The sequence below is a fragment of the Flavobacterium sp. C3NV genome, from assembly GCF_046825355.2.
Taxonomy (GTDB): domain Bacteria; phylum Bacteroidota; class Bacteroidia; order Flavobacteriales; family Flavobacteriaceae; genus Flavobacterium.
On sequence record NZ_JBKQBJ020000014.1, the window covers coordinates 57,672 to 115,342 of the forward strand.

The window sequence follows — 57,671 nt, forward strand, 5'->3', positions numbered from 1 at the left end:
AACATTTCCTGAAACGACTCTGGATACGGATGTTGTTTTATTAGGATTCTTTGCGAGAACAAACTTAAATTTCAGAGATAAATATTTATTAACGCTTTCTTACAGACGAGATGGTTCTTCAAGATTTGAAGAAGCAAACCGTTGGGGGAATTTCCCTTCTGTAGCTTTTGCATGGAAAATTAAAGAAGATTTCTTTAAAGAAAGTACCGTATTATCTGATTTAAAATTAAGATTAAGTTACGGTATTACAGGGCAACAGGATATTCCTGAGCCAAACGGATACTTGCAGAAATACCAGGTGGGTAGCGGAAACTCTGAGTACTATTTTGGTACAAGTCCGGTTCCGGTTGCACTTCCTTCAAAAAGAACAAACAACCTGAAATGGGAAGAAACTACTTCGTACAACGCAGGTCTTGATTTTGGATTTTTAGACAATCGTTTATCTGCCGGACTTGATGTGTATTACAAAGAATCGAAAGATTTATTGGTAAATGCAGCAATCTCTGATGGTAGTAATTTCTCTAACCGTGTGTATCAAAACGTAGGAAGCTTTACCACAAAAGGGGTCGAGTTTACGCTTAACGCGAATGCTATTAAAACAGAGAATTTCAATTGGAATATGAATTTTAATATTGCCAAATTCGAAAGAAGAATCAAAAATCTGGTAAACGGAAGCGATATCTTTTTAGGAGACAATATTGCAGGAACGGGAACTCCGGGACAAATTTTCAGAGAAGGTTACACACCTTATTCTTTCTATGTTTATAAACAATTATACAATAATGAAGGAAAACCAATCGAAGGTGCTTTTGCAGATTTAAATGGAGATAATATTAGAAATGATTCAGATAAATACATTTATAATAATCCTGATCCAGATTTTACTTTAGGATTTGCATCTAATATGAATTATAAAAAATTCGATTTTTCATTCAATTTAAGAGCCAGTATTGGTAACCGAATTTATAATGCCGTAGATGCCAGCAGAGCACAATATGATGCTATGGAAAACGGAGGGGTTTTAAGTAATGTTCCGTCTCAGATACTAGATACTAATTTTCAGACTACTTCAAGTGTAGTATTATCAGATCTTTATATCGAGAATGCTTCTTTCTTAAAAATGGACAACATTACATTAGGTTATACTTTAAACAACTGGTTAAACAGTAAAGCATCGTTAAGATTGTCGACTGGAGTTCAGAACGTTTTTGTTATTACAAAATACAGCGGTTTAGATCCTGAAATTACCAATAACGGTGTAGACAAAACAATTTATCCTAGACAACGATCTGTTTTATTTGGTCTTAATCTTAAATTTTAATAAAAGATGAAAAAATATATTTTAATAACAATTTTAGCATTGACTACCGTTTTTCATTCTTGTACAGATGACTTAAACGTAGTCTCTGAAGATGATGATGTTCTTTCTTCTGATGTTTTATTTTCGACTCCGGACGGATACAAAAAAGCTTTCGCAGGAGTTTACGGAAATTTAACTTTAACGGGAGTTTTGGGTCCTGATAATTCTTCGCTTGAAGGTGTAGATGCAGGAACAAGCCAGTTTACAAGATGTTTGTTGTACATGCAGGAATTAACGACAGACGAACTGGTTTGGAGTTATGAAAATGACGGAGGAACAGCAGAATTACAACGTAATATCTGGACACCGGCAAATCCTGTTATTTTAGGAATGTTCAGCAGAACCATGGTTTCTGTTTCGTATGCCAACGAATTTTTACGTCAGAGTACGCCTGAAAAATTAAGTTCAAGAGGTATTACAAATGCTACAACATTAGCAGATATTGCACTTTGGCGTAAAGAAGTTCATGTTTTAAGAGCGTATGCGTATTATAACATGATGGATTTATTTGGAAAAGCACCAATGTATACCGAAAATGATCCTGTAAATTTTGCCGGACCTGAATTTAACAGAAAACAATTATTTGATTTTATCGAAAGTGAATTAAAAGCGGTTTTACCAGATTTAAAAGCAGCCAGAACCAATGAATACGGAAGATTAGACCAATCTATGGCTCGTATGATTTTGGCAAAAATGTATCTGAATGCTCAGGTTTATGTTCAGGCCAATCGTTTTGATGATTGTATTACAATGTGTAACGAAATTATTGCAGGCGGTTATACTTTAAAACCAAAATACCTGGACAATTTTAAAGCAGATAACGAAAACTCAGAAGAAATCATTTTCGGAATCCAGTCGGATGGCGCAGTTTCTCAAAACTGGGGAGCAACTACTGTTTTAACAAACGGACAAATTGGTGCTTGGGAAAACAATGGCGCTGATTTTGGAATTGGCGGCTGGACAGGAGCACTTAGAATCAGAAAAGAATTTGCGCAAAAATTTGATGGTGTAAAATTCAGCCAAGACACAAGAAATACTATAGGGAAAGGTGTTGCGGGTGATCCTGCAAAACAAAGATCTATTGATATTGAAGATATTGGTGTAAAAACTCAAGGTTATATTTTATCTAAATTTTCTAATAAAACTAGCGCAGGAGTAAACGGAATAAGCTCCACTTATGCTGATACTGATTTCCCATTATTCAGGTTAGCCGATGTGTATTTAATGTACGCAGAAGCGACTTTAAGAGGCGGAAACGGGACAACTGGTCAGGCATTAACTTATGTAAATGCTTTAAGACAAAGAGCGAATAGTAATTCGACTATTGGAAATATCACTTTAAGTGAATTAACACTTGATTTTTTAATTGACGAAAGAGCGCGTGAATTACACTGGGAAGCACACCGAAGACAAGATTTAATTCGTTTTGGAAAATATACCGGAGGATCTTACAATTGGGCGTGGAAAGGAAATTCTTCAAAAGGAATCTCGATTCCGGCTTACATGAGCGTTTTCCCTATTCCGGAAGGATCATTGGGCGCCAATAGAAACTTGACTCAAAACACGGGTTACTAAAACTTTTTTTAAAACATAAACGATACGAAAAATGAAACACATATATAAAATTTTTATGGCTATTGCTTTAGTTACAGGACTTTGGTCTTGTGAAAACGAAACCGATTTGATGATCCTTGAGCCTCAGGAAGCTGCTTTCTCTATGATTACACCTGATAATGGTTCTTCGACTGTTTTAAATAAAGAAACACCTAACAATACTGCTTTGACTTTTACCTGGGAAAAAGTGAGTTACGGAACACCTACAATTGTTACTTATACCGTACAGTTTGCAGCCAGTAATACAGAGTTTGCAGCTCCGGTAGATATTACGTCTTCGACTTCTAGTCATGCCAGTATTACAGTAGCCGAGCTTAATGCAAAAGCACTTGAATTGGGTCTTACACCTGACGTTGAAGGAACAATTGATGTTAGAATTAAATCTACTGTTGGAACAACACTTTCAGAGCCAAAACTTTCTACACCGATTACCATTGCATTAACGCCTTACAGAGGTGTATTCCCTAAAATTGATTTGTTTTTAGTAGGGCCTGGTACTGCTGCTGGATGGAGTGTTACGAGCAACAATATGCCAATTTACAGAGATCCAAAAGAAACTGCAAAGTTCTATTATACAGGATTTTTTAATAAAGATGGTTTTAAATTAATTGAACAAATTGGTTTCTGGGCTCCGGCTTACGGAACAAATGGTGCCAAAGTACAATACAGAGCAACAGAAAGCGATACTGATCCGGGAGTTTTCCCTACAGCATCTTCAGGTTATTATAGTTTTGAACTTAATCTTGAAGAACTAACCTATAAAATTGAGCCCTATACAGGACCAATGACAACGTATGCCACAATTACTTTGACAGGATCTGTATTAACAGGCGATGACACCGGATGGAATATGGATGTTCCTTTGGTAAAATCTGATTTTGATGGTCATATCTGGAAAGTTACACAAACTTTAAAAGCCGGAAAAATGAAGTTTAAAGCCAATGGGGAATGGGATGTAAGCTGGGGTGATAATGGCGGAGATATTATTGTTGAGGCTGGAAAATATGAAATCTGGTTCAACGACTTAGATGGTCGTTATACATTCATTGCAACTCCATAAATTGAATTAAAAAATAAGAGAAGCCTCAGCTTATTTTGAGGCTTCTTCTACATTCAAAATTTCAATCATTATAACTCCTATCATGAAAAAATATATAAAAATTCTTGGGTTACTTGCGATCACTGCAATTCAGTTTTCGTGCTCGAGTAATGATTCGGCCGATACAGAAGCGGTGAATCCGCCGGATGCAACGGATACTTTTATCAGAGCATCAGATGTTTCTTTTCTTCCTCAAATGGAATCTTTGGGAACTAAATTTTACAGCAATGGCAAAGCCGAAGGGATGCTGACAACACTAAAAAATGCAGGTTGTAATACCGTCCGAATTCGTTTATGGAAAAATCCTGTAAACGGTCGTTCCGGTTTAAGCGAAGTAAAACAATTGGCACAAAAAGCAAGACAAGCCGGTTTAAGAGTTTGGCTTACCGTTCACTATTCTGATAATTGGGCAGATCCGGGAGAACAAACTGTTCCTGAAGAATGGAAAAATTTATCTTTTGCTGATTTAAAAACAGCCGTTACCAATTATACATCAACTATAATTACAGAAATCAATCCGGATATTATTCAGATTGGGAATGAAATCAATAGCGGATTATTGTGGCCACAAGGAAATCTAATCAATAACGAACAACAATGTATCACTTTATTAACTGCGGCTAGCGCAGCAGTTAGAAGTAAAGCGCCCAACACAAAAATAATGATTCATTATGCAGGTGTAGATGGCGGTGCTACAGATTGGTTTTTTACTAAAATGAAAAGTATCGATTACGATTATATCGGATTATCGTATTATCCGGTTTGGCACGGTAAAGACTTAACAGTGGTAAAAAATACTATTGATGCTTTGGGACAGAAATTTGGTAAAAAAGTCCTGATTGCAGAAACTGCTTATCCTTTTACTTTATTGCACAATGACCAGACGAATAATATTGTAGGCACAAACGATCAGTTGGTAGCGGGATATCCGGCGACTCCGGCAGGACAAAGAACTTTTGTTATGGATATTAAGAACATCGTAAAAACATCCCAATTCGGACAAGGATTTGCGTATTGGGGAGGAGAATGGGTTGCTTTTAAAGGACCACAATCTACAAGCGGATCTACATTCGAAAATCAGGCTTTATACAGTTTTGATAATAATGCCTTATCAGTAATGCAGGCTTTCAGTAAAGAATAAAATATGAAAAAATCACTTAAAATTGGATCTTTTTTAATGCTAATGGTACTTGCATTTACTTCTTGTAAACCAAAAATGATTAGCGAAAAAAACTCCTTTTCAAATGGAGCAGATGTAGGCTGGCTGCCACAAATGGAAGCAACAGGCTATAAATTTTATGATGCAGACGGTTCTCAAAAAGACTGTTTGCAATTATTAAAAGACCGAGGAATAAACACCATTCGTTTACGTGTTTGGGTAAATCCGAATAACGATAAAGCCAGCGGACATTGCAGTCCGGAAGAAACAGTTGTTATGGCGGTTCGTGCGCAAAAAATGGGAATGCGTATCATGATCGATTTTCATTACAGTGATTCATGGGCAGATCCCGGCAAACAAAATAAACCTGCTGCATGGGCAAAACATTCTTTTCCGGAATTGTTAACCGATGTTTATCAGCATACTTATGACGTTTTGAAAATGCTGAAAAAAGCAGGAGTAACTCCGGAATGGGTTCAGGTTGGAAATGAAATCCCAGGCGGTATGCTTTGGCCGGAAGGCAGTACAGACAATTTCAATCAGTTAGCACAATTACTGGATAAAGGATACGAAGCAACAAAAGCCATCGATCCAAAAATAAAAGTAATTGTTCATTTGGATGAAGGAAATAAAAGCGAAAAATTCAGATGGTTTTTTGATAAAGCGACTGAAAATAAGGTAAAATATGATGTAATTGGTTTATCATATTATCCGTATTGGATCAAAACTGATTATCAAAGTACTATATTAGATTTAGAAAATAATCTAAAAGATATGGCAACACGCTACAATAAAGAAGTGATGGTGGTTGAAGTTGGCGGTGATTTCGAACAAGTACAAAACACCAAAGAAATGCTTGAAGCTACTATAAAAGCGGTAAAAAGCGTGCCTGATAATAAAGGATTAGGCGTTATTTATTGGGAACCACAAGGCGAAAAAAGCTGGAGCGGTTATCAATTGAATGCCTGGCTTTCTGACGGGAAACCGTCGCCGGCTTTGGATGCTTTCAAAAATTAAATAAAAAATTAAATTTACTATTAAGAAACTAAGTTAACCAATTGGGTGTAATTATTTTTAACACATAGAAACATAGCATTACTGAACTCAAAAAAAGGCGTTTCACTTGCATTAACACACATAGCTATGTGTGAGAAACAAGTTTCTTTTTGATTTACTTTTTTAAAATCATAAAATCTATGTTTCTATGTGTTTAATTAAATTTTCATACATTTCATTCAACGGATTAAGTGATTTAAGCTAAGTGCTTTTAATATCTTAATGGTGAAAAAATAAAAAATAAAATGAAATTAATTTTTAGATCAATACTGCTCGTATTTCTTCTGGTTTTTTCTTCCGGAAAAATGATGTCACAATCAACTACCGTTGTTTTAAAAGACAACTGGCGTTTTTCTAAAGGAGTAAAAGAAGATGCATCTTCGATAAAATTTAATACTTCGAAATGGGAAAAAGTGAGTGTACCGCATGATTGGGCCATTTACGGACCATTTGATAAAGAATGGGACAAACAAGTTTCGGCAATTGAACAAAACGGAGAAAAAGTGCCTACCGAAAAAACAGGTCGTACAGGTGCGCTTCCGCATATTGGTACAGGCTGGTATCGCAATACATTTTCTATTCCGGAGTTTAAAAAAGGAAAAAAAGCACTTCTTATTTTTGAAGGAGCCATGAGCGAACCTCAGGTTTATTTAAACGGAAAAAAGGTAGGAGAATGGGGTTACGGATACAGCTATTTTTATATTGATATTTCGAAAGATTTAATAGCCGGATCAGAAAATGTTCTGGCAGTGAAATTGACTAATGAACCATTTTCTTCAAGATGGTATCCCGGAGCAGGTTTATACAGAAACGTGAGTATTGTAGTAAAAGAACAGGAAAACTTTGTACAATGGGGAACTTTTATTACCACTCCGGACATCAAAGAAAACAGCGCTGTTGTTGATCTTAAAGCTGAGGTTAATGGCAGTAATTTGTCGATGGTAACGGAAATAAAAGATGCTTCTAATACTATTGTAGCAACGCAAAAAGTTACTGAAATCAAAGACGGAAAATTTCATCAGACTATTGATGTTGCAAAACCTCATTTATGGAGTCCTGAAACGCCTTATTTGTATACAGCGATTACTAAATTATACGCAGCCGACGGAACTTTAAAAGACGAACAAAGTATAAAATTCGGAATTAGATCGATTAAGTACGAAGCCAATAAAGGATTTAGTCTTAACGGAAAAGTAACAAAATTTAAAGGAGTTTGTCTGCATCATGATCTTGGGCCTCTTGGTGCTGCGGTCAATAAAGCGGCGCTTCGAAGACAGCTTATAATTCTAAAAGATATGGGATGTAATGCGATTAGAAGTTCTCATAATATGCCTTCTTTTGAACAGCTTGAATTAGCCGATGAAATGGGATTTATGTTTCTGGCTGAAAGTTTTGATGAATGGGCAAAGCCAAAAGTGAAAAACGGATATCATCGCTTTTTTGAAGAATATGCAGAAAAAGATATTGTAAATTTAGTGAGAGCTACCAGAAATCATCCTTGTATTGTAATGTGGAGTTCAGGAAATGAAGTTCCGGATCAATATGGAGCTGAAGGTTTGACAAGAGCTAAATTTTTACAGGATGTTTTTCATAGAGAAGATCCTACGCGCCCCGTAACGGTAGGAATGGATCAGGTAAAACAAACTATGGAATCTGGTTTTGGGGCTTTATTAGATGTACCGGGACTGAATTATAGAGTGCATCTTTATGAAGAAGCTTACAAATCATTTCCACAAGGATTTATTTTGGGTTCAGAAACTGCTTCGACAGTGAGTTCAAGAGGAATTTATAAATTTCCTGTTGTACAGCAAAAAGAGAAACAATACGATGATCTTCAGTCTTCGTCTTATGATCTTGAAGCTTGCAGTTGGTCGAATGTTCCTGATGAAGATTTTGTGCTTCAGGATGATAAACCATGGGTTATTGGCGAATTTGTCTGGACAGGTTTTGATTATTTAGGAGAACCAACGCCTTATGATGAAAAATGGCCATCAAGAAGTTCTTATTTCGGAATCTCTGATTTGGCAGGACTTCCTAAAGACCGTTTTTATTTGTACAGAAGCAGATGGAATAAAGAGGATAAAACGCTTCATATATTACCACATTGGAACTGGAAAGGAAGAGAAGGAGAAATTACTCCCGTTTTCGTTTACACCAATTATGACAGCGCAGAACTTTTTGTAAACGGAAAAAGTATGGGCGTTCAGAAAAAAAACAATTCAACTCCGCAAAATCGCTATCGCTTGATGTGGAATGATGTGAAATATGAGCCTGGAACGGTAAAAGTGGTGGCATTTGATTCGAATGGAAAAATAGCTGCCGAAAGCGAAGTGAAAACTGCAGGAGATCCGTATAAAATTGTTCTCGAAGCAGATCGAAAAGTGATCAAAGCCGATGGCGAGGATATTTCTTTTGTAACGGTTTCGGTTGTAGATAAAAACGGAATTCCATGTCCTACAGCAGTTGATGAACTAAACTTTAAAGTAACCGGAGCAGCAACGTACAGAGCGGCTTGTAATGGCGATGCTACATCATTAGAAATATTTCATGACAATAAAATGAAGCTTTTCAGCGGTAAATTGGTGGTTTTGGTTAAAGCAATAAAAACTGCAGGCGCAATACAATTAGAAGTAACGGGAAAAGGACTTCAGAAAGGTAAAATCAATTTAAAGTCAGAACTTTAGTAATTATAATAAACCGTTGGGTGTAATACTTTTTAACACATAGTAATATAGTGCAAAAGCGCAATGCCATTAAATTAAGATATTTTAGATTGTGTTCCATCGGAACACCTCGTTGGTAGAAAAAAATGCATCGTGATAAACATCGTCCCATTGGGACGTTTGAGAAATTGTATATGTAATCTGTATTATTATTATTATTATTATTATTATTTATAAAATCAAACATTCCTACGGAACGTGAAAAAACGCCGTATTTATTGGGCTATCAATGAAATGTTCCGATGGAACAAAAACAAAGTGATTAGATATTGTCCTTAACAAATTGTTCCATTTAATTTCCTTGACTTAATGACATTGCTCAACGGGTTTAGAATAGTAATAAAAAAAAAGAAACCAGACATTTTTTGAATGTCTGGTTTGTTTTTTTTATTCTGTTTTTCAGAACTAGTTTGTAACTAATGCATCATTAGCATAAACAATACCTTCGTAGCAAGCATTATAGATGTCTTTTAAATCTTCCAGGTTTGTTACTCTAGGATTAAAACCGGTACATGGATCGATTAACGCATTATTGGCAATGTAATCCAGATTTTTGTCCCAGTCTTCTTTTGAGATTCCAAATTCTTTTAGAGAAGAAATATTGTTGACTCTTTTTCTTAATCCTTCAATAGACTGTGCCAGTTCTTCAGCAGTTTCAAGTCCGATTACTTTTGCCAGTGACGGAAATTTAGTAGTAGCCGAATCATTATATCGAATAACGTTAGGTAAGAAGATCGCATTTGCGCATCCGTGCGGAATACCATAAAAAGCACCAACCTGATGAGATAATGAGTGAACAATACCTAACCAGGCATTATTAAAAGCCAAACCTCCCATAAATGAAGCGTCGTGCATATTTTGACGTGCAGTAATATTTGAAGGGTTTTTTACCGCCTCTTCCAGATTATCAAAAACAATTTGCAATCCGCCTTTTGCTAATACATCAGCAAAATTATCATCAATATTAGAAACATAAGCTTCAACGCAATGTGTTAAAGCATCTAATCCTGTATTTGATGTAACATGAGCCGGCATCGAAGCACAGATTTCTCCATCGATTATGGCAATATCCGGAGTTAATTCATACGAAACAATTGGATATTTTACTCCTTTTTCGCGATCTGTGATTACGGCTAAACCTGTCGTTTCAGTTCCTGTTCCGCTAGTAGACGGGATGGCTATAAATCTCGCTTTGTTTCTAAGTACCGGTACGCTAAACGGTTTAATAAGTGAATCAAATTCGGTATTTGGATGTTCGTAAAAAATCCACATTGTTTTTGCCGCATCAATTGCAGAACATCCGCCAATACCTACGATCCAGTCCGGCTGAAACTCACGCATGGCTTCTGCACCTTTAAAACTGGTTGCTGATGACGGATCTTCTTCGACACCATCAAAAACAAAAGTTTCGATTCCTGCTTCGTTTAAATATGCTACAGCTTTATCAAGCGTTCCGCTTTTTTTCATCGAACTTCCGCCAGTTACGACAAAAGCTTTTTTACCTTTTATATTTTTTAATTCTTCAAGACTTCCCGGACCATGGAAAACTTCTCCTGCAACAAATAATTTGCTCATCTTTAATAGTATTTAATTATTGATGCAAAGTTAAATGTGAGGGCAGGGCAATATGTTATACAAACAAGACTACGCGGTATAAATTTGCGCCAATTCCTGCTGAAGTTCGGTAGGTGTTTCTTTGAGTTTTGCCCGTACAAATTTATTAAGGGCCGACGGAGAACTAAATCCCAGCTGAAAAGCAATTTCTTTGTGAGAGAGATCAGAAAACAATAATTGACGTTTGATTTCTGTCAGGATCCTGTTATGAATTGCATTGATAGCCGTTTCACCACAATGTTTTTTGGTTATTTCATTGAGTTTTTTAGGAGTAATAGAAAGTTGCGACGCGTAGTATTGCACCGTGCGTTCACTTCGATATTGTTGATTTAATAGTTTTTTAAAGCCAATATAAATATGCTGATTTGTTTTTTGATGTAATACAGGATGCTGACCATGTACAGATTCTATAAGTCCCAATAAAAACACTTTGATGTAAAAACGGGCTTGTTCTTTTTTGACAAGGCTTGGTTTATTGTAAATATTCTGAATGTTTTTTACAAGGGTAATGGCTTCTTCGAATTCCTGATTAGGAAGTGCTGTACAATTAAGATTGGCAGAAAGATTTACGTTATAAGGACTTAACTCGTTTTTTAATATATCGGAACAAAATAGTACTTCTTCAAATAAAATTATTTTACCGGTTAAATCATCGCTGAAATTAGATATAAAACAAATTTGTTCCGGAAACACAATAGAAATTTTTCCTGCTTTAAGGAGATGAATTTTGTCTTCGATTTGTATTTCAACTTTTCCTGTTGCTACAACGACAATAAAAAAGTGATCATTTTTGTGCGGTTGCTGATAGCTTTTTAAATGTTCTTTTTCTAAATCAAAAACACGGAAAGATAAATTTTTATCTTCTGCTTTTTGAATGATTTTCTTAAGCTCGGACCTTTTTATGTTCATTAGATATATTTCTAATACCAAACAGTTCTTTTAAGTTGTTTGATATTGACTGATTTTGTTATTGAGATATTTTATTTAGGGAAACTAAAACGAATAATAATTTTGCAAATTTAAACAATAGTGCAAGATTATTATTCGTTAGTTCGCTATTTTAAATAGTAGTATAAAAAAGCGCTGTGTTTATTATGTATTTAGAATGTCTATCTGCTTATAAGAGTACTTTCTTTTTTACTTTCTTGCCATGACTTATCAAACAGACTAAAAAGTTCGTTGTGATCAACATCAATTTCAGAAGCGGAATACATTAATGTTAGTTGATTGGTTTCTTTATTAAGAGCCATGTTCCAAAGCATTTTAGAAAGTCTTCCTTCGTATTTTTGAGGATTATTAATGGTAACCACAACCAAAGTGTCTCCTCCGGTTTTTTGGGATTCAATATCGGCTACATCTTCCCAGTTTACAATACCAAATGATTTTGACATAGGAGTAGTTTTTCCATAAAAATTGTGTTGGTTTAATTCAATTAGTGGGCTCTTATCCTTTAAACTCAGTACACTTTTTAATAAAAGAATAAACATAATTAAGAATGCTCCGCCTGAAAATACCAATGGTTTTATTTTGAGTTCACCACCAAATATTCCGGCACTATAAAGAATAACAAGAAGCAGAATAACACAGACTCCTAAAGAAGTGAATAATAGTTTTTTTGTTTTTTTTGAATTTCGGTAAAGTTGAATTCCATTTCCTGTTGCGTTAATTTCGTGCATTTTAAATTTAATTGATTGTTTGTATTAGAATTATTTATTTTTAATAGTCAGCCGTTTTATTTTATTTAAAAATTCGTCCTATAATTTTTCCAATGTCAGCAAAATCATCCAGATTGCTTACGGCTCTTTTTTCGGTAACGGTTTTGTCTATTTTCGAAAAAGGATAAATTAGAATATAATTATTGTTGTTGAGGTTTTTATTTAAAATTTCAGGTACATTTTGCATTTGCGAAATATAAGAATGCATGCCTCTGTCTGCCATTAGTACGATCAAACCTTCGTCCTGCTCTAAATTACAGGCTGCTTCCTGAGCTTCTTGCCATGTTGTAACTGTATTAAAAATGGCTTCGATATTTGCTTTTTTAATAATACTCTTTAAAATTTCGGTTGTTTTATCATTGGCATAAAAACTCATTTTCGCTCCTGAGTTTTTACCTATATTCCAGACTCTTAATAAAGAATGAAAAAAACCGGGTTCGCGCTCTGCATTTGCGGGAATCAATACAGCATATTTTTTTATGGTGGCAACGGGTTGAACGGCATGATATATAATGACATTTATTTCTTTGTTGCGCAGGTAACCATTGTAAAGGTTATAGGTGAATGAAGACGAAAAACCTTTTGCTTCCTCCAAACCAATAATCAGATCTGTAATATTTTGTTCCTTGACTACGTTGCTTATCCCTAATACGACATCATTATCATATCGGGTAATGGGATTTAGTTTTACATCTGCTCCGGCAGCCATATTTACAGCTTCGCCAAGTAGTTTTTCTGCATTTTTAGACGAGGATTCACTTTTATCTTCATTGATAATATTTACAGCAAACAGACTGTCTTTATTGGTTTGTGTTTTGATGAGCAAACCAAGATTGACTATTTTTTCAACGGTATTTTCATGGTTTAATGCCAAAAGGATTTTTTCATTTTCATGACTTGTTCCTGCAACCGTTTCTTCCTTATCTGAATCTGCGATTCGCTGAGCACTTGCCATTGAAACAAATGATGAAATTGTACAGGAAACCAGGATAAGTAAAATACTTCCGTTCAGGACATGTTCATTCAAAAGACGCACAGGTTCTCCTGCTTCATTTTCGAACAAAATAATATTATATCCTACCATTACCGAAGCTAACGTTGCGGCTGCAGAGGCGGCGCTCATCCCAAAAATTAGCGTACCCTCATCGTTGGTAAGCTTAAATGTTTTTTTGGTCAAAATAGCGGCCACATATTTCCCTCCAATAGAAGCTATTAGCATAATCGAAGCTACACCCAATGTTTCCCAACTCTGTATAAAAGCGTTAAAATCGATAAGCATACCAACACTTATAAGAAAGAAGGGAATAAAAATCGCGTTTCCAACAAATTCTACGCGGTTCATAAGCGATGAGGTATGTGGTATAAGTCGGTTAAGGGCAAGACCGGCAAAGAATGCTCCAATGATGGCTTCAATTCCTGCTAATTCTGCCAGTAAAGCCGCAAGGTATATCATGACAATTACAAATATATACTGCGAAATTTTATCCTCTACATTCTTAAAAAACCAGCGCGCTATAATAGGAAACACGAGTAAAACGATCGAAGCAAATACCACCATAGAAACGGATAGTTTTACCCAAAAAGAAGTTCCTACTTCTCCTTGCGACATACCTACGACAACGGCTAAAACAACCAGTGAAAGTACATCGGTAATCATTGTTCCGCCAACAGTTATGTTTACAGCCAGTTTTTTGGCGATGCCGAGTTTACTTATCATAGGATATACGATAAGAGTGTGCGACGAAAAAAGACTGGCAAACAGTACGGTGGTTAAAACAGAAAAATGCAAGACATAATAACCGCCAATAAGCCCAAGTACAAAAGGAACTATAAAAGTATAGAGTGAAAAAGTGATGCTCTTCCACTTGTTCTTTTTAAAATCGCCCATGTCAATTTCAAGTCCGGCCAAAAACATGATATAAAGAAGTCCGGTTGTACCCGTTACTACGACACTGCTGTCTCTGGCAAGCACATTAAATCCGTTTGGGCCTATGACAGCTCCTGCTATAATAAGACCCAAAAGATGCGGTACTTTTATTTTATTCAGCAAAAGCGGAATACACAATATTATGATAAGCTCGATTAAGAATTTTAACAGAGGATCTTCTATGGGGAGGCTTACGTGTTGTATACTTAGTAACATATATTATTTTTTTTGAGGAAGAGTAAGTTCTACAGAAAATCTTGCCGTACAGTTATCCTGTCCCGTTATGGTCTGTGTACCTTTTATGACATTATTTTTGATATCATCAAGAACCACATTAATTTTTACACCATTTTTAGAGATAGTGTCCGTTTTAAATTCAAGCAATATTTTTTTATCAATATACTTTGCCTGAAACACCCGAATAAGTTTTTTGTTGTTTAAAACATTCGTATAAATTCCTGTAGAATCTGATAAAAATTGCCAGGTTTCGTTGCGCTGATCTCCTATTACATATTTACTGCAGTTCGATTCGCGACACAACATTTTACTGTTCCAGATTCCCTGAATGTTTTCCGGCCATTCTTTTATAGACGAGGTAATATCTTTTACGGTATCTTTTAAGGCATAAATACTGTCGCGAAACAGGAGCAGGGATTGATAGTCTGATTCCTTTTCGGCTATTTTTTCTTCTCTTACATTTAAGGCTTGTTCCCTTTTTTGCAGTTCAAGTTCTTTTTTGTTTTCACATGAAATAAAAAGGCATGTAAGGATCAATAATAGAGGGATTTTTTTCATAAAACAGGTCTTATGGATTACGTTTTTTGGAAATAAAAATTCACACTTTCGACAGTGCAAAAGAAATTTTGGTACTACAAGGTACTAAAAATAATTAGGAAAGAGCCCGTTTTTGGCTCATTAAGATTGAGCCGGTTTTACTTTTGACTGAATAAAGTCGGTGTACTAAACATTACAAAATAGACAAAAAACACTTGCAGGTGATTATGTAATAAGGAACTATCTTTATTTTTTTATGGATTATGAGTAGCTTCTGTAAGAATCTATAATTGCCGAAAAAAAAACGGCATAAAGTTATTGAGTTAACCTTATTTTTATTGAGTTAATGCGATTCCTTAAATTCAAGTACATTTATTTTAAAAATAATTACAATTACTATTTATAAATGCATTTCAAATACCTACTGATTTTTTTTGTTTTATTTTCAATTAAATCAAATTCGCAGATTTCTCAAATTGTAGAAGAGAAGAAAAATTTCCGGGCAGCAGATTCACTTTTAAAAGAGCCCAGTTTTTCTGTTCACAAAGACAATTATTTTTTAACAGGAGTACCTGTAAATACCGATATCACCCGAAATACTGCTGATGTAAAATATCAGGTAAGTTTTAAATTACGATTGAATTCAAAGCCTTTATGGGGAGGATTTTTTCCGTATTTAATGTATACTCAAAAAGCGTTTTGGGATATTTATGCAAGTTCAAAACCATTCTCAGAAATAAATTTTAATCCAGGTGTAGCGATTGTTCGTCCGTTTTATTTAAAAGGTAATAGGTTGACTTACGGAAGCGTCTCATTCGAACATGAATCAAATGGAAGGGATTCTATTTATTCACGAACCTGGAACATGCTTGCTTTTTCGTTAAAATCCCAGATTTCTCCACGATGGATTGTTGGTTTAAGAGGATGGATTCCATTGGTTGATAAAGAAGATAATCCCGGACTTACCAAATATGTAGGTTATGGCGAAGCGAGTGCCACGTATCAGATACAACCCGGAAGATGGAGCGCTGATATTCTTTTCAGGAAAGGAAGCGGACTTATCAATTACGGATCTTTACAGACACAAGTAAACTGGAGGCCTTACAAAAGCGAGAATTATTATCTCACGCTCCAATGGTTTGTGGGTTATACAGAAAGTTTGATCGATTATCAGGAACACAAAAGTATGGTGCGTATAGGATTTACAATCAAGCCTGAAAATATGGGAATATTTTAAATGATTTTAAATTCACATCAATTTTTATTTGCAGCCCAAAATATTGAATTTCTTAAGAGGGTAGTATAAGCTTCATTTTGAAACAATTCAGGTGAATGTCCCATAAAAATGTAAACATTTCGGGATTTAAAATGATCGTTGGTCCAAATTACCGGATGGTCGCCCATTTTTATTTTTGATTCAGGCTCATAAGTAGATTCGTCTACCGAGCCTATAACATGTACATTTGGCCGCGGGCTCTTGTTATAGGTATACCATTCTTCGGTATTTACAAAAAAGTTCGAAGGAACTCCTTTTGTTATAGGATGTGAGGTGTCTTCGATATTTACTTTGGCTCTGGCAAAAGTCGGAATATAATCTAAAAACTTTATACCGCCCATAAAATCAGAAAACCATTGCCACATTTGGTATCCGTCGAATTCGCCCAATAAAGTAGCGTGATGTAATCCTACCCATCCGCCTTTGCCATTGTTCATGTATTTCTCAAAAGCTTTCATAGATTCCCCGCTCCAGGTATAAGGAGGATAATCTAATTGTATAAAAACCTGATATTTTTTTAGAAGAGTTTCGTTTATTGTTTTAGTACTTTCGATATAATCAATTGTAAAACTGCTATCGACAGCCAGTTTGTTTAGCCAGGGTTTTGCCGCCTTGGTAAAAGCCAGATGATGTCCGCCATTTTCGTATAAAACCAAAGCTTTGAATCTCGTTTTTTTTGACTTTTGGGCAGTACAATTGGCCTGAAAAAAGAAGCAGCATAATATTAAACAAATTACTAGTATCGAATTTTTCATTGAATTTTAAAATTGTTATTTTACTGATTGATAGTGGCTATTGCATTTTCTCTACGACCCGTTTTTAAATCAATAACTTCAAATTTTTTGGTAGAAGAAAAAGAACCTATATCGGTATCACTATTGATTAAAATACCACCAACAAGAATAACGTATTTGCAATTGTATGTCGTAGCAGCAACTAATTCCTCAATGCGTTTATCAATCGAATCGTAGATTATTTCTGTGGCTTCATAAAGTGGTATTTCAGCTTTTAGGATTTTTTCTTTCTGTTTGAAAAGGATTTGCTCAATAGTATTCATCTGATAATCTATTTCTGTAATGTGGCCGGGCTTTATAGCATTATTGATTAGTTTATGCAAAGCACCATTGGCTGCTCCACAACAGCCAGAAGGTTTATTTTGTCCAAAGCGATTAATCTCACCAATAATTCCTTCTTTCGAAATACCAATATGTGGTCCGTAATAGATAAAAACGGCTCCATCATCAGGAACATGACTCGCAAATGCCTGCATGCCGGTTAATCCCGTAAAAGGAAATCCGTCTAAACCTCCCATTTTAAAAGGCCCCAGAAATTCGTTTGTTCTTACAGGGTATTGGATACTGTTGACATCATCACTGCAAATACTGTCTGCAAACATGATTTGCGCGGGTTCCAGATCTAGTTTTTCCTCTACATAATCAATGATTTTGTTCATAAAATCAATAGTAGTTAAAGCATCAGGATAGTATTTTCTAATAATTTCTAGTTTTTCTCTTTTTTTCATTATCAAAAGGTGTTGAAAGTTTATCTAGTCTTCGCAGTTTGTAAAGCCATAAAAGTTATTTTCTTTTTAGAACGCCTTAGCTTTTAGGAGAAAAGTAAAGTTAGATAATTTCTTAAAATGATCTTTGTTTTTTTGAATTTGAGCCTTATTTATTTTTGATGAGCAGAATTCAAAATGTTTATCTACAAGGCATATTTTTTCTTCTTTTGTCTGTTTTTGATAAACAGTTGTGAAAAAAGAATAAGTTTTATAATAAGTAAACCCTAATTATAATAATTGTACGGCTTTTTGCGCTTAATTTTAATAAATAAGTAATTCATCGAGTAATTTTGTTTTTAGTCGATATTTTAGTTAAAATTTATTAAAAATTAATACATATATTCGCAAAAATTTTTGCGGATGAAAGTAATATTACACGTACTAATATTGGGTTGTTTTTTTAACGTTACACTTTACGGACAAAATGAGACCAATATCACTTATGGACTCAAGCTTGGCGGACTATTTTCTCAAATTAGCAATCTGCCCGAAAGCATTAAAGGCCGTGATAATACTTACGACAATAGTGTGATGGAAAGTAAAGGCGGATACGGATTAGAAGGCGGTTTTTTTTTAAACTGCAAGCTTTATGATACCCGTGTTGCAATTCAGCCTGAAATTTTATTCAGACAATCAGGAGAAACGGTCAATTATCACGATGCTACCGGAAAAGAGTTTGAGCTAGGACTTCACTATTCTTATTTGCAAATTGGTGCTTTGTACAAGGTATATCCTTACGAAGGGCTAAACTTAGGTTTTGGCGCTTTTTACGGCATCAGTTTATCATCTAATAATGTTACTTACAAATCCAACGAAGCGGGAGGAATGTACGATGTTGCAACCAGACAATTTTATAAAGATGGTCTTGACGGTACAGATGATTTCTCCTTGTGTTTTGCCTTGGGTTATGAATTGCATCAAAGTATTCACTTCGATTTACGCTACTATTTAGGCGTAAAAGATGTTGTAAAAAGCAATTCTTCCTCCTTTCAGTTTATCGAAAATCAAAATAAAAGCAGTGTCATTTGCTTCTCTTTAGGTTATAGTTTTCATCAATGGTAATTTCAATAAAAAACATGAAAAAAATTATTTTGCTTCTTTTATTAGTAAGCACAAAATCACTGTTTGCACAAGGTGACAGAGAGATAACTTATGGTCTTTTTGCAGGAGGAATTTATTCTAAAATGTCTAATCTTCCTGATGTAATTGTACCAAAAGGAATTTATGAAGGATATACATTAAAAGAAGAAGGCAAATTTGGCGGTACTGCCGGTATTATGATCAACTGGAAATATCCGTATGCCAAAGTGAGTATCCAGACTGAATTGTCGTATTCAGGTCAGAGTACCGATTTAAAATATGAAGATATCAAAGGACTTAAATATACCATGACTTTTGGATACAGTTATCTAAATGTGGGTGCGCAGTTTAAATATTATCCTGTCGAAGGTTTTTATATTGGCGCAGGTCCGTATGTAGGATTTAATATTGCCAGTGATAATATAAAATACAGTTCGAATGCCCAGGAAATATTTGCTGATTCAGGTACTTATTTTGAGCCGGATGCGAATGTGCAAAAAGTTTTGAAAGAGTCCCTAACGGGAAAAAACTATTTCTATGGTATGTTTTCTGCCGGATATGAGTTTAATTCGAGACTTTCTGTGGGAGCGCGTTATACTTTAGGACTTACAGATGCTTTGACTACCGAGGAAAACGGACATCGTTACAGCGAGAATAAAAACAAAATCAATAGTATTTCATTGATTATTGGTTACTCTTTTGATTTTGATGATTTAGCCAATTTCTAAAAAGTCGCTCATTATTTTAAAAACATAAAATTATGTACAGAAAGATTTTTTTAATAGCTGCTTTTGTGACATTAACGAGTAATTTAATTTATTCCCAGCAAAAAGCAGTGCCCGGATTAGTTGAAGATCCACAATTTTGGATTAAATCCCAAAATAATGGTGAGGCTTATTGTTGGGAAAGTCTGACAAAAAAAGAAGCCAAAATATCAGGCCGAAAACATAATGGAGCAGTTTTTAATTTTAATCCAAGTATTGTTTTTGACAGCACGCAAGATTCCCTGATTTTACCTCTGGGAATTGAAAGCAAAAGAAAGCAAACCCTTTTTATGGTTTATAAAGTAAAAGACAGTTTGAAAGAACAATTTTTATGGACCATAAACGATACCAAAAAAACACTTTCTGTAGCCACCAATAAACGTTTGGTCGATCTAAAAAAATATTCCTATCAAACCTATCAGGAGAAAATAAAACCCAATAAAGCCAATATTCATTTCTTTCAGCAAAATGTAACAGATAGTGTTGCAAAGTTATCGTTGCTGATTATTGGCCAAAAGTCAAAATTTGATAAATTACCACCCGAAGAATTCAAAGGAAACATCAGCGAGATTTTGGTGTACAACAGGGTTTTGTCAGGTCTTGAAACTCAAAAAGTGGCAAGTTATCTGGCGGTAAAATATGGTATTTCGTTGTCGCAGTTTGATATCAAAAATTATCTTAATAGTAAAGGGCAAACCATTTGGGACATCAATCAGCATAAAGGATTTGAAAATTCGATTACCGCAGTAGGGCGTGATGATGCCAGCGGATTATTGCAGCCCAAAAGCAGTAATATGGTCGATGAAGGACTCCTGACTATTGGACTTAAAAGTAAATCGAATACCATTCCGGATAATTATTTTGCTTTTTGGAGTGATAACGGGAAAAATCTTCTGGTAAAAAAACAAGAGCAAGGCGAACCTATTGGGATCGCCAAAGAGTGGCAGCTGGATTTTACCAACCCAACCGATTTAAGTCTTGAGTGGACATTGAACCCAAGCTTTATAAAAGGAACTTTACCAAAAGATACGTATTACTGGTTGTTAGTAGACTATTCCGGGAAAGGAACTTATGACGAAAAAGATTCAGAATATGTTAAGTTAGCCAGTACTTCGAGCCAGGAAAAATTGGTGTTGAATGATTTTAACTGGGACAAACAAAAATCTGGCAAAGCCAAATTTACGCTGAAAGTCGCCCCGGAAATGTTCAGCCGTGTCTGGATTACAGAGGCAACTTGTGGTGTTTCAGGATCAGGACAATTAAATTATGCTATAGAAGGAGGCGAAGCCCCATTTACTGTTACGGTAAAAAAAGAAGGCAGTGAAGTTGCGGTAAAACAATGGAATCAGGCTGCAAAAAGTGCAACAGGAGTACAGCTTTCGTCAGGAACTTATGATTATATCGTAAGGGATGCAAAAGGAAATTTGTACTCAGAAACTGTTTTTGTGGCTGATAAACAAGGAACATTCCCGAACCTGAAACCAGATTATCTATTGAAAGACGGAAATGCACTGACTCTTGATGCAAGTGCCGGTTTACCAGAAGGAAATTATGAATACCAATGGTTTTATGAGGGTGATTTTTTAGATAATAATCCAAAAATACTCATCGATCAACCGGGAGCATATGAACTTAGATTGGTAAACAATCAGGAATGTAAAACCGCTACCAAAATTGCTGTTGCTACTGATGGAAAAGAAATAACAAATTCAAGCGTACTTATTTTATACCCGAACCCAACTACAGACGGTCATTTTTCTGTTGCAATGCAATTCCCTAAAAAGACAAATGCCAACATTAGTATTTATACGCCAACAGGTTCACTTTTAAAACAAAAACAATTCAGTCAGATAGAAACCTATTTGTACGAAGATGTTATAAAAAGTGCTTCAGGAATGTATTTAATAAGCGTAAGTTCAGATTTTGGAACTAAAACTTTCAAAGTGATTGTGAAGTAATTCAAACTTCTCTTATCAAAAGATAGTACGAATTACAACTTGAAAAAATAAACAGATTGCCCCATAATTGATTACCCCTGCTTTATGAAAAATAAAATTATAATACTGGTATTTTTAATAGGTTCTTTTTTGTTTGCCGCCAATTTTGGTCCCTACAAAATAGCCTCTTTATTTACTCAAGGTAATACTGAGAACGAATTGGTTATTGAAAATGCAAAAGCAGATTCGATAGCAGTTCTTAAAAACGAAACTAAAAACACAAAATCGTTTAGTGCAGATATTGCCGAAGGTATTATAGGAATAAAGGATGAATCTGATGTTGATGATGCCTACGATAATGTTTTTCATCTTAAAGTAGATGCTTTGCCATCTCAGGAAGAAAATGCGTATCTGGAATATGAATTGTACGGATACGATCAGGCAGCTTCTATTTCGAGAAGTTTAAACAACCAAGCTAGTATTGGAGGACAATTTGTATCGCAAAATAACCACTGGAGCAAACAATCTGAATTGCTTTCAGAAAAATCATTGCGAGAAGGAGACAACGTTTTATTGTTTACGGCTCCTGAAGGAATTTCAAATTCATATCGAATAAAAAACGTTCGTATTGTTTATAAAACCGCTCTTGCTTCGACTGATTTTACTTTATTAAAATCCGATAATAAACTCTATATCAAAGGAACCAATTTTCCTTCTCAAATTAGAAAAATGACAATTAGCGGAATTTCCATTGATGTCAACCAACCGGAATTCGAATTGGTTTTGGATGCGGCAACTACAGGAAAATCTATTTTGGTAACCAAAGAAACGGCTACCGGAGTTATAGTAAATGAAAAATTAGAACTCAATCAATTTTTGAAAGTACCGGGCTACAGACCACTGGAAAATGCGAAAGAACGTATTGCTAAAACCATCAACTTTGAAACTGTAAACACATTAGATTATAAAGAGTTTTCGGCCGTTTTTCCTGTTGGAGCTTTAAAAACAAATGTAAAAGTATCCGTAAGCGGACTTCGAAAAATAGATATTGCTCCGCTAAATTCTGCCATGGTAAACGTTACAGGAACCAATGCCGGTTTCAGGTTATTGCCGCACGGAACCATTTTCGAGAAAGCCGTAACTTTATCATTGCCTTACGATAAAAAAACAATTCCGGAAGGTTATACAGAGAAAGACATCAACGTATTTTATTTTGATGAAAATAAAAGATTATGGCAGGAAGTAACCAAAGATTCTTTGGATATCAAACAAGGAATTATTAAGGCCAGAACCACTCATTTTACCGATTTTATTGCCGGAATTATAAAAATGCCGGAATCTCCTGAAACTTCAGGTTATACACCAACAAGCATTAAAGATCTAAAAGCGGCGAGCCCGTTAGTAGGAATTCAGTCTATTGCGCCACCTTCGGCAAACGGAAGAGGAACGGCAAGTACAGGATTTTCAATCGTAATTCCAAACGGAAGAGGCGGTATGCAGCCTTCATTTAACCTGCAATATGATAGCGATGGCGGTCATAGCTGGGCAGGTATGGGCTGGGATATTTCGGCACCTGCAGTAAGTATCGAAACCCGTTGGGGAGCACCACGATACGATGTATCAAAAGAAACTGAAACTTATGCAATAGCCGGAGAACAATTAATCCCAAATTCGCACAGGGCTGAGTGGACTTCAAGAACAACAGACAAACAATTTTACCCAAGACGAGAAGGAGCATTCCAGCAAATTATCCGTAAAGGATCATCTCCTAAAAACTATTACTGGATTGTAAGGGATAAAAGTGGAGTAGCCAGTTATTACGGAGGAAACGCATCAGGACTTTCAACCGATGCAGTTTTACAGGATGGATCCGGAAATATCGGGCATTGGGCGCTTTGTCTTCAGGTCGATTTAAAAGGAAATACAGTTGAATACGAATACGATAAAAAAGACGGAGAACTCTATCTTAAAAAAGTATATTATACCGGTTTTGGTTCCCAAAAAGGAAACTACAACGTTACTTTTGTAAAAAACTCAGATTTAGGTGAAGCCAACCGTGCAGATGTTCAGCTTTCGGCAAGATTAGGTTTCAAACAACTTAACAACCAGTTATTACGCAAAATCGAAGTACGCTACAAAAGCGATATGATTCGTAGTTATGAGCTAAAATATAAAGAAGGCGCTTTTAAAAAAACATTGCTTGAATCGATTTCTGAATATGATTCTGAATCAAAATTATTTTACACCAATACGCTGGATTATTTTGATGATATTCGTGATGCTTCAGGGAAATATAATCCGTTTGGGCCGGAGCAGAGTTGGAGTGTTCCACCTGATAACTTAACTAATAATTCAATACCTTCTTTTAGTGATGTATTATATTCTGGGAAACACTCTTTAGTAAGCAGTACTGAGGGTGAAAACATTGGAATTAATTATAGAATTGGTATAGGACTGGGTTCCGGATATGGAAGCTTAAAAAGCAATACTATAGGGGCGCACGGTGGAAACGGTATAGGAAATTCAGAAACCGCCGTAACGCTTGAAGATCTAGATGGTGACGGATTGCCGGACAAGGTTTTTAAAAATAAAAATGGTGTTTTTTATCGTAAAAATTTAGCTGGATCGGGTCAGAATGGTTTTGGTGAGGCTAAAGAGATTAATATTAGCAATTTAGGACTTTCTAAAACATCTTCTTTCAATTGGGGTGTAGATGCCATTATCAGTATTGGAAATGTTGGATACGACAAACTGCGTACCACCAATAAAACGAAATCCTATTTTATGGATTTTAATGGCGATGGCTTAGTTGACTATGTAAAAAACGGACAAGTATATTACAATAGATTAGTTGACGGTGTTCCTACATTTGATAGGACTAGTTCAGGAACTCCTTCTCCGGTTGCGGGAGGTGGTGCAATTACAATTCCCGGATCTTCTACTTTATCTCAGGAAGAAATAGAAAAACAAAATCCACTGCACGATGTAGTACGTATGTGGGAAGCTCCTGTAACAGGGACTATTAGCGTTTCTCATAAATATCAATTAATTAAAGATGTAAGCCCTGAAGGAATTAAAAAACGAAGCGAATATGTAAATAATGCAGGTGATGAAAAGGCGGATGGAGTTCGTTTGTATTTTCAAAAAGGGAATCAGCTCTTATGGAATCAGTCAATAGATGCTAACGATGTTGATCCAAAAACAAAAACTGATAATAATATTACAGTTACTAAAGGTGAAAGATTATATTTTAGGGTAAGTTCTATAAAAGATGGAAGTTTTGATACTGCTGTTTGGGATCCTGTGATTACGTATTCTCAGATGAATAAATATGACAGAGATGCTAATGGAAATCAGATTACATCGAGTGTAACGGTAATAGCAGGATTAAAAGACGCTAATTTATATTCGCTGGCTGTATATGAAGCTGGTGCCGATTTTTTCAGCAGTAGTAATGCAGGGAAAGTAATACCTGTGGCAGGAAATATTATTCTTAAAGGGATATTAAATAAACCAGTTACTTCAGATCATATTACATTACGCATTACAAAATCGTATCTTGACCAGACAAATGCTCCGGTGGTAGTATTCGAAAAGACTTTTTTGTCTAATGAAGTAGCATCATTTGACTTAGCGTCTGTAAACTTACCTTCATTTGAAAAAGAAACTCAGGTCAGTATTGCTTTAGAAACCCAAACTAATATTAACTGGCATAGCATTTCATTCGATCCAACTATTATAGTACCCGTATTTCCGGGAGGAGAAATTGAAGAAACCCCTATGGAAGTGTCACATTTATTGTATGCTAAAAGAGCTGGGAATTATGATATTCCAGGAATTACTTCGACAGTAAATGGAAAAGTAAAATTAAACATATTACCTCAGGATTTAGTTCTGGCATCAGCGTTTCCTCCGGGTCCATTAAATAATTATAATGGAGATGTTATTGTTTCGGCAAAACAAAACAATGTTTTACTGGCTCGTAAACGATATAAACTGACAACAGGCACTTTAACAGAAGTTATAAATGCTTTTGACAATGCTGTTGATTATCCTTCAGCAATATCCGGAGTTCCTATTCAGTTAGAAGTAACAATTTCCAATCCCGAATCTATAAATATACTTCGAAATTATCCAAAAGCAAATGCATTAAATATTCAGGTTCAGGTTACGGATTTGAAAGATGTAGCCGATCTTACTGATGATGTAATATGGAATAGTGCAACAGACGATTTTGGAATTTACAGCCTTTTAAATGCTGACGAAATAACAATGGGATTGCATCACCGTCAATGGGGAGGATTTGTTATTAACGGAAATCTGGCATCAGATACAATCGATCAATCACAATTAAAGCAATCAGATGCTTATGGTTCTGAACCTAACTTAAATAATCAGGATCCGGATAGTTATAAAGATACCGATTACGAAATGTCTAAAACCTATTTTGTATCCTTACAGTCTTCTTATGCAAAAGCAAAGTGGGAAGGTTTGGAACAAGGTATATATATAAAAGATATCACAATAGGAACTTCCAGATTAGGAGAAGACGATATTACGGACTACATGGATTTCTCTCTTCCAAATTTACAAGGAGGAAGTACGAGTGCTCTTGATATGATTAGCGTGAGCAAAAGTGAAAGTATATCTGCAGGAGTTTCTGTTGGACCCGCTGGTCTCGGTATCAGTAAATCTATTGATGGTGACTCTGATGTAACACAAACCATGAGCGATTTTAATGGGGACCGTTTTCCTGATTATATAAGGGGAAGCAATGTACAGTTGACACTACCTTTAGGAAAAATTTCAGAAGAAGTTATTGATTTAGGAAATAATTTTAGTCATTCTAAGACAAGTTCAGAAGGAGTTAATACAGATGGAAGTTATAGTCACGGAGCAGTAGCAAACAGCAGCACTAAAACGACAAATAAACCCGAAGTAAAACCACAAACGGCAGCAGACGTAAGTACTGATAAAGCAAAAAAAGCAGGGGAGAAAATAGCAGGATCCATTAATGCATCTGTAGGATCTGGTGAAGACGAATCGACCATGATTCATAGTGATATTAACGGAGATGGATTACCCGATAAAATTACCAGTTCAGGAGATGTATTTTTGAATACAGGTTACGGATTTTTGCCGGCTGAAAATTGGAATGCTTTAAATGCAATAAATAAAGGAAGCTCTACAGATTGGAGTTTAGGTTTAGGTTTTAGTATAAAAAAAGCCTCTATTTCAGGAGGTGCAAATTATGCACGATCAGAATCTGACGGAATAGATTCGTTTTTGGATATCAACGGTGATGGTCTGGCAGATAAAATTAAATACGTGGGTAATAGAATGCTCGTATCACTTAATATGGGGAATTCTTTTGCAGCCCCTGTTGATTATCCTAGATATACCGAGATGCAGCAGAATAAATCCGTTAGTTACGGAATGAGTGCCAACATTACTTTTGAAATCCCTATTCCGATACCTTTTTTTCCTCTTAGATTAGTGCCAACTATCGGAGAAAGTAAAGGATGGAGTACCAGTCGTTCTGAAGGAACTTTTACGGACATTGATGGCGATGGAAATATGGATTACATCGTTTCCAGAGATGATAATAATCTTACCGTACAACTTTCCAACATCAAAAGAACCAACAAACTTAAAGGTGTTACCAATGGTGCAGGAAATAGTTATGTGGTCGATTATGAGTTACTAAAACCAAGCTACGAAAATCCTTCAGCGAAATGGGTGTTACAATCCGTAGATGTATTTGACGGACATGTAGGCGATGGTATCGATCATTCAATAGCTAAATTCAGATACGAAGACGGTTATCAAGATCGTCGTGAAAGAGAATTTTACGGTTTCGGAAAAATAAGTCAGCAACAAATTGATGCAGCTGATAATTCGGTTTTTTCAACGACAACTCAAGAGTTTTACAATCAGGATTATTTCAGAAAAAATCTTTTAAAGCGTTCTTATACTTTAGATAAAAACAACAAAATGCGTCAGGAATCTGAAAACGAATACAGTTTTACAGATGTAGCAACGCAGGCAAGTGTTCCGGTATCAGATTTGAATTTACCTTCTTGCGATGCCAAGCGTATTTTTGTGGGAATGATTCACTCCAATCAAAAAGTATATGAAGGCGGAAGTGATTATCTTGAAACCAATATTTTTAATACCTATGATGCTAGCGGAAATATCACACAATACGAAGATTTAGGTAATGGTACTGCCAACGATAAAATAACAGCCAAAATAAGTTATTACGAGAGTACAACACCGTATTATGGCGGAATTCCAAAACAATTAGAAGTATTTACAACAGAAGGTTTACGCCGTAAAAGAGCGACAACCATCAACACGACAACAGCCGAAGTTACGCAGATAAAAAATTACAGCGCAGCTGATAAAATAGCACTAACTGATATTGCCTTTGATACATACGGAAACCTACAAAAAATAACAGGCCCGGCCAATCACAAAGGACAGCGTATGACATTGGATTATACTTATGATACAGAGAATCATCAATATATGACAGATATAAAAGATGCATTTGGATACCGAAACAAAATGGAATACAATTATCGTTTTGGAATACCTATAAAAACAACCGATCGCAATGATCAAATTACGCTTTATACATTAGATGGAATTGGTCGTATTGCAACTATTAAAGCACCCTATGAAATTGCTTCAGGTAAGCCATACACAATAGCTTATGAATATTTTCCGCAAGCGAAAGTGCCGTATGCTAAAACTAAAAACTATGATCCGGAACTCGATAAAGATATTGAAACTTTTACCTATAGTGATGGACTAGGAAGGGCTTTGCAAGTGAAGAAAACTGCGAGTTTATTTACGCAAGCCGGCGGTGCAGATCAAGAAGCTCAAATTGTTTCCGGAAAAATTATTTATGATGGTTTAGGAAGGTCAATAGCAAGTTATTACCCAACGACGACAAGCATAATCGATAATAATTTTAGCAACGCATTGTCTAATATAACGCCAACAAAAACTGAATATGACGAAATGAGTCGTCCAGTAAAAGTAACATTACCGGACGGAAGTACAAACACAATGACTTTTTCATTAGAAAATTATGATGGTCTTCCGGTATTACATGCGACAAAAACCGATGCTTTAAATAAAACAAGTCAAACCTTTACAGATGCAAAAGGTCAGAATTTAGCGAGTATGCAAAATGATCTACTTACGAAATTTGAAGCTAATGCATTAGGCGAAATGATTAAAGTAACAGATGTTATGAATCACATCACCAAAAGCAGTTACGACTGGTTAGGTAGACGTGTTCAATTTACGCATCCTGATGCAGGAACCATAACATTGCAGTATGATTTGGCAGGTAACTTAACAAGCCGTATTACGCAGGATATTAAAAACACAGTTTCAAATGGAGGTGCAATAGAGTATGTTTATAATTATAACCGTTTAGAAACCATAAAATATCCTAAAAATCCACAGAATAATGTACAGTACAATTATGGTAAAGCCGATGGAACCGCATCACGACGAGGAAGGCTATGGTTTTTGCAGGATGCCAGTGGAGGACAGGAGTTTTTCTATGGTAAATTAGGTGAAATCGAAAAAGAAATTCGCACACTTCGCATTACTCCTACAGATGTACAGACCTATATTTCGCAATACGAATATGATACCTGGAATCGTATTCAGAAAATGACCTATCCTGACGGTGAGGTTGTAGAATATACTTATAACCGTGCAGGAAACCTGCAAAGCATGCAGGGTAAAAAAGAAAGCCACACATACGATTACATTAAACAATTAAGTTATGATGAGTTCGAACAGCGTAAATACCTAAAGTACGGAAATGAAACCGAGACCAACTATACTTACGACGATGTAATGAGAAGATTACAGCAATTGCAGGTAAAAAGCGGCAGCAGACAAGTCATGAACAATTCTTACAGTTATGATTTGGTTGGAAATGTTTTAGGCATTAAAAATGTCGCTCCTGTGGTAAACAATACTTTGGGTGGAACTTCTAGCCATGAATACCAATACGATGATTTTTATAGATTAAAATCGGCAAAAGCAATTTATCAGGGTGAGTTTACCAAGGCAAGTTATGAGCTAAATATGAGCTATAACAAAATGCACAATATCACTAAGAAAGATTTGGTTCACACCGTAAACAACGAGCAAAAGGGCTACGTATTAGATTATAATTACGATAACGAATTGCATCCTAACGCACCTAACAAAATTACTGAAACAGGAAAATCAGAGCCAAGACAATATATTTATGACGGTAATGGAAACCCAACTAGTTATACAGAAGAAAAAAGTTTTAGAAAAATGACTTGGGACGAAGAAAACCGTTTGTCCGGTATTAACGACAACGGAAGAATTTATCAATTTACATATGATGCTGCAGGAGAGCGAGTTATAAAAAGCTCAGGAGATTCTCAAAACGTTGCAATAAATGGAGAAACTGCTGCAACAATTGTTCATACCGATGATTATACAGGTTATGTCAGCCCTTATTTTGTAATTAGTAAAGGTAAGTTTACCAAACATTATTTTGACGGTGCAGGACGTATAGTGAGTAAATTAGGTAACGGAACTTTTGCTCAGCCTTTAAGGATTACAGCTGGAGGTATAAACTATACAAAGCTAACAGCCGAACAACAAAGAGCATTAGATGCCTACGTAAAAAGTTTAGGAGTACCTCCCGGACCACCAACACAACAGGGGATTTATGCTACACCAGAATTTACAGGAGATCCTTACCCAACAGCAGTCATAAAACCTGTCGAAGAAAATCAGGAACCACCGGAAGGCTGGCCTAGAAACCCAATTTTTAATGCTCCAGGTGATGTTCCTGGACCACCAGTGCAATTTGGACCGCCAATAGAACCAACCACTGTAAAACCCGGAGAAGGATTTACCGGAATTGGTTTGCCTGAGAATGATATTTTCTATTTTCATCCTGACCATCTAGGAAGTACTTCGTATATTACATCCCGAAATGGAAGCATTAGTCAGCATGTCGAGTATGTAGCCTTTGGGGAGGTTTTGTTTGAAGAGCATTCAAGTTCATTTTCTAGTCCGTATTTGTTTAATGGGAAGGAACTTGATAGAGAAACGAATTTGAGTTATTACGGGGCTAGGTATTTGGATATGAAGACTTCGCTTTGGTTGAATGTAGATCCACTAGCAGAATCAACTCCAAATTGGACTCCGTACAGATACTGTTTTAATAATCCTGTAAATTTAGTAGACCCAGATGGTAGAAAAGAATATGATGATGACTATACAGGTAAGCTTGGAAAAGGTGATTGGTTACGAAAAGATCGATTGAAAAACACTGATGTCTGGAAAAGTGCCAATAAGTATAATTTGAAACAAAATGATGGCTATAAAGAATATAAAACAATTTCTCAAAGAACAGACTTTTATGGTTGGTTTCAATCAGAAACAGATTCCAAAGGATTTGAAACAGTGTGGGCAGGTGCGGCATATATTATTGCGCAACAAATGTCTATTACTGAAAATGTTTTGGTTAATTGGAAGCTTTCTAGTGACGAGTTAAAATTTGCTCAAGATGGTAATAAGGCAATTTTTGAAGATGTGTTTGATAATTTAAGAGATTTGATTGATGGGCCTGCTCTTAAAGGTAAAGATGCACTTAATTGGGATAAAGCTACTTTAACTCATGAACAGCGTGATGTTGTTGATCCCATTTACAAAAGACAAAGTAAAGCTACTTTAGGTACGCTTTCTGAAATGGCAAAACAAGAAGGATTATTTTCATTAGGAGTAATTTTTGGTAATAGTTCAGAATTAAAATTTGAAGGAAACCTAATGAATTGGCAAGAAAGGTATGATCACGGTATGAAAAAAGCTGTACCTTATTATAAAAAATGTGGAAGTTTAGGCGGTTGTAGTCCTTTAATTAAAAACGGGGGAGCAGTTAGATTTACAGCATTTTAATTTTTAAAATTATGAGATATTATATAACAATTTTTATTATGGTAGTAGTACTTTTATTATTCTATAAATTTTTTCAGGTGGAACCTAAAACAACAATCTCGAACTTCAATAAAGTTGACAATTATATTTGTTATGTTGTGGAGGACACAATATTGGTTGTTAAAGATTTGAATAACGAAAAAGTTTTGGAAAAAAAACTCTCTAATAGTTTTACTTATAAGCCTTTAATCTTTAATGATAAGATATTTTTTTCAGAATCAAACGATATTATTTCTTGTTGGGATTTAAAAACTAAAATGGTTTTATGGAAACAGAAAACCCCTAATAGTGTAAAGGCTATCATCAAATTAAATGAAAAAACAATTTTAATTAATATTAAAAATTATGGTTTCATTGTTTTAAATAGTGAACGTGGTGAAATTTTATATCAAATTTTGCGAAACCAAAAAGATTGCCATAGTCCAGACTTATCTCCTTATCCCGTTGTTGTTGACAATAATACTTTTTACATTTCAAATTGGAATTGTAATTCGATATCTTCATTTAATATTTTGGATGGTAAATTATTATGGAGTAAGAAACTAGAAGATGGTATTTATACAGCATTACTACATGAAGATTACATATTTTTAGGTTTTAATAATTCATACGAAAATGGTGGGACATATTTAGTCGAAAAGAAAACAGGAACGGTAGTCCTTAAAAAACAATTACTGTTTGAAGAGAGGTTAACGCCGGTAATTAAAAACAACAAAGTGTTTTTTTATACCTATGATAAGAAACTCAATGAATTTGATTTTACGACAAGAAAAGACAAGGTAATAAGTCAATTCACTTCATCAGATGATATAAGTGGAGGACAAATTTATTTGATCGATAATAGTGTTTATTTTCAGGATTCTAATTTTGATCTTTTTAAGTTTGATTTATTGAATTATAAAAAAGAATTAATAGGAAAATCAAATTTCGGAGGCATTGAAGAAGTTTATAAAAAAAATAATCATGTAGTGTTGATTTTTCCTGATAATTCATCTCTAACAGTTGAGTTATAAAAATGATAATGTACCCGATCACTCGGATATGCGTAACGATAGCGCGGAAATTCTTTCCTTGCCCCCCTTGCTGGCGCGAGCATCTTGCTCGTGAGACAAAGTGTGTCTCGTCCTGAAAAAAGTTTACATATTTATACTTAATCCTAAAATAGATTTACAACTCATTTTTAGTCCTGTTATTGGTTTACAATGATAGGACTTTTTATAATAATTCTTCCATAATTTTTCTGTCTTTAAATTATATTGATGCACTTGATTTGGCGTAAGATTACCGATGCTCATATGAGGTCTTTCGTTGTTATATAGCTTAATGACTGCATCCAATAATTCTTTAGCTTCCTGTATGTCTTCTATCTGATAATCATCCAAATATTCTTCTTTTATAATACCATTAACTCTTTCCGCTATTGCATTTTCTAAAGGATCTCCGTTCTCTGTCATGCTAATACTTAAATTATTATAGTCTAACAACTTTATATATTCAATACTGCAATATTGCGTGCCTCTATCAGAATGATGTATTAATTGTATTTCATTTTTATGTTCATCTGGAAGATTAGATATTGCCATTTCTAAAGCCTGAATTGTTTCTGAGGTTTGTAAGCTATCACCTAAATGATACCCAACAATCTTTCTAGAATAAGCATCAGTAACAAAACTTATATATGTAAAACTATCCTTAATTCTCCAATATGTTATGTCACTTACCCATAATTGATTAGAGCACGTTGGGACAAAATCTCGGATAAGGTTAGGGTACTTCTTAAATCTATGAAATGAATCAGTCGTAATAGTTGGTTTTTTCTTGCGTCTGACTAATAAATAATTAGCAGATAAAACATCAAAAAGTCTGTCTCTTCCCATTTTTATTTGATGTTTTAATAAGAAAGGCTGTAAAAGTTCATATAGCTTTCTTCCTCCCATATGACGATGATTCTTTCTAATTTTTAATACCTCCAAAACAATTAATTCATCTTCAAAAGCTAGTTGTTCCTGATGCCAAAAATGCTGATAATTTGCCTGTCGAGTTATACCAAGTAATTGGCAAAATTTGCCTAAACCAATTTTAGGATAATTGTGTTTCAACTCCTGAATTACTTGGTATTGGACTTTTTTACAATTTTAATTTTGAATTCCTGTTCAGCTATCTCAATCATTTTACGATAAGCTTCAGCTAAAAGACGAGCTTCCTGAAGTTCTATTTTTAACTTATATAGAGACTCTTGTCCTTCTTTGTCAGATAATTTGTTTGTATAGTCTTTCATCTTAGGTAAAGATACAATACTAGGTTTTGAATAATCAAAGCCCATTTCTTTCAACCAATAAGTCAATCTTGTATGTCCAATATTATACTTATTCTCAATTTCTCTTTTTGTCAATGTTCCAGTTAAAAAATCATTACAAACGAATCGTTTAAATTCTTCACTATACTTAGATTGCCATTTTGAAGAAGATGTTTTTGAATATCTTTCCATATTTTTACACTTTTGTGTAAACCTATTCTAGGACAAGACAGTGTATGTTGCTTTTGGAGAGATATTGTAAGAGCATAGTTCATCGTTTAGTTCCTTGATCGCTCGGATATGCGTAACGATAAACCACCAACTTTTTAATTGATTTTTTAAAAAACAATGAAATACACTAAAATAAAAAAGTATACTAATATTTTTCTACTTGGATTTTTGTTCTCTTTAAATTCATGCGGCGTTTATGATAGATATTATCATAAGGTAAAAGATAATAAAGCAGAATTTCACTCTATTGTAGAATACATTATAAGAGAAAAGTCATTAGAGAAGATGGATTCTGTGTTAATAAAGCAGAATAATTCTATTTCTTTAGAAAGAGCCTGTATTTATTATAATAAATATGATAAACACAATAAACTTGCTGATAATAGACTTATAGAATTTATGAATAAATATGATTTAGATCGAATTTGTTTAGAAAAACAAAACAATGAATTCTATTCTACGGTTATTATTTTTCATAAAGAATATAATCCTATTATGGGGAGTTCCAGAACAATAGATTATGATTACGGAAAGAGCTCAAATAGAAATAAAATATTGCAAGGAGAAAAGAAAATTGCTGGAACATATAATAAAATTATCGATAGTGTTTTGATTTACTCTATCGATAAAACCCCTTCATTTGGTCAATAACTGCTGGCTTCTACAAATATTGCTCGCTAGCGAGTAATTTTAACCCCGATCGCCCGGATATGCGCAACGATAGCGCGGAAATTCTTTCCGTGCCCACAAAGCGCATCGACAAAGAATAAAAAGTCAAAACTCGTCAGTAATGGCGAGTTTTTTTTAGGTCAAAAAGCAAAAAAATATAAATTACATTTTGCTTTTTTTTTTGAAAACAATGCCGTGATCATGTGGGAAGCACTTCGTATATTACAACCCGAAACGGAAGCATTAGTCAACATGTGGAGTATATCGCTTTTGGGAAGTGTTGTTTGAAGAGCATTCCGGTTCGTTTTCGAGTCCGTATCTGTTTAATGGTAAAGAATTAAATCGGGAGACGAATTTGAGTTATTATCGGGCTAGATATTTGGACATGACGATTAGTTTGTGGCTGAATGTAGATCCATTGGCGTTATATAACCGAATATTTGAAGAAGAATTATATTTTTACGAACAACATAATGGCGGTATAATGTACTGTTTTAAGTCAGTGAAATCTGATGCGGGAACAAATTTGTTTGTAATAATGATTATTATGTAAGTCTTATTTTTTATAAATAATGTAAAGGATTTTTGCGTAGTCTTTAGGTAATAAAGAAAAGATAAATTAAAACAGATGAAATATACAATAATTATTACGGCTCTTTTCTTATTGTTATCATGCAAAAATAAAGATGACGAAATTGGAAGGCCAGATCCTTATATTTTAACAGAAAAAAATATTTCAGAGGATTGTAGTGCCTATCAAATGCGTTTTAAAGATGGAAAATATATTTTTAATTTTGCTTTATCAGGAACTTGCAAAAAAATAAAAGCTGAAGACTATGTAAAAGAATATTCTAGATATTTAAAATTTTATAATGATAATTTAGTACTTAGAAAAGGATATATTTTAATTCAATATTATGGAATTCATTCCGATATAAAAGACTTTCAGGATTCTATAATAAATGTTACAAAAAGAAATTTTAAAACAAATGTTTCTTTAGTAGAGTCAGATGATGGTTTTTTTATGGTTAAAGTTGGGGATGAATCCATATCAAATGAAAAATAAAAAAGTTAAAGTAAATACTAAACTAACTATTATCGATTGGAGTAAATTAATTGGTTTCGTACTGGTTTATTTTTTCTTTATCAAGTCAAAAGATGTAATTATAAATTATCCATATTGGCTATTATTTACTGCGTTTGCAATTGTACTGGTTATTGTTGCTATTTTGCAATATCGAACAATACAAAAAGAGTATAGTAAGATTGAAAAAGAGGATAAGCTTTTGTTCTTAGTAATAAATAGCCTTAAAATAGGAGTAATTGCTTATTTTGTTTCCGGAATAATTTTAATTCCCTTTAATTATTATACAATTTACAATTCTAAAGAAAGTCCTGTAAGTTCAGAAAAATGTGAAATTACAGGTATATCCACTTATTCAAAAAACAGAAGTATCTTTTTCAATTTTCAAGGAAAAACTAATGTTGTAAATGGTTTTAAGCCAATAATGGAAGATATTAAGGATGATGGTAAATTTGAAAACTATTACTTTGCAGCAGAAATTAGGCAGGGCGTTTGTAATACTTATATTCTTGAGAGTTGGGATATAATACAAAAGTAATTTTCTAGTGTAGATATTTAGAGAACATGAAAGATAAATTTAAAATAGCAGATAAAGACCTTCTTATAGCAAGAAATACTATTCTCAAAGAGTCTGGCATTCCCGAACTTGAAAAAAATGGATATGTCAAATCTCCTTTCAAAACATCTTGGTTTGGACAATACGATCCTAATATTTGCGGATACTCCTGTGAGTTATGCAAGCTTACAAATGAGAATCACTTGCATATTATTACTTTGACTGTTTTTAGAGGGGAGAAACGGATAAAAATAGACTTGAATATTTTTGAACTTCATGAAAAGATAAATTCAATTTCAGAATTGAAAGATCGTGACGGAATAAATTTTAAGATGCCGCCTCATAATTCAACTATTATGCAATTAAGAAGCGATGATTATAAAGGTCCGCCTTTATTTTACATGCTTTTTTTACCCGAGTATAAAATAGGAACATATAAAACCCAAAGCGACTTTGAAAAACAGGTGAATAAACTAAGAGATTTGGTAAAAAAAGACATGGCTAACATCGATTCCTTTGTAAAAAGATGGCACCAACTCCATAAACCAAATATAACCGACAAGGAAGGAAATATAGTAAAGAAAATCAAGTAAAATTATGAGTGATAATCTACTATGGTAAATTAGTGCCGCTTTACATTAAAAATTAAAAAAATGAAATTAAAACCAAATTACCTTTTTCTACTGCTTTTTTTAGTCTTTGTAAATTCAATTACAGCTCAGATAAAACCTTTGATAGTACAACGCTATTATCCTAAGGATTCCCTAAAATACAGCAAAGCCGTTCCGGATGCTGAGTTTAATTACGAGAGTAAATTATATGGTAAAACAACGATGATTATTCACTGCGAAAGCCAGTACGGTCATTTTGAATTTGTTTTTAAAAAGAAGATCAGCAAACTCAGACGTATGATTGATTATAAAGACGGAGCCGTAAGTGAGAAGTTTAATTTTAAAACGAAAAAATGGAATCATGAAGAAGAAAGTTGGAATCATAGCGATATGAAGGGCAAACCTACGGATACCATAATTCTTAGCGAACATAATTTATATGCTTTTGTACTATTACACGATCACGGAGGATTAATAGAAAAAGCTAAATTTCAGGATTTTGGTAATGAAGTATACTGGCCTGAATTTGATTATCAAAAATGTACCATTAGCGATGAGGATAAAGATGGTAAACCTGAATTTTATTTGTCGTATATGGGAGACAGCGATGGTCTGGATGCTAAGCCTTTTAAACAAATTATCTACACAATCCCTGATAAATCAGCCAATAAAGATTATACCAAGTCTAAAGCAACAGCTTATTATCCTTCAGGAAATGAAAATGATGTTTATAAAATTGAATATGACGAAAATTGGAAACAATTACCCAAAGCGATTAAACTCAAAAGTCAGAAAATAATTAAAGATCATAGTTTAATCTATAAAGATTAATAACGGATTGTACTAAGCAACATTTTCTGCACAACACTTTTATCTCTATATTTACAGGATACAATACCTCTTTACAATGAAAATACATACCTCTTCAAAATTCCGTTTTTTATTCTTCTTCAGTATCATTTTGTTTGTGCCTGCGGTGAAAGCCCAAAACGAAGTATATTCAGAAACTCAAAAACAGCAAATTGCCGATACTACTTTTGTGAATTTAAAAGATTATAGCAAAGATTTTGTTTATGATATGAAATATGCGACCGAAGACAATTTCCTGAAAGCAAAAGTTTATGATTGTGCTGAATGTTTATTGCGTTACAAGACCGTTCAGGCTCTTATAGCTGCCAATAAAGAATTTATGAAGGATGGATGCAAAATAAAAATATACGACTGTTACAGACCTTTATCTATCCAAAAGAAAATGTGGGAGATAGTATCCAATCCCGAGTATGTTGCAGATCCAAAAAAAGGCTCCATCCATAATAGAGGAGGAGCCGTAGATATCTCGTTAGTAAATGCCGATGGTATCGAACTTGAAATGGGAACTAAATTTGATTTTTTCGGAATTCAGGCCAGTCATAATTATAAAAAACTGCCCGTTCCGGTACTCGCAAATAGAAAATATCTTAAAAGTATAATGATCAAAAACGGCTTCAATTCGTTTGATTCAGAATGGTGGCATTATAATTTAAAAACCGGTTTAAAAGATAAAGTTGCTGACCAAACCTGGAAATGCGATTAATTATTCAACACATCTCATATTTTCCATAAAATAGGTATTCGGTTTGTAAACCTTACCATTCAGTTCTGATGTTAATTCTCTTTTTACAATATAATCCTCTGTATTGGTTAGGTATTTAATACGCATTATAGAAACAGGAGATTTTTTTAGTTCTTCATAATTATCTTTCATAAACATAAAAATACCTGAGGTAATACGATTATCAAAACCATTATCGTCGTGAATAAGCGTACCGCAATTTTCTGTATTAATATGTAGTAGAGTAACGATTTTTCCGTTTTCTAATTGCAAAAAGATTTTCGAATTCTTATCAAAACAATTCGCTTTTATAAAATCTTTACTTTTCTGGATAAGCTGCAGGTTCAAAGTTGGTAAACCGTCTGTTTGCGCTAAGGCAAAGAAAACATAATCAAAAGTTCCGCCAAAATATTTTTCGCTAATAAGGTAATCATTGGTTACTTTATAACTACCAATAGAGTCATTTACATTTGCGCTGTATTCACATGGTTTTTGTGCAAATGCGGTAATCGTTAATAAAAAAAAGGTTAGAGTAATTAGTTGTTTCATTTTTGAGTTATTTTTCTGCAAATTAAAACTATTTTGTTATCATTTTTATCAGTTGTAAAAAAACAATACAAATTTCCTCCATTTTTTATTTTCCACTTTTTTCGAATGTTTTCTACCGTGTCCGGAAAATTTCGTGTAGTGATATTCGCCTGCTTGTTGGCAAGCTCCGTTTTCATTTCGTTTTTACCGTACCCAATCACTTTTTCGATTTCAAAAGATCGTCCGGGAAAATCGATTAAATTTTCTGATGTGTATAAATGCGAGTGTTTATGCAGTTTATTGATATCGAAAAAAGCACTTACTTCATCAAAACCACCGGATTTCATTATGGACGAATTGGCTTCGTAAACATATTTTTGAGGCAAATGATACGACGGAAAAATAGTATCATCACCCAGAACAAACTCAAAAGTCTCCGTTTTATCCTTTAAAATGTTGGCTGTTTTTATGCGAATTTCGCCTTTGTAATGATTATGAATTTCAAAAAGCAATTCTTTTACTTCATTTTCAAGCGCAATAATATGAATATTTTTAACGAATTTTAATTCAGATAAACCTGCTGAAATATCCAGTAAAGGAGCCGTTTTTATTAAAATAGAATCACTTTTTTCAAAATAAAAATCCAATAATTCAGGAACATTGGGCAAACAATCCTTTAGCATAAAAACCTTGCCTTTTGCATCGCTTCTGCGGGAAGGATCAATATAAATCCAATCCCATTTTTTATTCAGTTCGTTTAGCGCATTTGTAGAATCAGCAGCATAAAAAGTACAATTGCCAACTTTCAATTGTTCGAAATTATGTTGTACAATGGCAGATAAATCCTCATTGATTTCGCAATGTGTAATGCTCTTAAATTTTTGGGCAAAATAATAATCATCTACACCAAAACCTCCTGTAAGATCGATTAAGCTTTCACCTGAAATTAGCGAAGCTTTATAAGCAGCCGTTTTTTCAGATGAGGTTTGCTCAACAGAAACCTTACTGGGATAAATAATATTTGCCGTTGAAAACCAGGTCGGTAATTTGTCTTTTGCCTTAGATTTTGCTTCGATTTGATTTAAAATCAATATCCAGTCAATTTCAGGAAACGGATTCTTCTGAAGCGCTAATTTTGTAATCGGGGCACCACTATTTTGATTTATAAAGTCCTGAATATTATGGTCTAAAATAGAAGTGTTCAATGCTAAATTCTTTCGGTTAATACAGATACAATTTTGTTGTCAGGAAAAAATTCTTTCAAAATTACCTTTACCATTGTAAAAACCGGAATAGCAATAATCATCCCGACAATCCCAAAAGTAATTCCGCTAATTATAGTAATCAGGAATATTTCCAGCGGGTGCGAATTTACACTTTTTGACGAAATTATAGGCTGACTAATATTATTATCAATCGCCTGAACCAATAAAAATCCTATAATTACATAAATTGTTTTAGGTAAAATTTCAGTCTGAAAATCACTGCCAATCATACTAATCATCGTTAATATTCCGGCAAGAGTTGTGCCTATTATAGGACCTATATAAGGAATGATATTCAAGATAGCACATAAAAAAGCAATTACAAAAGCATTTTTATTTCCAAAAATCATTAGCACAATTAAATACAAAATAAATACAACGGTTAATTGCAATAATAATCCAATAAAATAGCGGGTCAAAAAGTGGTTGATTTTTGTAATAGAGTTGATGATTTTATCTTCATTATTATCCGGAAGAATTTTACGCGCACTTTCTTTAAATGAATCCTGATCCTTAAGAAAGAAAAAAGTAATGAAGAAAACAGAAACCAATCCCATTCCCATATCGGCTAAAAATCCCAATATTGAATTTAGAAAAACGGTAAAATAGCTAAAATCAATAAGCGAAGTGATTTTAGAATCTTTTAAAACCTTATTTAAATCAACATGTTGAATATTAAAATACGCTTCGATACTACGTTCCGTTTCCATAAACTGTCGCTGCAAACTTTGCGTATCCAGCAAAGAAAGATTATTGGCCTGAGAAATAATCAAGGGCACAAATAAAAAGATAAAACCAACGATTGCCAAAATAAACAAAACCAAGGCTACCGTGGCCGCCAGTGAATTGCCAAATTTTAATTTATTTTTTAAAAATTGTATTAACGGATTTGCAATTAAACACAATAGTAAGGAAATACACAAGTAAACAATTACAGTTTGTATCGTGTACAGAAAATATAAAGCGACAGTAATAATTAATATAGTTGCTAAAGCTCTTAAGATTCCGTTAGATATAATTTTTGATGTGATCATGTTTTGATTTTAGATTATAAATATAGGAAAAAGCTTTTAAAATTAAGGGATAAACAAAAAAAAGCGAGATGATTTCATCCCGCTTTTTACTTCCTTATTTTAATCTGTTTTTTTTAGATTCCAAATGCAGCTCTAGGCCCGCCTGAAACAAATATAGCAGCCATTCTGTTTTTTTGTCCTGTAGAGAACATATACATAGCATTATCATCAACATAATCCATATAGTTCATAGTCATTTCTACAGGAGTTCCTGAACAAGTACTGTAATGAGGATATGCAGGTACACCATAATTTTCTTCGTTATGAGTAGGAGTATCCGCTACTAAATCACTTCCGCAATTTGCATCTCCCCAAATATGGCGTAAATTCATCCAGTGACCCACTTCGTGAGTACCCGTACGACCTAAGTTAAAAGGAGCATTTGCAGCACCTGATAAACCAAAATATTTAGAATCAATTACAACACCGTCTGTAGCAGCTGCTCCTCCCGGAAATTGCGCATAACCTAATATTCCGCCACCAATGGCACAAGACCATAAATTAAGTTTTGTTGTTGGCGAAGTAGGCGCTAAACCACCCTGAGCTACTTTTTTCATGGCATCGTTTGTTCCCCATGACGTTTTTGTAGTCGATTTTCTAATGATCTGATCTAGAACAAATGAAATCCCTACATTCGCTTTTACACCTGCAAAAAGGGCAGGTACACTATTGTAATCTGAATTTAATGCATTGAAATCTTTGTTAAGGACATCAATTTGACTTTGAATTTGTGCATCAGAAATGTTTTGTGCGGCCGTTCTGTACAAAACATTGACTACAACAGGAATCTGAATTTTTCCGTTTACAAGTTTTCCTGTCACTAAAGCTTTGTTCGTAAAAGCTTCAATTTCATTCATTCTGATGGCTAAAGTAGGATCAGCTCTCAGTTGATCATCTAAAACTTGTTGTGATGCACATGCGCGGCGCGTTGATGCAGCTGTTGCTTCTGAATCTGTTGATTCTGATTGGTCATTTTGACAAGAAAACAGCAATAAGGCTGTTACCGCGGAAATAAGAACTTTTTTCATAATAACTTGGGTTTTTGTTATAAAAAATTACATTTGGTTGTTTGTTCCGCAATTTTATAACAAAATCATTTTGTAGCCAAATTTTTATAACGATTTATTTGTCAGAAATTTGTAAACCCTTGTATAATCTAGTTCCTACAAAAATAGCAATTGCAATTTTAAGATGTTTTTTCTTACTTATTGTTTTTTTTAATGTATTTTAACGTATTTATCTGCCTTTAATCGAGGTTTTGAATAGTTTTTTTTGAAGACTATTTTCGAATCGGCTTAAATTTAACAATATTTACAACAAAAAATTAGATGCTGGTAATCTCATACAAAGCAATACTGGCAGCTTGTACAACATTCATACTGGAGTTTTTTCCGAACATATTGATGTGCACAATTTGGTTCGAAATTTTTAAAAGTTCGTCTGAGATTCCGTCAATTTCACTTCCTATCAAAAGTGCAATTTTTTTATTATCAGGAATCACAACTTCTTTTAGAGGTTTACTATTGCTGGCAATTTCCAGAGCAATAATTTCAAAGTTGTTTTGAAGTAAAAAGTCAACAAGTGCTGCTGTTTCTTCAATTATAGTATGAGGCACATGAAGATGCGTGCTTCGGGAAGTTTTATTGATTTTTCTGGGTGTTAGCGGAATATCTTTTCCTAAAAAAATAATATTCTCGACCCCAAAAGCTTCGCTGATTCTAAAAAGAGAACCTATATTTTGCTGAAAATAAATATGATCGCAAACCAATGTTATAGGAAACGTTTTTCGTTCAAATTGATTTTCTTCGTGAGTAAGTTGCACTTTTTAAAATTTAAGATTGGTTTGTATTATTTGTAAACTTTTATTTAAACACATAGAAACATAGATTTAATTTTGAATTAAAGAATACAAAAAGAATATATTTCTTTCACATAGCTTTTCTATCTCTGTGTATTTTAAATAAGTGAAACGCCTTTTTTGAGATATTACAAAGCTATGTTTCTATGTGTTAAAAATAATATCAATTTAATTGGTAAAAATATAATTGATAATGTTGGCGCCCATTTTTAGGGCTTTTTCTCTAACAGCGATTGGGTCGTTATGCACTTCAGCATCTTCCCAGCCGTCGCCCAAATCACATTCGTACGTATATAGTAATACCAATTTATTTTCTACGAAAATTCCAAAAGCCTGCGCACGGGTTCCGTCATGCTCATGAATTTTTGGTAATCCGTTCGGGAAAGGATATGGTTTTTGAAATATGGCATGATTCGCCGGAATTTCGATTAAATTATTATTAGGGAATATTTTTTTTATTTCTTTTCGAATGTATTGATCCATTCCGTAATTATCATCAATATGAAGAAAACCGCCACCGGTTAGATAATTTCTTAAGTTACTAACATCAGCATCGCTAAAAACTACATTTCCGTGACCCGTCATATGTACAAAAGGATACGAAAGCAAGTCAGGATTACCAGGCTCCACAGTCGAAGGTTTCGCTTTTATTCTCGTATTAATGTTAGCATTACAAAACTTAATTAAGTTGGGTAATGAGGTTGGGTTTCCGTACCAATCGCCACCACCGCTGTATTTTAGCAAAGCAATTTCTTGTGAATATGAAGAAATAGAAAAAAGTAACAATAAGTAAAATATTCTTTTCATAATAATTATAAATTATCTGTAATTGCTTTTTTTATATACGACCTGTTATGTCATTTCGACGAAGGAGAAATCTCCACAAGTAGCTCCGTTCCAATTTTTCAATCTTTGTCGAGTTTCTAACGGAGATTTCTCCTGCGTCGAAATGACAAAACTATAAGATTACTAATTTAATCAATTAGAACTTTCATTAAAAAAAACAACGCTATGGCATGCTACAATAGCAGCCGTTTCGGTTCTTAAACGCGTATTTCCTAAAGTTACCGGTTGATAATCATTCTCTAAAGCCAATGCAATTTCCTTTTCAGAAAAATCACCTTCAGGACCAATAAGCATCGTAACGCTTTCATTTGGTTTTAAAATATCTTTTAATGATTTTTTATCCGTTTCCTCGCAATGCGCGATCAATTGCAAACCTTCATTTTTTTGTTTAATGAATTCCTTAAACGAAATCGCTTCATTTAATTTAGGCAAATAGGTTTCGTTAGATTGTTTCATGGCCGAAAGAATAATCTTCTCAAAACGCTCTAAATTAATTACTTTACGTTCAGATCGGTCACAAATAATTGGTGTAATTTCCTGAATCCCAATTTCGGTTGCTTTTTCCAGAAACCATTCAAAACGATCGTTCATTTTGGTTGGCGCAACGGCAAGATGCAAACGGAATTTAGGTTCGTCGGTTTTTTTTATCGAAAGTACCTGAACGATACATTTATTGTCAGAAGCCAATGTAATTTCGGTTTCAAACAATAAACCAAAACCATTTGTAACGTGTAAAATATCGGAATCTTTCTTGCGTAAAACCTTTATAATATGTCGGCTTTCTTCCTTGTCAAAAGAAAAGCTTTCAGTGGTTTTGTCAATATCCGGATTGTAAAATAATTGCATAATTAAAATTGAATTCGCGCTTTCGAAACTACTGCTGAAGTTTCGAAACGACTTGATAAATATTTTTGATATCCTACAATTCCTATCATTGCAGCGTTATCGGTAGTGTATTCAAATTTAGGAACAAAGGTTTTCCAACCGTATTTTCCTTCACTTTCTTTTAATCGGGTTCTAATACCTGAATTTGCCGAAACTCCTCCGCCAATGGCAATTTGTGTAATTCCGGTTTCTTTTACCGCCAATTTTAATTTATCCATCAAAATTTCGATGATTGTATATTGTATAGAGGCACAAATATCATTCAGGTTTTCTTCGATGAAATTTGGGTTTTTAAGTTTTTCCTTTTGGATAAAATATAAAATCGCCGTTTTTAATCCGGAGAAACTAAAATCTAATCCCGGAACTTTTGGTTTGGTAAAGGCAAATGCTTTTGGATTTCCTTCTTTGGCATATTTATCAATCAAAGGCCCGCCAGGATAGGGAAGTCCAAGAATTTTGGCACTCTTATCAAAAGCTTCTCCAACTGCGTCATCAGTGGTTTCGCCAATGATTTCCATATCAAAAAAGCCGTTTACTTTCACAATTTGGGTATGGCCTCCGCTAATGGTTAAAGCCAAAAACGGAAACTCAGGTTTATCAAAACCTTCTTCATCTATAAAATGGGCTAAAATATGCGCATGCATATGATTTACAGCAATCAACGGAATTTTTAAAGCCAATGACAATGATTTGCTAAAAGAACTCCCTACAAGCAAAGAGCCCATTAATCCGGGACCTTGTGTAAAGGCAATGGCAGTTAGTTGATCTTTTTGTACATTTGCTTTGCGAAGTGCTGCATCAATTACCGGAACAATATTTTGCTGATGTGCTCTCGAAGCCAATTCGGGAACAACACCACCATATTGGTTGTGAATTAACTGATTGGCCACAACATTTGAGAGTACTTTGTCGTTATGTAAAACCGCGGCAGCAGTATCATCGCATGAACTTTCGATGGCAAGAATAAAAACCTCTGAATTTTGCATATAAAGGCACGAATTTTGAATTATATTTGACAAATCAAATATTTGATTTTCTTTTATTATAAGGAGAAGCCAAAATTAAAGAATTTTTATCAAAAACAGCCGTTCTTTGTCTGTTCAAAATAAATTTAAAAGAAAACTAAAATAAAAGCAGCTATCAAAAAAGTAAAGAAAATAATATCACGAACCCTAATTGGGTTAATTTTACTTTTGTTAGTACTCGCAATCACCTTGGCTTTACCTATCGTTCAGACAAAAATTGCCAAATATGTCACAGAATCTTTAAACAGCGATTTTAAAACCGATATTACGGTAGACAGAGTTGCGATCAATATTTTTGGAGGAGTAAAACTCAAGAACGTCTTGATTCGTGATCATCACAAGAAAACTTTAATCTATTCAGATATCATTACAACTGATATTTTAAGTATCAAAAGATTGTTAGATGGCGATTTGATTTTTGGCGATCTGCGCTTAACAGGATTGATTTTTAATCTGAAAACCTATAAAAACGAGGACGAAAACAATATAAATAAGTTTATTAAATTGTTTGAAACAAGTCCTGAAAGAGCCAAATCGAGTAAACACTTTTTGCTGACAGCCAGAAATGCATACATCTCAAAAGGTGCTTTTTCTGTTATTGACGAAAATAAAACGACGCCCGTATTTCTTGATTTTAAAAAGCTAAACGCTTATATAAGCGATTTTAAATTATACGGTCCAGATGTAAATACTAATATTCATCGTTTTTCTTTTTTAGATCACCGTGGATTATATGTGTCCAACTTTGCAGGTAAATTCAGTTATACAAAAAAGCAGATTAAAGTTGAAAATCTGGCTATAAAAACCAAAAGAACTTCGATTTACGGACAAGCGATCTTAAATTATAACGTAGGAGATTTTCTTCAGTTTACAGATAAAGTAAAATTTGATGTTGCATTAGATTCGGCTTCGATTGCTTCAAACGATATTCGTTACTTTTTTGATGGATTGGGTAAAAATCAGCATTTTAAAATAAAAACCAAGATCAAAGGAACCTTAAATGATCTTAATTTAAGACATCTTAATCTAAGTGATACCAATGGTTCAAAGATTAACGGAACCATTAATTTTAAAAACCTTTTGGGTACCAAAGCTCAAAAGTTTGCCATGGATGGTAAATTCGATAAACTGGTTTCCAGTTATGATAATTTAGTGGTGATATTGCCGGGTATTTTGGGTAAAAAACTTCCTAAAGAGCTTAAAAGATTGGGGAAATTTAATATCGTTGGTAAAGCCAAAGTTTCTACAACGGCATTAGAAGCCAACTTTAAAATGGTTACAGATCTGGGTAATGGTCAGGCAGATTTGCATATGAATAATATCGATTTTATTGATAAAGCATCTTATTCCGGAAATATTATTTTGGATAATTTTAATGTTGGTGCTTTACTGAATAGAAAAGACATTGGTAAAACGACTTTAAATCTGGACGTTGACGGAGTTGGTTTTACAGAAAAATACCTGAACACTATTGTAAAAGGAGATATATCCAAATTAGATTATAATAAATATACCTATAATAATATCGTTGTAAATGGTAATTTCAAATTGCCATATTATAAAGGAGAATTATCTGTAAATGATCCTAATTTGAGTTTAACGTTTGATGGATTGGTAGATTTAAGCAAGCGCGAAAGCAAATATGATTTTCATATTAATGTAGAAAATGCTGATCTTCGAAAACTAAAATTCCTAAATGACTCTATTTCCAATTTCCGCGGAGATGCCGTAGTTGAAGTAACCGGAAATTCGATAGAAAATCTTCAGGGAACCGTTTCGATTAGAGATGCTGTTTATCAAAATCCTAAGGCAACTTATACTTTTGATGAAGTAACGGTAAGCTCAAATTTCGACGCTGATAAATTGCGTACCATTACCATTACTTCAGATGATGTGGTGAAAGGGGAGATCGTAGGTAAATTTCAGTTTGGGCAATTAGATAAACTGGTGATGAATTCGGTAGGTAGTTTATATACCAATTACAAACCTTACAAAGTAAAAAAAGGCCAGTTTTTACGTTTCAACTTTCATGTATATGATAAAGTGGTCGAAATGCTGTATCCGGAAATTAATATAGATTCAAGTACTGTGGTGCGTGGGAAAATAGATTCTGATTTACAGGAATTTAAATTTAGGTTTAAGTCACAAAAAATTACTGCTGCAAAAAACACCTTCGATAATATTCGTATTAATATTGATAATAAAAATGCGCTTTACAATGCTTACGTAGAGTTAGACAGTATCAAAACGCCTTATTATAAAGTACGTGATTTTAGTTTAATTAATGTTACGGCAAAAGACACCCTGTTTGTTCGATCTGAGTTTAAAGGAGGATCAAAAGGAGAAGATTATTTTAATCTGGATTTGTATCATACTATCGATAAAAACAAAAATAATATAGTAGGTATTAAGAAATCCGAAATGAAGTTTAAAGACTATTTATGGTATTTAAACGAAAACGACGGCGAGGATAATCAGATTGTATTTGATCAGTTTTTTAAAAACTTTACCATTGATAATATCATTTTATCGCACGAAAATCAGAAAATTGATTTAAACGGAGTTATCAAAGGAAACGACTATAAAGATCTCGTCCTGAATTTTGAAGATGTTGATATTAATAAAATTACGCCATTAACATCCAAATTTGTATTTAATGGTAATTTGAATGGTAACATTAATTATAAGCAGAATAAGAATGTGTATCAGCCCACAGCGGCCATTTCTATAGATCATCTTAATTTGAATAAAGTAGATCTGGGGACTTTAAAATTCGATATTTCAGGAGACGAAAGTTTCAAGAAATTTACCATAAATTCATCTATCCAAAATGGATTTACAGAATCGTTTAGGGCCAACGGAACTTTTGCAATCGAAAACAAAGAGACTTTCCTGGATCTTAATTTAAAACTCGAAGGATTTAATCTGGCTACTTTAGGTACGGTAGGAGGAGATGTTTTATCGAATGTAAGAGGATCTGTTTCCGGAAATGCGGCAGTTGTTGGAAATCTTAAAAAACCCGAGATCAACGGAAGGCTTTACGTAGAAAAAGCCGGAATGACAGTTCCGTATCTTAATACCGATTACGAATTGAGCGACCGAACAGTTATCGATTTAACAGATGAAAAATTCTTGTTCAGAAACAATCAGTTAACAGATACGAAGTACGGCACCAAAGGATTGCTGAACGGAAGTATCGAACATCATAATTTTGGCGACTGGAAACTGGATCTGACCATAACATCAAAACGATTATTGGCACTGGATACAAAAGATAGTGAAGATGCCGCTTATTTTGGTACAGCTTTTATAAATGGTACAGCAAGTATCAAAGGTCCAACAGAAAATCTCTTTATAAAAGTAGATGCTAAGTCCGAAAAAGGAACCGAAGTGAAGATCCCAATTAACAACGCACAAAGTGTTGGGGAAAGCAGCTGGATACATTTTGTAACACCAAAAGAAAAATACAACCTAGCCAATGGTATTGTCGAAAAAACAAGAAACTACAATGGTCTTGAGTTAGAATTTGATTTTGATATTACGCCCGACGCCGAGGTCGAAGTAATCCTGGACAGAAATTCCGGGCACGGTATGAAAGGAAAAGGATATGGATCTTTATTATTTAAGATCAATACACTGGGGAAATTTAATATGTGGGGAGATTTCCAGGCATACGAAGGAACTTATAATTTTAAATACGGAGGTTTAATCGATAAAAAATTCGCGGTTAAAAAAGGGGGTTCTATTATTTGGGAAGGAAACCCTATGAAAGCCCAGCTGAATCTTGAAGCAGTTTATAAAACATCTGCGAATCCGGCTGTATTATTAGATAACTCATCTTTCAATAAAAAAGTACCGGTAGAAGTTGTCATTGGTTTAAGAGGAGATTTGACAAGTCCTGAACCTAATTTTGATATTCAGTTTCCATCGGTAAGTAATGTTTTGAAATCAGAGATACAGTATAAGTTAGATGATAAAGACGTTCGCCAGACCCAGGCTTTGTATTTACTTTCGACAGGATCATTTATGAGTCCGGACGGATTTAATCAAAGTGATTTATCCGGAACCTTTGCAGAAACCGCTGCAAGTTTATTAGGCGGAATTATTAAATCAGACAATGATAAAATCAATATCGATTTGAATTTTATATCGGCAGATAAACGAATAGGTCAGGAAGCCGATGGTCAGTTTGTGGCCAATATAACGTCTCAGGTAAACGAAAGAATAACCATAAACGGAAAATTAGGAGTTCCTATAGGCGGTGTAAACGAATCGGCTATTGTGGGTGATATCGAAATATTATACCGTGTAAATGAAGACGGATCGATGAATCTTCGTTTATTCAATAAAGAAAATGATATCAATTATATAGGACAAGGAATTGGATATACGCAAGGAGTTGGTATCTCGTATGAAGTCGATTTTGATACTTTTAGCGAGCTGGTCAATAAATTATTTAAGAATCATAAATTAGAAAGAGCGATCAAAAGCTCATCAGATGATTTGCAGGATTCGTATCTGAACCCCGATTTTGTGAAATTCTCTAATAAAAAAGATGCCGAAAAGGATAAAAAGAAATCTGATAAAAAAGAAGAAGAGAAACAGCCACAGCCTAAAAATAACAGTGAAGGACTGATTCCTGACAACGATTTTTAATTAATTGTTAAAAATAATCTTAAAAGAAACCATTCGTCGTCGCGAATGGTTTTTTTATGGTAAATTAGGCGCTGATTTATTTTCTTACAAATATAAAATGATGTCGAATTTTTATAACACTTCATTTATGTATTGTTAATTTTAAAGATTTAATTAAAATAAGCACGTTTTATTATTTTAAATGAAATTTTTACTATCGAAAAACTTATTAACGAAAACGTTTGAATTTAACAAATTTTATTAATTAATGATAAACATCACCTGAAAAGTGCTGAATGTTTGTTAATTTTACACTTTAATACTTAAATAATGCCAAAAACAATAAAAAAAGTTGGTGTTCTTACTTCGGGAGGAGACTCGCCAGGAATGAATGCTGCAATACGATCAGTTGTTCGAACATGTGCTTATCATAATATAGAATGCATAGGAATTTATAGAGGGTATCAGGGAATGATCGAAGGAGATTTCAAAGAAATGGGACCTCGTAGCGTAAATAATATTGTAAACAAAGGCGGAACGATCCTGAAATCAGCTCGTTCAGTTGAGTTTAGAACACCGGAAGGTAGAAAAAAAGCCCACGAAAATCTATTGAAAGCAGGAGTTGATGCTCTTGTTGTAATAGGAGGAGACGGAAGTTTTACCGGAGGATTAATTTTCAATTCAGAATATGGTTTTCCTGTAATGGGAATTCCGGGTACAATTGATAATGATATTTTTGGTACAAGTCATACCTTAGGTTATGATACTGCCTTAAATACTGTTGTAGATTGTATTGATAAAATTAGAGATACAGCAAGTTCTCATAACCGTCTGTTTTTTGTAGAAGTTATGGGTAGAGATGCAGGTCACATTGCTCTTAATGCAGGAATTGGCGCTGGTGCCGAAGAAATTCTTATTCCTGAAGAAGATTTAGGTTTAGACAGATTATTAGACTCTCTTCAAAAAAGTAAAGCTTCAGGAAAATCATCAAGTATAGTTGTTATTGCTGAAGGAGATAAAATTGGTAAAAACGTATTCGAATTAAAAGATTACGTCGAAGCTAATTTACCTGAGTATGATGTAAGGGTATCTGTTTTAGGACATATGCAGCGTGGTGGTTCTCCATCTTGTTTCGACCGTGTTCTGGCAAGCCGTTTAGGTGTAAAAGCAGTAGAATCTTTAATCGAAGGTAAATCAAATTACATGGTAGGTCTTCAGGCAGATAAAGTTGCCCTGACACCTCTTGAACAAGCAATTAAAGGTAAATCTGAAATTGATAGAGAATTGTTGAGAGTATCTGATATCATGTCAACATAAAATAAAAGTTTAAAAAGGAAAGAAGTTTATTGTGAGGAAATTAGACTTTAAATTAGTGTAATAAAAACAAAAGCAAAAATTAAGTAAAATGTCAAAAGTAAAATTAGGAATAAACGGATTCGGACGTATCGGAAGAATCGTTTTTAGAGAAACTTTCAATAGAGATAATGTAGAAGTTGTAGCAATCAACGATTTATTAGATGTTGATCACTTAGCTTATTTATTAAAATATGATTCAGTTCACGGTCGTTTCAACGGAACTGTAGAAGTAAAAGAAGGAAAACTTTACGTAAACGGAAGAAATATCCGTATTACTGCTGAAAGAAATCCAGCTGACTTAAAATGGAACGAAGTTGATGTTGACGTAGTTGCTGAATGTACTGGTATCTTCACTACTATCGAAACTGCAAATGAGCACATTAAAGGTGGTGCTAAAAAAGTAATTATTTCTGCTCCTTCTGCAGATGCTCCAATGTTTGTAATGGGAGTAAACCACGAAAGTGCAAAAGCTACTGATTTAGTAGTTTCTAACGCTTCTTGTACTACAAACTGTTTAGCTCCTTTAGCTAAAGTAATTCACGATAATTTCGAAATTGTTGAAGGTTTAATGACAACTGTTCACGCAACAACTTCAACTCAAATGACTGCTGATGGTCCTTCAAGAAAAGACTGGAGAGGTGGACGTGCTGCAAGCATCAACATCATCCCATCTTCTACAGGAGCTGCAAAAGCAGTTGGAAAAGTAATTCCTGCTTTGAATGGAAAATTAACTGGAATGTCTTTCCGTGTTCCTACTGCTGACGTTTCTGTAGTAGATTTAACTGTAAAAGTAGCTAAAGAAACTTCTTACGAAGAAATTATGGCTGTTTTAAAGAAAGCTTCAGAAAATGAATTAAAAGGTATTTTAGGATATACTGAAGATGCAGTTGTTTCTCAGGATTTTATTTCTGACAAAAGAACTTCAATCGTTGATGCTACTGCAGGAATTGGTTTAAATTCAACTTTCTTCAAATTAGTATCTTGGTACGATAATGAGTACGGATACTCTTCTAAATTGATCGATTTATCTGTGCATATCGCAGGTTTAAAATAATACTATATTTATACTCAAAATCCCGTTACCTAAAAATAACGGGATTTTCGTATTTTGTTAGGTCTTTAATTAATGTAAAAAATACACTTTTTATTTAGTTAAAGAAAAACTAATCCAAAAACTAAATAAAATGAAATTAATAGTTGATAGTGGATCTACTAAAGCCGATTGGATTGCAATTGATGATAATGGAAAAGTATTATTCACCACACAAACATTAGGATTAAATCCTGAAATTCTTGAAGGTCCTGAAATTATCGAAAGATTAAATGACCGTTTTGATATTTTACAAAATAAAAAAAATGCTACACATTTGTTCTTTTACGGAGCAGGTTGTGGAACTGACAGAATGAAAACAGAGCTTTCGCAAATATTCCAGGAATATTTTGTAAATGCTATTGTAGAAGTTCATGAAGATACCTACGCGGCAGTTTATGCAACTACTCCAAAAGGAGAAGAAGCAATTGTGAGTATCTTAGGAACAGGTTCTAACTGCAGTTATTTTGATGGAAAAGTATTGCATCAAAAAGTACAATCATTAGGCTATATTGCTATGGATGATTGTAGCGGAAATGTTTTTGGAAAAGAATTAATCAGAAAATATTATTTCAATAAAATGCCTAAAGAACTGGCAGTAGAATTTGAAAAAGAATATGATTTAGATCCTGATTTTATCAAAAATAAATTATACAAAGAACCAAATCCAAATGCTTATTTAGCAACTTTTGCTAAGTTTTTAATCAAGCACAAAGACACTGAGTTTTGCAGAAAAATTATCTTTAAAGGGATGAAATCTTTTGTAAAGAACTACATCAAACAGTTTGATAACTGTAAAGAAGTTCCGGTTCATTTTGTAGGTTCTATTGCTTTTTATCTAAAAGACGAATTACAGGAAACATTTGATAAGTACGAACTTCAGTTAGGTAATGTTTTAAGAAGACCTATTGACGGATTGATTGCTTATCATGTTGCTAATCAATAATTAAAAAGTAAGTATGGAAATTGCTATAATAGCTCACGATGGTAAGAAGGCAGATATGGTTCAGTTTTTAAACAAAAACAAAACACTTCTTCTTCAGGAAAATATTAAACTGATTGCAACAGGAACTACCGGAAGCAAGGCTGTAAATGCCGGTTTTAAGGTAAAAAGAATGCTTTCAGGACCAATGGGAGGCGATGCGCAAATTGCTGCGCGTGTAGCCGAAGGTAAAACGCAAATGGTTTTCTTTTTTAAAGATCCTTTAGCGAGCCATGCTCATGAAGTCGATATTAATATGCTTATTCGTGTTTGTGATGTACACAATGTACCTTTGGCAACAAATGAAGCTTCTGCCCAGTTGTTACTAAATGCTATCGCATTGCAATTATAGAATTTCACATCATAAAATATATTCTCGAAACCGTTTCATTACTGAAACGGTTTTTTGTTGCCTGAAAAATTCATGATATTAATATAATTGACACTGTTTTTTGCTGTATTCTTAAATATTTGATATTCATTGATTTGTAATAATTTTACTCATGTTTTTAATGTAAATTTGATTTATATTTATTACTAAATCATGAAAAAACAAACTTCAATTGCAATTATTGCTCATGATAATAAAAAAGCAGATATGATTCAGTTTTTGATTAAAAACGGAATTGCGCTTCAGCATGATAAAGTAAAACTTATTGCAACAGGAATATTAGGAAGAAATGCTGAGAAATCAGGATTTAAAGTAAAAAAGATGCTTCCGTGTTTAATGGGAGGCGATGCTCAAATCGCATCTAAAGTAGCTGCGGGTAAAATTAATGTCGTCTTTATGTTTACGGATCCTTTAGTGACCAATGCTCATGAAGTAGATATTAAGATGCTGGTCAGGATCTGCGATGTGCATAATGTGCCGCTGGCTACAAATGAGGCAACGGCACAATTATTTTTAAATGCTATTGTACAGCGATTATAGAAATCTCTACGTTTACATTTTTTGGTAAACAAGCTACCTGAACGGTTTCACGGGCAGGCGCCGTTTTTTCATCAAAATAAGACCCATAAATAGCGTTTATAGCGGCAAAGTTATTCATATCCATGATAAAGATTGTTGCTTTTACTACGTTTTCAAAAGTCATGTCTGCAGCCTCAAGAATGGCAGCAATATTTTGCATTACCTGCGTTGTTTCATCATTTATATTTTCGGTAACAAGATCTCCCGAAGCTGGATTTATGGCAATCTGGCCAGAGGCATAAAGTGTATTTCCGGATAATACAGCCTGATTGTAAGGGCCAATTGGAGCCGGAGCTTTGTCAGTAAAGATGATTTTTTTCATGATAATAGTTTTAAATACTAAATAGAAGAATTATAATGTAATTAGAGATCATGAAATTAAGATTTAAATTTTTGAAAATCCAGTTTCATAATCACTAAAAATATTTTAAGGTTTAAGTTAATGATTGCTTATCGGTTAGAAGTGCTTCGTTTGTTCCATTTAATGTCGCTAAGCATTCCGGATTTGATTCCGATAAAGAAGTTCCAGTTTGAGTTTACACCCAGCGGACTCCAGTTAAACGCCATTCTCCAGCTTAATAAATCCCTTTCAAAACGGAATTGCGTAAAAGTAACCCCTTTTTGTACAAAATCGTAACCGGTAGAAACTCCGCCTTTCCATTTTGGGGTAATATCCATATTAGCAGATATCATGATAGAGTTTCCTGTAATTTTGTTTTCGCGATTTACATTCGAATAGGTCAATGAATAAGCCATTGTCATATCCCAAGGTATTTTTGCTTTAAAGAATTCGGTTATAACGTCATCTTCGTCATCTTTTTGATTGGCAAACTGACTGTTTCGGCTGTCATTCAAATCAGTATTTGTTCCAAATAAATCATCTTTACGACCTCCGTTCCGTTCACTTTGCTTGTTTTCCTCTTCTTTTCCGTTTCCTTTATTAGAAAACGAATAGTTTAAAGTAACGTTAGCGCTGGTCATTCTAAATAAACTCCCGCCATTATCAATATTATAAGTATTAATTCTGGCCCCGCCATTATCGATCGCGTACGGATCTAATGTAGCACCAAAATTCACATTCATTTTATTATCAAAAAGTTGTGTTCCACCACTTACAAGAACCGGTTGCCATGCTAAACTTTCTTTTCCGTCAGCATTAAAATTATAACTCGTGCTGAAGTTTAAATTGTTTAACAGCATGATCTTTTTAGGTTCTGTTTTTGTGCTGTCCCTGTCTCTTACTTTAGCTTCAAAAGTATTGCTTAATGCAAAGGATACAATATTAGAATTGCTTTTACCCGGAGCTCCAAAAATACCGCCATCAAATCTTGAGTAATTCGAAATTCTTCCGGTAGCATCAACCGTATAATTATTATAATATTGATCAAAACTTGGAGTGTACGAATAAGTAACAGTCGGACGCATTACGTGACGAATGGATTGGATTCTTTTGTCGCTTCCAAAATTAAACGTACCGTAAATCGTAGTTCCTAAATTCGTACTGAAATTATAGGTTCTAAAAGCGTCAAAACCATTAACAGTTGTATTTACGACCTGACCTTTATCCGGATCATAATTTTTATCAATAGTTTTGGTAACCCAGGTTTCCTGATAGTTGGTAGAAGCTCCTGCACTAAAATATTTAAATACTTTAAAATTGGTACTAATAGGGATACTGTGCTGCATTCCTATTTGAGCATCCCTAAACATTTGTGGTTTAAAGAACAATGAATCTGTAGTGGTAATATTGTTTTTACCGCTTAGATTATATTGTAAGTTAATGTTTTTGATAAAACCTTTTTTAACCCCGTCTTTTCCAACAAACGGATATACACGATCGACACTGGCTTGCAAAGTCGGTAATGTCATTTGAATTTGCTCTGTTTGTGTATTTTGCGAATGTGTTGCTGTTAATGAAAAACGAGCTTGCGGTATGGTATTAAAGGTTCTGTTGTATGAAATAGATGAATTTAAAGTATTGTTTAAATTCGAACCTACGTTGGCCTGGTTAATCGATCGCTTAAAGTATTTACTACTACCCATATTTACGGAAGCAGAAAAACTTGAATTTGGATTCGATTTTGAATCTTTTGAATGAGACCACTGAATGTTGTAAATGTTTTCTTTACTGTAGTCAGGATAACCTCGCTCGCTGTTGATCAGGTTCTCAAAACGAACATTAAGGTTTCCTCGATATTTGTATCTGGTGGCGTACGCCGACTCAAAACGCATGGCGTAACTACCGTTGGTATAATAATCTGCTAATACCGTTAAATCATAATTATCGCTTAAAGCAAAATAATAACCCATGTTTTGCAATGAAAAACCTCTTGTATTTGAGTCATTATAACTTGGTACGATAATACCGGAAACACTTCTCTCCTTAGTCATTGGGAAAAAAGCGAAAGGCAATACTAGCGGAGTTGGTACGTCTGCAATTACCATTT

44 protein-coding genes (2 of these 44 cut by a window edge) are annotated in these 57,671 nt (G+C 34.1%); 25 read left to right on the plus strand and 19 right to left on the minus strand.

From position 1 onward, the window contains the following. From ACIDC4_RS18540 to ACIDC4_RS18565, 6 genes are all read left to right on the plus strand, one after another. Positions 1 to 1,321 carry the end of a SusC/RagA family TonB-linked outer membrane protein gene (locus tag ACIDC4_RS18540; protein ID WP_412044933.1) on the plus strand. It extends 1,622 nt beyond the left edge of the window, so only the last 1,321 of its 2,943 coding nucleotides appear in the window; the start codon falls outside the window, past its left edge; the stop codon is at positions 1,319 to 1,321. A gap of 6 nt (positions 1,322 to 1,327) precedes the next feature. Further along, positions 1,328 to 2,935, plus strand: coding sequence for a RagB/SusD family nutrient uptake outer membrane protein (locus tag ACIDC4_RS18545; protein ID WP_412044932.1), 1,608 nt, complete (start codon positions 1,328 to 1,330; stop codon positions 2,933 to 2,935). A gap of 31 nt (positions 2,936 to 2,966) precedes the next feature. Beyond that, positions 2,967 to 4,034, plus strand: coding sequence for a SusE domain-containing protein (locus tag ACIDC4_RS18550; protein ID WP_412044931.1), 1,068 nt, complete (start codon positions 2,967 to 2,969; stop codon positions 4,032 to 4,034). Between the two features lie 82 nt (positions 4,035 to 4,116). Continuing rightward, positions 4,117 to 5,214, plus strand: a complete 1,098-nt coding sequence (locus ACIDC4_RS18555; protein ID WP_412044930.1) for a glycoside hydrolase family 53 protein — start codon at positions 4,117 to 4,119, stop codon at positions 5,212 to 5,214. Between the two features lie 3 nt (positions 5,215 to 5,217). After that, positions 5,218 to 6,249, plus strand: a complete 1,032-nt coding sequence (locus tag ACIDC4_RS18560; RefSeq protein WP_412044929.1) for a glycoside hydrolase family 53 protein — start codon at positions 5,218 to 5,220, stop codon at positions 6,247 to 6,249. A gap of 284 nt (positions 6,250 to 6,533) precedes the next feature. Then, positions 6,534 to 8,972 (plus strand): DUF4982 domain-containing protein, encoded by a 2,439-nt coding sequence (locus ACIDC4_RS18565; protein ID WP_412044928.1) that lies wholly within the window; start codon positions 6,534 to 6,536, stop codon positions 8,970 to 8,972. Positions 8,973 to 9,416: 444 nt separating this feature from the next. Here the strand turns inward: ACIDC4_RS18565 and ACIDC4_RS18570 are convergent, their stop codons facing one another. From ACIDC4_RS18570 to ACIDC4_RS18590, 5 genes are all read right to left on the minus strand, one after another. Then, on the minus strand, positions 9,417 to 10,586 hold the full coding sequence (locus ACIDC4_RS18570) for an iron-containing alcohol dehydrogenase (RefSeq protein WP_412044927.1): 1,170 nt from the start codon (positions 10,584 to 10,586) through the stop codon (positions 9,417 to 9,419). 69 nt (positions 10,587 to 10,655) lie between these two features. Further along, the gene (locus tag ACIDC4_RS18575; protein WP_412044926.1) at positions 10,656 to 11,534 is read right to left on the minus strand and encodes a helix-turn-helix domain-containing protein; all 879 of its coding nucleotides are present in this window, start codon (positions 11,532 to 11,534) and stop codon (positions 10,656 to 10,658) included. Positions 11,535 to 11,734: 200 nt separating this feature from the next. Next, the gene (locus ACIDC4_RS18580) at positions 11,735 to 12,301 is read right to left on the minus strand and encodes an STM3941 family protein (RefSeq protein ID WP_412044925.1); all 567 of its coding nucleotides are present in this window, start codon (positions 12,299 to 12,301) and stop codon (positions 11,735 to 11,737) included. Positions 12,302 to 12,362: 61 nt separating this feature from the next. Further along, complete coding sequence (locus ACIDC4_RS18585) at positions 12,363 to 14,483, minus strand: cation:proton antiporter (protein ID WP_412044924.1); 2,121 nt, start codon at positions 14,481 to 14,483, stop codon at positions 12,363 to 12,365. Positions 14,484 to 14,486: 3 nt separating this feature from the next. After that, complete coding sequence (locus ACIDC4_RS18590; RefSeq protein WP_412044923.1) at positions 14,487 to 15,062, minus strand: hypothetical protein; 576 nt, start codon at positions 15,060 to 15,062, stop codon at positions 14,487 to 14,489. Between the two features lie 385 nt (positions 15,063 to 15,447). Here ACIDC4_RS18590 and ACIDC4_RS18595 point away from each other — a divergent pair, with 385 nt between their 5' ends. Beyond that, a complete protein-coding gene (locus ACIDC4_RS18595) occupies positions 15,448 to 16,278 on the plus strand; it encodes a phospholipase A (protein ID WP_230039686.1) in 831 nt (276 codons plus the stop codon). Positions 16,279 to 16,295: 17 nt separating this feature from the next. Here the strand turns inward: ACIDC4_RS18595 and ACIDC4_RS18600 are convergent, their stop codons facing one another. Together ACIDC4_RS18600 and ACIDC4_RS18605 are read right to left on the minus strand one after the other, a co-directional pair. Next, positions 16,296 to 17,072, minus strand: coding sequence for a ThuA domain-containing protein (locus ACIDC4_RS18600; RefSeq protein WP_412044922.1), 777 nt, complete (start codon positions 17,070 to 17,072; stop codon positions 16,296 to 16,298). A 20-nt stretch (positions 17,073 to 17,092) separates the two neighbouring features. Further along, positions 17,093 to 17,839, minus strand: a complete 747-nt coding sequence (locus ACIDC4_RS18605; RefSeq protein ID WP_412044921.1) for a hypothetical protein — start codon at positions 17,837 to 17,839, stop codon at positions 17,093 to 17,095. Positions 17,840 to 18,238: 399 nt separating this feature from the next. Between ACIDC4_RS18605 and ACIDC4_RS18610 the strand changes: the two genes are divergently transcribed. The 5 genes from ACIDC4_RS18610 (at position 18,239) to ACIDC4_RS18630 (ending at position 32,686) form a co-directional block, all read left to right on the plus strand. Continuing rightward, on the plus strand, positions 18,239 to 18,940 hold the full coding sequence (locus ACIDC4_RS18610) for an outer membrane beta-barrel protein (protein WP_412044920.1): 702 nt from the start codon (positions 18,239 to 18,241) through the stop codon (positions 18,938 to 18,940). A 14-nt stretch (positions 18,941 to 18,954) separates the two neighbouring features. Then, on the plus strand, positions 18,955 to 19,686 hold the full coding sequence (locus ACIDC4_RS18615) for an outer membrane beta-barrel protein (RefSeq protein ID WP_412044919.1): 732 nt from the start codon (positions 18,955 to 18,957) through the stop codon (positions 19,684 to 19,686). Between the two features lie 32 nt (positions 19,687 to 19,718). Then, positions 19,719 to 21,680, plus strand: coding sequence for a T9SS type A sorting domain-containing protein (locus tag ACIDC4_RS18620; protein ID WP_412044918.1), 1,962 nt, complete (start codon positions 19,719 to 19,721; stop codon positions 21,678 to 21,680). An 84-nt stretch (positions 21,681 to 21,764) separates the two neighbouring features. Next, positions 21,765 to 31,634, plus strand: a complete 9,870-nt coding sequence (locus tag ACIDC4_RS18625; protein WP_412044917.1) for a SpvB/TcaC N-terminal domain-containing protein — start codon at positions 21,765 to 21,767, stop codon at positions 31,632 to 31,634. Positions 31,635 to 31,672: 38 nt separating this feature from the next. After that, positions 31,673 to 32,686 (plus strand): outer membrane protein assembly factor BamB family protein, encoded by a 1,014-nt coding sequence (locus ACIDC4_RS18630; protein WP_412044916.1) that lies wholly within the window; start codon positions 31,673 to 31,675, stop codon positions 32,684 to 32,686. Positions 32,687 to 32,809: 123 nt separating this feature from the next. Here the strand turns inward: ACIDC4_RS18630 and ACIDC4_RS18635 are convergent, their stop codons facing one another. Continuing rightward, positions 32,810 to 33,772: an IS3 family transposase gene (locus ACIDC4_RS18635; protein WP_412044915.1), complete on the minus strand. Its 963-nt coding sequence runs from the start codon at positions 33,770 to 33,772 to the stop codon at positions 32,810 to 32,812. A gap of 8 nt (positions 33,773 to 33,780) precedes the next feature. Continuing rightward, positions 33,781 to 34,161 carry a hypothetical protein gene (locus tag ACIDC4_RS18640; protein ID WP_412044914.1) on the minus strand — a complete coding sequence of 127 codons (381 nt, stop codon included), beginning with the start codon at positions 34,159 to 34,161 and terminating at the stop codon, positions 33,781 to 33,783. 156 nt (positions 34,162 to 34,317) lie between these two features. On the opposite strand from ACIDC4_RS18640, the gene ACIDC4_RS18645 reads away from it, so the two are divergent. From ACIDC4_RS18645 to ACIDC4_RS18675, 7 genes are all read left to right on the plus strand, one after another. Further along, on the plus strand, positions 34,318 to 34,851 hold the full coding sequence (locus ACIDC4_RS18645) for a hypothetical protein (RefSeq protein WP_412044913.1): 534 nt from the start codon (positions 34,318 to 34,320) through the stop codon (positions 34,849 to 34,851). 295 nt (positions 34,852 to 35,146) lie between these two features. Continuing rightward, entirely contained in the window at positions 35,147 to 35,422 is a 276-nt protein-coding gene (locus tag ACIDC4_RS18650; protein WP_412044912.1) for an RHS repeat domain-containing protein, read from the plus strand. 75 nt (positions 35,423 to 35,497) lie between these two features. Continuing rightward, positions 35,498 to 35,935 (plus strand): hypothetical protein, encoded by a 438-nt coding sequence (locus ACIDC4_RS18655; protein ID WP_412044911.1) that lies wholly within the window; start codon positions 35,498 to 35,500, stop codon positions 35,933 to 35,935. Further along, positions 35,925 to 36,491 carry a hypothetical protein gene (locus ACIDC4_RS18660; protein WP_412044910.1) on the plus strand — a complete coding sequence of 189 codons (567 nt, stop codon included), beginning with the start codon at positions 35,925 to 35,927 and terminating at the stop codon, positions 36,489 to 36,491. Before ACIDC4_RS18655 ends, ACIDC4_RS18660 begins: the two co-directional genes overlap by 11 nt. 26 nt (positions 36,492 to 36,517) lie before the next feature. After that, positions 36,518 to 37,102: a hypothetical protein gene (locus ACIDC4_RS18665; protein ID WP_412044909.1), complete on the plus strand. Its 585-nt coding sequence runs from the start codon at positions 36,518 to 36,520 to the stop codon at positions 37,100 to 37,102. 60 nt (positions 37,103 to 37,162) lie between these two features. Next, on the plus strand, positions 37,163 to 37,951 hold the full coding sequence (locus ACIDC4_RS18670) for a hypothetical protein (protein ID WP_412044908.1): 789 nt from the start codon (positions 37,163 to 37,165) through the stop codon (positions 37,949 to 37,951). A 76-nt stretch (positions 37,952 to 38,027) separates the two neighbouring features. Beyond that, positions 38,028 to 38,693, plus strand: coding sequence for a M15 family metallopeptidase (locus tag ACIDC4_RS18675; protein ID WP_412044907.1), 666 nt, complete (start codon positions 38,028 to 38,030; stop codon positions 38,691 to 38,693). On the opposite strand, the gene ACIDC4_RS18680 is transcribed toward ACIDC4_RS18675, so the two are convergent. The 8 genes from ACIDC4_RS18680 to tsaD all read right to left on the minus strand — a co-directional run bounded on the left by ACIDC4_RS18680 (position 38,694) and on the right by tsaD (position 46,152). Continuing rightward, on the minus strand, positions 38,694 to 39,260 hold the full coding sequence (locus tag ACIDC4_RS18680; RefSeq protein ID WP_412044906.1) for a hypothetical protein: 567 nt from the start codon (positions 39,258 to 39,260) through the stop codon (positions 38,694 to 38,696). After that, the gene (locus tag ACIDC4_RS18685) at positions 39,257 to 40,444 is read right to left on the minus strand and encodes a class I SAM-dependent methyltransferase (RefSeq protein ID WP_412044905.1); all 1,188 of its coding nucleotides are present in this window, start codon (positions 40,442 to 40,444) and stop codon (positions 39,257 to 39,259) included. The genes ACIDC4_RS18680 and ACIDC4_RS18685 overlap by 4 nt, the downstream gene beginning before the upstream one ends. Positions 40,445 to 40,446: 2 nt before the next feature. Beyond that, complete coding sequence (locus tag ACIDC4_RS18690; protein WP_412044904.1) at positions 40,447 to 41,538, minus strand: AI-2E family transporter; 1,092 nt, start codon at positions 41,536 to 41,538, stop codon at positions 40,447 to 40,449. 113 nt (positions 41,539 to 41,651) lie between these two features. Beyond that, a complete protein-coding gene (locus ACIDC4_RS18695) occupies positions 41,652 to 42,605 on the minus strand; it encodes a zinc metalloprotease (RefSeq protein WP_412044903.1) in 954 nt (317 codons plus the stop codon). Between the two features lie 296 nt (positions 42,606 to 42,901). Further along, positions 42,902 to 43,399, minus strand: a complete 498-nt coding sequence (locus tag ACIDC4_RS18700; protein WP_412044902.1) for a TrmH family RNA methyltransferase — start codon at positions 43,397 to 43,399, stop codon at positions 42,902 to 42,904. A 204-nt stretch (positions 43,400 to 43,603) separates the two neighbouring features. Beyond that, complete coding sequence (locus tag ACIDC4_RS18705; protein WP_412044901.1) at positions 43,604 to 44,242, minus strand: DUF4159 domain-containing protein; 639 nt, start codon at positions 44,240 to 44,242, stop codon at positions 43,604 to 43,606. Between the two features lie 171 nt (positions 44,243 to 44,413). Beyond that, positions 44,414 to 45,127, minus strand: a complete 714-nt coding sequence (locus ACIDC4_RS18710) for a 16S rRNA (uracil(1498)-N(3))-methyltransferase (RefSeq protein ID WP_412044900.1) — start codon at positions 45,125 to 45,127, stop codon at positions 44,414 to 44,416. 2 nt (positions 45,128 to 45,129) lie between these two features. Then, on the minus strand, positions 45,130 to 46,152 hold the full coding sequence (tsaD, locus tag ACIDC4_RS18715) for a tRNA (adenosine(37)-N6)-threonylcarbamoyltransferase complex transferase subunit TsaD (RefSeq protein ID WP_230039654.1): 1,023 nt from the start codon (positions 46,150 to 46,152) through the stop codon (positions 45,130 to 45,132). 207 nt (positions 46,153 to 46,359) lie between these two features. Between tsaD and ACIDC4_RS18720 the strand changes: the two genes are divergently transcribed. The 6 genes from ACIDC4_RS18720 (at position 46,360) to ACIDC4_RS18745 (ending at position 55,185) form a co-directional block, all read left to right on the plus strand. Continuing rightward, complete coding sequence (locus tag ACIDC4_RS18720) at positions 46,360 to 50,847, plus strand: translocation/assembly module TamB domain-containing protein (protein ID WP_412044899.1); 4,488 nt, start codon at positions 46,360 to 46,362, stop codon at positions 50,845 to 50,847. 309 nt (positions 50,848 to 51,156) lie between these two features. Beyond that, positions 51,157 to 52,143, plus strand: a complete 987-nt coding sequence (pfkA, locus tag ACIDC4_RS18725; RefSeq protein ID WP_055096466.1) for a 6-phosphofructokinase — start codon at positions 51,157 to 51,159, stop codon at positions 52,141 to 52,143. A gap of 88 nt (positions 52,144 to 52,231) precedes the next feature. Then, positions 52,232 to 53,236 carry a type I glyceraldehyde-3-phosphate dehydrogenase gene (gene gap, locus ACIDC4_RS18730; protein WP_065450328.1) on the plus strand — a complete coding sequence of 335 codons (1,005 nt, stop codon included), beginning with the start codon at positions 52,232 to 52,234 and terminating at the stop codon, positions 53,234 to 53,236. A gap of 130 nt (positions 53,237 to 53,366) precedes the next feature. Then, the gene (locus ACIDC4_RS18735) at positions 53,367 to 54,218 is read left to right on the plus strand and encodes an N-acetylglucosamine kinase (protein WP_230039652.1); all 852 of its coding nucleotides are present in this window, start codon (positions 53,367 to 53,369) and stop codon (positions 54,216 to 54,218) included. Between the two features lie 13 nt (positions 54,219 to 54,231). Next, the gene (locus tag ACIDC4_RS18740; protein ID WP_065450326.1) at positions 54,232 to 54,606 is read left to right on the plus strand and encodes a methylglyoxal synthase; all 375 of its coding nucleotides are present in this window, start codon (positions 54,232 to 54,234) and stop codon (positions 54,604 to 54,606) included. A 192-nt stretch (positions 54,607 to 54,798) separates the two neighbouring features. After that, positions 54,799 to 55,185, plus strand: coding sequence for a methylglyoxal synthase (locus tag ACIDC4_RS18745; protein WP_412044898.1), 387 nt, complete (start codon positions 54,799 to 54,801; stop codon positions 55,183 to 55,185). Here ACIDC4_RS18745 and ACIDC4_RS18750 read toward each other — a convergent pair. Beyond that, positions 55,166 to 55,546, minus strand: a complete 381-nt coding sequence (locus tag ACIDC4_RS18750; RefSeq protein WP_412044897.1) for a RidA family protein — start codon at positions 55,544 to 55,546, stop codon at positions 55,166 to 55,168. The two genes, ACIDC4_RS18745 and ACIDC4_RS18750, sit on opposite strands and share 20 nt — an antisense overlap. Before the next feature lie 128 nt (positions 55,547 to 55,674). Beyond that, positions 55,675 to 57,671: the 3' portion of a putative LPS assembly protein LptD gene (locus tag ACIDC4_RS18755; RefSeq protein WP_412044896.1), read on the minus strand. Its footprint extends 727 nt past the window's final position; only the last 1,997 of its 2,724 coding nucleotides appear in the window; its start codon lies beyond the right edge, outside the window; its stop codon occupies positions 55,675 to 55,677.

Coding starts and splice junctions, on each gene's coding strand:
- ACIDC4_RS18620 (WP_412044918.1), top strand. CDS start 19,719: ATGTACAGAAAGATTTTTTTAATAGCTGCTTTTGTGACATTAACGAGT.
- ACIDC4_RS18625 (WP_412044917.1), top strand. CDS start 21,765: ATGAAAAATAAAATTATAATACTGGTATTTTTAATAGGTTCTTTTTTG.
- ACIDC4_RS18670 (WP_412044908.1), top strand. CDS start 37,163: ATGAAATTAAAACCAAATTACCTTTTTCTACTGCTTTTTTTAGTCTTT.
- ACIDC4_RS18655 (WP_412044911.1), top strand. CDS start 35,498: ATGAAATATACAATAATTATTACGGCTCTTTTCTTATTGTTATCATGC.
- ACIDC4_RS18560 (WP_412044929.1), top strand. CDS start 5,218: ATGAAAAAATCACTTAAAATTGGATCTTTTTTAATGCTAATGGTACTT.
- ACIDC4_RS18605 (WP_412044921.1), bottom strand. CDS start 17,839: ATGAAAAAAAGAGAAAAACTAGAAATTATTAGAAAATACTATCCTGAT.
- ACIDC4_RS18550 (WP_412044931.1), top strand. CDS start 2,967: ATGAAACACATATATAAAATTTTTATGGCTATTGCTTTAGTTACAGGA.
- ACIDC4_RS18745 (WP_412044898.1), top strand. CDS start 54,799: ATGAAAAAACAAACTTCAATTGCAATTATTGCTCATGATAATAAAAAA.
- ACIDC4_RS18640 (WP_412044914.1), bottom strand. CDS start 34,161: ATGGAAAGATATTCAAAAACATCTTCTTCAAAATGGCAATCTAAGTAT.
- ACIDC4_RS18675 (WP_412044907.1), top strand. CDS start 38,028: ATGAAAATACATACCTCTTCAAAATTCCGTTTTTTATTCTTCTTCAGT.
- ACIDC4_RS18575 (WP_412044926.1), bottom strand. CDS start 11,534: ATGAACATAAAAAGGTCCGAGCTTAAGAAAATCATTCAAAAAGCAGAA.
- ACIDC4_RS18565 (WP_412044928.1), top strand. CDS start 6,534: ATGAAATTAATTTTTAGATCAATACTGCTCGTATTTCTTCTGGTTTTT.
- ACIDC4_RS18555 (WP_412044930.1), top strand. CDS start 4,117: ATGAAAAAATATATAAAAATTCTTGGGTTACTTGCGATCACTGCAATT.
- ACIDC4_RS18665 (WP_412044909.1), top strand. CDS start 36,518: ATGAAAGATAAATTTAAAATAGCAGATAAAGACCTTCTTATAGCAAGA.
- ACIDC4_RS18580 (WP_412044925.1), bottom strand. CDS start 12,301: ATGCACGAAATTAACGCAACAGGAAATGGAATTCAACTTTACCGAAAT.
- ACIDC4_RS18710 (WP_412044900.1), bottom strand. CDS start 45,127: ATGCAATTATTTTACAATCCGGATATTGACAAAACCACTGAAAGCTTT.
- ACIDC4_RS18750 (WP_412044897.1), bottom strand. CDS start 55,546: ATGAAAAAAATCATCTTTACTGACAAAGCTCCGGCTCCAATTGGCCCT.
- ACIDC4_RS18545 (WP_412044932.1), top strand. CDS start 1,328: ATGAAAAAATATATTTTAATAACAATTTTAGCATTGACTACCGTTTTT.
- ACIDC4_RS18740 (WP_065450326.1), top strand. CDS start 54,232: ATGGAAATTGCTATAATAGCTCACGATGGTAAGAAGGCAGATATGGTT.
- pfkA (WP_055096466.1), top strand. CDS start 51,157: ATGCCAAAAACAATAAAAAAAGTTGGTGTTCTTACTTCGGGAGGAGAC.
- ACIDC4_RS18615 (WP_412044919.1), top strand. CDS start 18,955: ATGAAAAAAATTATTTTGCTTCTTTTATTAGTAAGCACAAAATCACTG.
- ACIDC4_RS18630 (WP_412044916.1), top strand. CDS start 31,673: ATGGTAGTAGTACTTTTATTATTCTATAAATTTTTTCAGGTGGAACCT.
- ACIDC4_RS18595 (WP_230039686.1), top strand. CDS start 15,448: ATGCATTTCAAATACCTACTGATTTTTTTTGTTTTATTTTCAATTAAA.
- ACIDC4_RS18585 (WP_412044924.1), bottom strand. CDS start 14,483: ATGTTACTAAGTATACAACACGTAAGCCTCCCCATAGAAGATCCTCTG.
- gap (WP_065450328.1), top strand. CDS start 52,232: ATGTCAAAAGTAAAATTAGGAATAAACGGATTCGGACGTATCGGAAGA.
- ACIDC4_RS18695 (WP_412044903.1), bottom strand. CDS start 42,605: ATGAAAAAAGTTCTTATTTCCGCGGTAACAGCCTTATTGCTGTTTTCT.
- ACIDC4_RS18690 (WP_412044904.1), bottom strand. CDS start 41,538: ATGATCACATCAAAAATTATATCTAACGGAATCTTAAGAGCTTTAGCA.
- ACIDC4_RS18660 (WP_412044910.1), top strand. CDS start 35,925: ATGAAAAATAAAAAAGTTAAAGTAAATACTAAACTAACTATTATCGAT.
- ACIDC4_RS18705 (WP_412044901.1), bottom strand. CDS start 44,242: ATGAAAAGAATATTTTACTTATTGTTACTTTTTTCTATTTCTTCATAT.
- ACIDC4_RS18735 (WP_230039652.1), top strand. CDS start 53,367: ATGAAATTAATAGTTGATAGTGGATCTACTAAAGCCGATTGGATTGCA.
- ACIDC4_RS18680 (WP_412044906.1), bottom strand. CDS start 39,260: ATGAAACAACTAATTACTCTAACCTTTTTTTTATTAACGATTACCGCA.
- ACIDC4_RS18600 (WP_412044922.1), bottom strand. CDS start 17,072: ATGAAAAATTCGATACTAGTAATTTGTTTAATATTATGCTGCTTCTTT.
- ACIDC4_RS18570 (WP_412044927.1), bottom strand. CDS start 10,586: ATGAGCAAATTATTTGTTGCAGGAGAAGTTTTCCATGGTCCGGGAAGT.
- ACIDC4_RS18645 (WP_412044913.1), top strand. CDS start 34,318: ATGAAATACACTAAAATAAAAAAGTATACTAATATTTTTCTACTTGGA.
- ACIDC4_RS18610 (WP_412044920.1), top strand. CDS start 18,239: ATGAAAGTAATATTACACGTACTAATATTGGGTTGTTTTTTTAACGTT.
- tsaD (WP_230039654.1), bottom strand. CDS start 46,152: ATGCAAAATTCAGAGGTTTTTATTCTTGCCATCGAAAGTTCATGCGAT.
- ACIDC4_RS18590 (WP_412044923.1), bottom strand. CDS start 15,062: ATGAAAAAAATCCCTCTATTATTGATCCTTACATGCCTTTTTATTTCA.